Source organism: Clostridium sp. AM29-11AC (genome assembly GCF_003480545.1).
In the GTDB taxonomy this organism is placed as follows: domain Bacteria; phylum Bacillota; class Clostridia; order Lachnospirales; family Lachnospiraceae; genus Otoolea; species Otoolea saccharolyticum_A.
This window is the reverse complement of sequence record NZ_QUJI01000004.1, coordinates 15,604-68,955: the sequence shown is the minus strand read 5'-3', so window position 1 is coordinate 68,955 and position 53,352 is coordinate 15,604. Positions and strand designations below refer to the sequence as shown.

Genomic DNA, 53,352 nt, shown 5'->3' with positions numbered 1-53,352 from the left:
ATTGAAACCTGCTTAGGAAAGCAAGCTTTCCACACAGGTTCCAACATTCGATTTTGCATACGTACCTTGAAAACCGCATATTGAAAATCTGTGATAAATTCTTTTAAAGAAATATCAAAGACATCCGAGGCGCATCGAAAGATGCGAAACCAAGAAACATCAAGCAAAGCAAGATGTAAACACAAAACCAACCAGGGGTGCAACGCTATGCACCTTCGATGGAATCCGTACCCGCGGAGGAAGTCAACTGGTTAAGCTAATAAGAGCGCAGGGTGGATGCCTTGGCACTAAGAGCCGATGAAAGACGTGATAAGCTGCGAAAAGCTTCGGGGAGGAGCAAATATCCATTGATCCGGAGATCTCTGAATGGGGAAACCCGGCTGGAAGAACTCCAGTCATCCATACGCCAATCCATAACGTATGGAAGGGAACCCGCTGAACTGAAACATCTAAGTAGGCGGAGGAAAAGAAAGAAACATCGATTCCCAAAGTAGCGGCGAGCGAAATGGGAAGAGCCCAAACCAGCGTGCGTGCATGCTGGGGTTACGGACTGCACAAGTGAGCCGATTTGTTAATGGAACGGTCCTGGAAAGACCGGCCAGAGAGGGTGAAAGCCCCGTACATGAAAGCAATAGGCAGCGGCAGGATCCAGAATACCACGAGACACGTGGAACCTTGTGGGAAGTCGGAGGGACCACCCTCCAAGGCTAAATACTCCTTAGTGACCGATAGCGCATAGTACTGTGAAGGAAAGGTGAAAAGAACCCCGGGAGGGGAGTGAAAGAGAACCTGAAACCCTGTGTTTACAAGCTGTGGAAGCACGTTAAGGTGCAACCGCGTACTTTTTGTAGAACGGTCCGGCGAGTTGCGGATGCTGGCAAGGTTAAGTACTAAAGGTACGGAGCCGAAGCGAAGGCGAGTCTTAACAGGGCGTCAAGTCAGCATGTGCAGACCCGAAACCGGGTGACCTATCCATGTCCAGGTTGAAGTTCCCGTAAAAGGGAATGGAGGACCGAACGCACATCCGTTGAAAAGGGTGGCGATGAGGTGTGGATAGGGGAGAAATTCCAATCGAACCCGGAGATAGCTGGTTCTCCTCGAAATAGCTTTAGGGCTAGCCTCGTATTAGTTTAGCGGAGGTAGAGCACTGAATTTCCTAGGGGGCGTCAAAGTCTACCGAAGAATATCAAACTCCGAATGCCGCATAAATGATGTACGGGAGTCAGACTGCACGAGATAAGTTGGGTAGTCAAAAGGGAAAGAGCCCAGACCTACAGCTAAGGTCCCAAAGTGTGTGTTAAGTGGAAAAGGATGTGGGATTTCGAAGACAACTAGGATGTTGGCTTAGAAGCAGCCACACATTCAAAGAGTGCGTAATAGCTCACTAGTCGAGAGGTCCTGCGCCGAAAATGTCCGGGGCTGAAACACAACACCGAAGCTTAGGAATCCTAAGGGATTGGTAGAGGAGCATTCTATACGGGAGGAAGCAGTACCGATAAGGAGCTGTGGACTGTATAGAAGAGAGAATGCCGGAATGAGTAGCGAGATGGAGGTGGGAATCCTCCAGGCCGAATATCTAAGGTTTCCAGAGTAAAGCTGATCTGCTCTGGGTAAGTCGGGGCCTAAGGCGAGGTCGAAAGACGTAGTCGATGGACAACAGGTTGAAATTCCTGTACCACATATCATCAGAACTGTGGGGACACAGAACCGAAGGAAAACCCGGGAATGAAAAGACCGGGGCAAGCAGAGGACTGGTCAGGCTGGCAAATCCGCCTGGCAACAGGAGACTGTGACGCGTACCGAACAGAAGTAGGGAAGTTTCCGTAGGGGCTGTCGAGAAAAGCCGCTATTGTGTGATATGTGCCCGTACCGTAAACCGACACAGGTGGATGAGGAGAGAATCCTAAGGCCGGCGGGAGAAGCATTGTTAAGGAACTCGGCAAAATGACCCTGTAACTTCGGGAGAAAGGGTGCCATCGAAAGGTGGCCGCAGAGAATAGGCTCAAGCAACTGTTTAGCAAAAACACAGGTCTATGCAAAACCGTAAGGTGAGGTATATGGGCTGACGCCTGCCCGGTGCTGGAAGGTTACGAGGAGAGGTTAGGGAAACCGAAGCTTTGAATCTAAGCCCCAGTAAACGGCGGCCGTAACTATAACGGTCCTAAGGTAGCGAAATTCCTTGTCGGGTAAGTTCCGACCCGCACGAAAGGCGTAATGATTTGAGCGCTGTCTCGACAATGCACCCGGTGAAATTGAAATACCAGTGAAGATGCTGGTTACCTGCGCCAGGACGGAAAGACCCCATGGAGCTTTACTCTAGCTTGATACTGGGATTCGGTACTGCATGTACAGGATAGGTGGGAGACGAAGAAGACGGGACGCCAGTTTCGTCGGAGTCGCTGTTGGGATACCACCCTTGTGGTACTGGGTTTCTAACCAGCTGCCGTGACCCGGCAGTGGGACAATGTCAGGTGGGGAGTTTGACTGGGGCGGTCGCCTCCGAAAGGGTATCGGAGGCGCTCAAAGGTTCCCTCAGAATGGTCGGAAACCATTCAAAGAGTGCAAAGGCAGAAGGGAGCTTGACTGCGAGACCGACGGGTCGAGCAGGTACGAAAGTAGGACTTAGTGATCCGGTGGTATGAAAGTGGGATTGCCATCGCTCAACGGATAAAAGCTACCCTGGGGATAACAGGCTTATCACTCCCAAGAGTTCACATCGACGGAGTGGTTTGGCACCTCGATGTCGGCTCATCGCATCCTGGGGCTGAAGTAGGTCCCAAGGGTTGGGCTGTTCGCCCATTAAAGCGGTACGCGAGCTGGGTTCAGAACGTCGTGAGACAGTTCGGTCCCTATCCGGCGCGGGCGTAGGATATTTGAGAGGAGCTGTCCTTAGTACGAGAGGACCGGGATGGACTGACCTCTGGTGTATCTGTTAGACTATCAAGTCTATGGCAGAGTAGCCAAGTCGGGACGGGATAAACGCTGAAGGCATCTAAGCGTGAAGCCCCCCTCAAGATGAGATATCCCATACGCAAGTAGTAAGACCCCTTGAAGACGACGAGGTAGATAGGGCAGAGGTGGAAGTGCAGTAATGCATGGAGCTGACTGTTACTAATCGGTCGAGGGCTTAACCAAGAGGTTGGGTAGGAAGGATGGAAAGGTAGGAAGAAGGAAGAGCGGAAGTTCAATGTGTGGTTTTGAGGGTATGTATGAATACCCCAGATACCGGAGAGAAAGAATCCGGGGGAAGTAATCCTCCTTAGCTCAGTCGGTAGAGCATGCGGCTGTTAACCGCAGTGTCGTTGGTTCGAGTCCAACAGGGGGAGTTTTTTAAACACCTCAACATAGAACTTAATTGACAATTGCTCGAATTTATGGTAAGATAGCAGAGCGAAGCAGTTAAACTGTGGAGCTTTAAAGTAAGGCCCCATGGTCAAGCGGTTAAGACATCGCCCTTTCACGGCGGTAACACGAGTTCGAATCTCGTTGGGGTCATTATGGCGACATAGCCAAGTGGTAAGGCGTGGGTCTGCAACACCCTGATCACCAGTTCAAATCTGGTTGTCGCCTCTCTGAGGAATCATCGGAAGATGGTTCCTTTTTTGTTGTGCAGGAAAAATTTTGTTCTATAGGGAAGAACTTGCTTTGTGAAAGCATAAAGATGGTGGCTCTGTCTGAAGGGGAAATGTTCTGATAAATCCTGCAGCTGAAAAGGAAAGAAAAAGCCGGCAGCTGCAGTGTTATCCGCATGCTGTCGGCTCTGTCAAAACAACGTTCTGCCTGAACAGGTCACTTTTTCCATGGCCAAAGACCTGCGCCATGTTTTTATTCCGGAATCGATTTTCCAAGCTCCCAGGCCTTCTGGATTTCCGGTTTTCCGATAATATCGCCCGCATCTCCATTGCCGCCTGCCAGTACATGACCGAGATTAGTCCAGCGCAGAAGCTTCATCAGGTGATCGAAGTAGGACAGAACGTCCTCAAAATCATGTCCTTCCGCGGCCATCAGCAGTGCGCAGGCCCTGTCATGGCCGCGCAGCAGGTTTCCGTCTCCCTCTTCCAGGGCAAACAGGCGGTCAACAGCTGTTCTGAGCTGGCCGCTCATATTCCAATAATAGAGGGGTGTGGCCAAAACGATCACATCACAGTTTTTTACAGCAGGATAGATTCGGTTCATGTCGTCTGCCTGGACACAGGGACATTCCCGGCTGCTGTGTCCTCCAAAACACCCTTTGCACCCGTGGATCTCCATGCTGTCCAGAAAAAATTCTGTCACCGCATGTCCTGCGCTTTCTGCACCTTCAGTAAATGCCCTGACAAGGGCAGATGTGTTTCCGTTCCTTCTCGGACTTCCGTTTAAAATGACAATATTTTTACTCATCCTGACACCTCGCTTGTGATGATGGTTTATTTTTTCATTAAATCTGCACCGCTGTGCCATGCCTGGCCCACCTTTTCGCCGATCGCGTAATAGCCGTTCTGCATCTGATCAAAGGCGAAAGCGTGAATTTTGCTGGCGTCTATGTTTCCAGCCTCGTCCAATACTTTCTCATCTGCAATTACATTGACGATTTTTCCGAGAACCCGCAGGCCGTATGGCTGGGACTGCATTTCAATGACCTGGCATTCCAGTGTGATGGGGTATTCGGTAATGACCGGCGCATCCACTCTCTCGCTTCTGACCGCATGAAGCCCGCTGCGCTCGAATTTGTCGGCCATCTTGTTGGCTGTGGCGATTCCCAAAAAATCAGACTCTCTGAGCGTATCGGTTCCCGGCACAGCCAGAGTAAACGCTTTCCTTGATTCAATATTGGCGACAGTTTTGTGCTCGGCTTCCAGATTCAGTGCAACCATATCTTCTGCGCAGATGCCGCCCCAGGCCATCATCATCACATCGACCGTATCATCTTCATTGTAAGTGCCGATCATATAGGTTGGCATAGGAAATAAATAGGGTTTTGCATGAAAGTTCTTTGTCATAATCATCGCTCCTTCTGTGTCTGTAAAATTGACTTTACCTGTTCCTGATATTATAATCATAACGAGAATGAGATAAAAAACAAGTACGCACATTTAAGTGAGATACTTACAGCAAATTTATATACTTACCTGAAGGAGAGTGTAAAATGAGAGAAAGGTGCATTGCAGATGAATGCCTCAGTACCACGGGGTTCAGCTATACTCTGTCACTGATTAACGGAAAATATAAGATGACGATTCTCTATACGCTTATGGAGTTTGGGGTGGTACGTTTCAATGAGATCAAAAAATATATCGGAGGAATTTCCTATAAGACACTCAGTGCCACTCTGAAAGAACTGGAAAGAGATCAGCTCGTCCACCGGGAGGAATACCCTCAAATTCCCCCGAAAGTGGAGTACAGCCTGACAGAAAGAGGGAGGTCACTGATACCGATTCTGGACGGAATGTGTGAGTGGGGGGATAAAAACCGACTCTAATCTTTCCGCAAGGACAGCTGGGAGCAGAACCTCCTTTTTATGAGATAAAAAAGAGTTCTGCGTTGTAATTCCAACATACAAAGTTCACCTGATAGGATATAATCAGCTTGCAGCATCAATGGAAGCAGGAGGAAGAAGGAAACGATGATTCGTAGAATTATAAGTATTGACGAGGAGAAATGCAACGGCTGCGGACTGTGCGCCAGAGCCTGTCATGAGGGAGCTATTGGAATGATAGACGGAAAGGCCAGACTTCTGAGGGATGATTACTGCGACGGACTGGGAGACTGTCTGCCGGCGTGCCCGACCGGGGCGATCACCTTTACCGAGAGGGAGGCAGCGGCCTACGACGAGGAGGCTGTGGAGGAAAACAGAAGAAGAAAACAGGCAGGAGAGAAGATAAAGGAAGATGATATACGGCCGGAGGCGGGAGGGAACTCTTCTTGGCTTCGGCAGTGGCCGGTACAGATTAAGCTGGCTCCTGTGAATGCGCCATATTTTGAGAGTGCGGATCTTCTCATTGCTGCGGACTGCACGGCATACGCCTATGGAAATTTTCACCAACAGTTTATGAAGGACAAGGTAACGCTGATCGGCTGTCCCAAGCTGGATGCCTGCGACTACACAGAAAAGCTGAGTGCGGTCCTTTCACAGAACCGTATCAGCAGCCTGACTGTGGTAAGGATGGAGGTTCCGTGCTGCGGAGGAATAGAAAGGGCGGCAGCCCAGGCATTAAAAAAAAGTGGGAAAGCTGTGCCATTTCGGGTTGTGACGATTTCCATGGATGGAAAAATCCTGGAGTAACCTCCGCTAGAAAATTTCAGGAGGGAGAGCTGGCTGAAAAAACGGGGAGATATACGACTCCGTCTGGCAGGAGCAGGTGAAAAAGAATCCGGCTGAAAGGTGCGGGAAATTGTCAGGCTGAGGCTGCAGAAGAGACGCATCCGCCCTGGAGAACGGACAGGGAAAAGGACTGCTGCAAGAGGATTGTCATGCAAAATACTGGGACGGAGTAAAGGAAATCTGCCTTACATTTTGTATTTCAATTCTTTCTGCAGCAGTTTTTTTACTTATCAGGCTTTTCTACCTTTGAAGAAGGCTCCGGCTCCAGAGGTAATCCAGCAGTTTTTGCTGTCTCACGTCTGGCTCCTGCCTGCGCTGAGAAAGATAGATATTGCGCACAGCAGCCGGATCGTCCAGCTGATAGAATACGACTCCCTCAGCCGGCGGCGCGTATTCGCAGATGGCTGAGCGAAGAAAAGAGACGCCCTGTCCTTCGCAGATTAAGTAGTAGACCGACATCATCTGTGTCAGGTACATGGAAACCTTTGGCGCAAAGCCTGCACGACGGCACAGTTCAATACTTCTCTGATAGAGATCATTTCCCTGGGAAAGCAGCAGAAAGGGCTGTTCCCTGAAAGCGCTGAGGGGAACCGGGGGCTTCTCAATTGCCTGCGATTTCCTGTTTTGAAATTCGTTGAAGCTGTAGCAGTAATCCTGAAGCTCCCGGTTGATGGGAAAGGCGGAGGGAACAGCCAGCACGATCTCCTCCACAGCCCAGGCTGTTGACTGAATCTTTGGGCCTTTCAGTGCCTCTGCTTCCAGAATAAAATCAATCTTTTGCTCCAGCAGCTTTCCAAGCAGTGTCTGGCTGTCCCCCTCCGTGAAGGTCAGGGTAATCTGCGGATTCATGGCACGAAATTCCTGCAGAAGATTTGGCAGGACATAGGTGCAGAAGAACATGGAGCTTCCGATATTTAATCCCTCGTCCGTCTTCATGCTCAGCTCCTGGAAATGGCGGCGCATTTCATCCTCGATGGCCATCACTTTTCTGGCCTGTTCCACATAGTATTCCCCTGCCGGCGTCAGGGAGATGGGGGTAGTGCTGCGGTCAAAAAGAGGTATTTTTATCTCCTGCTCTACCTTTTTTACTACTGAGCTGAGCCATGGCTGAGATACATAGAGCTTCTGAGCTGCCCTGGAAAAGCTCTTTTCCTCGCTGATGGCACAGATGTATTCCTTATAATCAAGCATATCAAATCCTCCTTGCAGACGGCTGTCTGCAGCCATATGCATGTCTATAACAAATCAGAGATAAACCGTTTAAGTTTTACGTATTTTACTTTTCCGCCTCCTCTTTATACAATAAGGACAAGAAAAACACAGATGGTTCAGACAGAAAGGAGCGGAAGAATGAAACAGTATCATCATATCGGATACATGTAGTACTGTCAACCGGCAAAACGGCTGCAGGCAGAGAACAGAATCAATCAGCTCCCAAACGGGAGAACCAGATCGGGCCGAAGAAAACGGTGCGGGATAAAAGGAGGAACAAATATGGAACTGAGGACAGCAGAGAGAATGGATAAGCTGGTTCCATCTGGGATCAGGAAGGTAAATGAAAAGGCCCTGGCCATGGAACGCAACGGAGAGAGGGTGCTTCACTTTGAGTTGGGACGTCCTGACTTTGATACGCCGGAATATATCAAAAGGGCGTGTATAGAGGCTCTGGAGGACGGCGATGTATTTTATACATCCAATTTTGGAACGATGGAGCTTCGCCGGGCTATCGCTGAAAAACTGGTGAAGGAGAACAATGTAAATTACTGCGCGGATGAAATCCTGGTTACAGTGGGATTGTCGGAGGCGGTCTTCGACACACTCTGCTCAATCTTAAATGAAGGCGATGAGATTCTGGTTCCCGACCCGGTGTGGATGAATTATCTGAATGTACCGAAGCTTCTGGGGGCGGTTCCCGTTACATATTCTCTGACGGAGGAACATAATTATCAGATCGACCTGGATGAGCTTCGCAGCAAGGTGACAAAAAAGACAAAGGCTCTTGTGATTGTGACACCGAATAATCCTACAGGAGGAGTTTTAAACAGAAAGACACTGGAGGGACTTGCAGAGCTTGCAGTGGAAAAAGATCTTCTGGTGATTGCCGACGAGATCTACGAGAGACTGATCTATGACGGGGAGAAGCATATAAGCATTGTCTCTCTGCCTGGGATGAAGGAGCGCACCTTCACGATGAACGGATTTTCCAAGGCATACTCCATGACGGGGTGGAGAATCGGTTACGTAGCAGCCCCTAAGGAGTACATTGCAGTTCTCAATAAAATTCATCAGCACAATACGACCTGTGCGCCGTCCTTTGTGCAGAAGGCGGCCATAGCAGCCTTCAGGGAGGAGACAGATGAGGTTGAGAATATGGTCCGGGAATATGAGGAGCGCCGCAACTGTGCAGTGAAGGCTATCAATTCTATTCCGGGTCTGAGCTGTCTGACGCCAAAGGGAGCCTTCTATATCTTTATTAACATAAAGGCGCTGGGACATTCCAGTGCATGGATGGCAGAATACCTTTTGAATGAGGCAAAGGTTGCCCTGGTTCCGGGTGATGTGTTCGGCCCTGGCGGAGAGGGATATTTAAGACTTTCTTTTGCCGCCAGTATGGATGCAGTGAGGGAGGGCTGTCTCAGAATCGCAGAGGCTGTGAAAAAGCTCCAGGAGGGAGAAGCATAGAACAGGCTGAGGTACAAGGAGATAATCAGAAATCTGAGTACGGAAGACAGGGAATAAAAGGAGGAAATTATATGCGTCTTGCTACAGTTAAAATAAATGGAGGAGAAAAAGCAGGTATTGTTACAGCAGAAGGAATTGTCCCGATCTCTGCAGTAAATGCAGCGAAAGGGACTGCCTGGAAGGAAGAGATGTATGAGCTGATCTGTGCGGGCCAGATTCCCGGCATGACTGCCTGGTATAATGAGGGAGGAAAAGAGGAGCTCGAAAAGATGCGGGGGATGATTCCAAAAGAGAAGGCAGTTTATGCACCTCTTTACCGCAATCCGAGAAGAATCTTTGGAATCGGGCTCAATTATACGGAGCATGCAGGGGATATCGGCTCAGCGGCACCCACGGGATTTCCGGGCAGCTTCTTTAAGCAGGCTGACACGCTGATTGGGCCGGGAGATGAGATAAAGCTTCCGGCCCTCAGGGAGGCGCAGAAAACCACGGCGGAGGCCGAGCTCGGCATTATAATGGGATGGGACTGCCGCGATGTGGCAGAGGAGAACTGGGAGCAGGCGATTGTGGGATACACAACTGTTCTCGACATGACCGAGGAGTCGATCCTCAAGGGAAATGACTATGTGCAGGGAAACCCGCGCTATCTTACGATTGTTAAAAATTTTCCGACCTTTTTCTCCTTCGGGCCTGAGCTGGTTACCCCGGATGAGGTGCCTGATGTTCTGAAGCTGGAGGTTCAGAGTGTTCACAACGGAGAACTGTATGCAAAAAATACGGTCAGCAATATGACTCACCGACCGGCCCGCCTTGTTTCCCTGCACAGCAGCATTCAGGGATGGCTTGCCGGCGACGTGCTTTCCACAGGAACGCCGAGGGCCTTCCAGATTCAGGATGGTGACACGGCAGAATGCCGGATTTTCGGACCAGACGGCTTTGAAATGAAACCACTTGTAAATCCTGTGGTGGATTTAAAGCTGCATCCGGAGAAGCGGTAAAATCACAGAGCGAGGAAAGAAGAGCAGAACAGAAAGATGATTCTGGTAAGAAAAATAGTTTCAGAACAGGAGGATTGAAAAATGGATATGGGATTAAAGAATAAGGTAGTTTTATGTATGGCTTCCGCCGCAGGGCTGGGAAAGGGAATTGCCATGGAAATGGCCAGAGAGGGAGCGAAGGTCATGATCAGCACCTCAGAGGCGTTTCAGGATCAGCTGTCTGCCGCTCAGGATGAGATTGAGAGGGAAACAGGAAACCGTCCGGAGGCGTTTCTCTGCGATGTGAATTCTGCAGAGGACATTCAGAAGCTGGTGGATCACACCGTGGAAACGCTGGGAGATATCTGGGCGCTGGTTAATATGTGCCCTGGACCCAAGCCGGGGCCATTTGATTCCTTTAAGGACGAGGACTGGGAAGGGGCATTTCAGCTCTGCCTTCTGTCTTATGTGCGCACGATTCGCGCCTGCCTGCCGTCCATGCGCCGCCTGGGAGGAGGACGGATTGTGAATTCCACCTCTTCCTCTGTGAAAGACTGTCTCGACAACCTGATCCTGTCCAATACAATGCGGATGGGAGTGGTTGGAATGAGTAAGACTCTTGCCTCTGAGCTGGGAAGAGATCAGATTCTGATCAATGTGATTGGGCCTGGCCGTATTGGAACGGCTCGTATTGCCAGTCTGAATGCCATGCGGGCAAAGAAGGCTGGAATTACAGTGGGAGAATATGAGAAACGTGATCTGGAAGCCTTCCCGCTGGGACGCTACGGAAATACAGATGAGTATGGACGGCTGGCTGCGTTCCTCTGCTCCGAGGCCAACAGCTATATTTCCGGACAGACAATTCTGTTAGACGGAGGCATGACCAGGGCTTACTGATGGAGGTATCCCTCTGTAAAAAACGGCCGCTTCGGCCTCCTGCACAAAAACGCTCAGGCGTTTTTGTGCAGGAGCAAAAGACACCGGTGCAGCTCGCTGACCTCTATCTGCCCCGGCGCAGAGGCCGTTCCGGCAGAGCCGAAAGTCAGGGCAGAGCCGAAGGTCTCTCCGCAAATCCGGCTGACTGCGCCCAGACCTCCCATGGACATGGTGACAGCGGGGCAGTCAGAGGTTCGGGAAAACTGCTCAGTAGCTGCAAGGAGGGTGAGGACATCGGCCCTGCTCTGGGGCATGACGGCGATTTTGACAATATCTGCGCCGATCTCACGCATCCTTCCCAGTCGGCTTACCAGGGTATCCAGATCCGGCGTTTTCTCAAAATCGTGGCTGGACACAATGGTTTTTATGCCGTGACCCTGGATTTTTTTTACAAGGGCCTCTGCCATGCCGTGTCCGGTGAACAGCTCCACATCGATGAGATCAGCAAGCCCTGAGGCCGCAACGGCCAGGTTCAGCGCCTCGTAGGCGTCAGGACTGATGGAGAGATTGCCTCCTTCTGGAAAGGTGCGGAAGGTGAAAAGAAGGACGGTCTCACCCAGGATGCTGCGGAGATTTCTGAGAATCTCTGCGGCTTTTTTAATATCCGGTTTACCTTCAGAGTCCAGAATACCCTTCAGCCAGTCTGCCCTCCACTCCACCACATCTGCGGGGACGTCAGAAAGTGCCAGGGCTGCGGCTTCAATTTCCTCCGGGCTTGTCCCGACAATAGGGACACAGATTTTTGGGATCCCCTCTCCAAGAATCAGATTTTTTATTTTCAATGGTTTCATATATTCGATCCTTCTTTCATTTATACAGAGTTTTATATGTCTTCCTTCCCATCTGTTTACACAGGAACAGCCTGCAGAAGCCGTTCGGCTGCACCGTCCCAGGAGAGGCGGGCGAGACTTTCCCTAAGCTCGTGTGACGCGGCCAGAGGCGGGCAGGAGAGGGCGGAAGCCTTCTCAATAGCTCTGGCCAGGGCCGATTCAAAGGCGGGAAGCGCCGCCTTTACAGGCTCGTCCTCATTCTCCATGGGCGGAGGGGCCACAAAGGAGGTCCCGTGTCCGGGAAGGTTTTCATCCATCCATGGCCGGATCCCGGGCAGATCAGTGCACACCGTTTTCATACCGCAGGCAAGGGATTCCGCCAGAACCAGAGGAAGGCCCTCGTAGAAGGAGGGGAGCACGAAAATATCGGAGCCGTTCATCAGCTGCGCAAGCTCCGTCTGGGACAGCCTTCCGGCAAACCGGACAGGACAGGGGCATCCAAGCTCTGGGAATGCCAGGTCCAGGATTTCTTTGTATTCCTCCTCGTTTCCATGGCCTCCGGCCAGAGTGAGGGAGAGCCTTTCAGAAAGAGAGGAAGGCAGCAGCCGGAGCGCGCGAAGAAGGCTCATCACACCTTTTTTTTCAGAAATCTTTCCGGCAAATAAAAGGCGCACAGGACGGGAAGAATCTCCGCATACCGCAGGCGCTGCCCTGGACACATCGGGGAGCCTGTGAAAGATCTGGCTGTTGAAGCCGGTTCCCAGGACCTTTACCAGGCGGGGACTGCAGGAAAAGGTGCGGATTATCTCCGCTCCCTGCTCCCGGTGAAGACAGAAGATGACATCAAGGTTTCTGATCTGCTCTATGATCTCTTGGCGCAGAAGCGGATTTTTCTTTATCTGGCGCAGGTCAGAGCCGTGGCAGATTCCGGCAATGACTCCCCTGAAAGGCCGTACAGGGGCAGCGTTTCCGGAAAAGGTCTGACACAGCCGTCCAGGCTCTGCATATGAGCTGCAGGCCGCGGTTTTTTGGGAGGGCAGAAGCTCCCGCACCAGCGCCGTCAGCAGATACAGATGATGGCAGATGATCAGATCAGGCTGGAAGGACCTCACAGAATCTATTATGGAAGCGGAAAAGGAGCGGCAGAACTGCCCGGTCATCTCCGGCGTCATATCCCGGTAGCGGGTGCTCTCATAAGGCATCTCATCAGACATCCCGGCGACAGGGAAGGGGAGAGAGGCGCTCTGATAATAAACCGGGAAGAATGATACCCTGTCCGGAAAGTGGACAGTGTCCTCTTTACAGATTCCGGCGATCACTGCCTGGCTGTGGCCCAGTCGGTCAAAGGCGTTTACAAGCTCAGTCAGATATACACCGCTGCCCGTGCTGTGGGGCTTCTGGGCGGTGATGCTTAATATTTTCATAGACGTATTCTCCTTAGTAAGGGAAGGACGACGGAAAAAACAAAAGTGTCCTGCCCGTTTCTTCCTTCTATCATACAGGAAAAATCAAAGGGATGCCACTGTCTTTTGAGACGGGGAAAAGAATTTCCAGGTACTCATCAGATGAATTTTCATACGGAGAATGCTTTAATGTCCTGTTCTGTCAGCGAAGAAGCTCTGAGCCTTCATCCAATAAAAGCCGGAAGCAGAATAAAATATAAAAATACAGAAAAAGTTGCAAAGATTAAAGATGTTTTTTAACTTATATTGACAACTCTCTTGTTATGGTATAGAATAATCCACAGAAAAATTGAAATCTCAATACAGCGTTAAAAGGGAGTAGTTGCCTTCATGCGATCAACAGTACCCGGCGGGAAAGCCGGTGGTTGCATGATTTCTGTTTATCAATACAAGCTGCAGGAAAACAAGACTTTTAGCATATTTTGGATATGCGGAATGTCTTGTTTTTTATTTGCAATAAAGGCAGATAATAACAGAGAGTGCGGAATAAAGCAGGCAGAGACGGCCGAAAAAGGCAGACCGCTCATTGGGGAATGAGAGCTGCAGGAGCCTTTTCAGGAAAACGCTGGGGAGAGGTTTGCATCAAAAAAGGAAGGAGAGAGGCGCACAGAACATGACGGCCCGTTTTAAAAGACCGGCAGAATCTGCGGGGACTTTTCAGGCGGAAGCGGTGAAACATCCGGAAAATTGCCATTGCCAAAGGGCAGTGGACCAGGAAAGAGAGGAATGACAGACATGAAGGAAAACAGAAAGGAATATCTTCTGTCACACGAGGAGGTCATGAAGGGACTTTCTGTGACAGAGGATGGATTGACGAAGGAAGAGGCGGCAGGAAGGCTGTCGGAGTACGGACCCAACAAGCTGGCCGAGGGAAAAAAGGAGAGCCTTCTGCACAAATTTTTCTCTGAGCTGACGGATCCGATGATTCTTGTACTGATCGCGGCGGCGGTTATATCAGGAATTCTCGCTGTCAGAGAGGGCGAGGGATTTGCAGATACGATTATCATCATGTTTGTTGTGGTGATCAATGCAGTGCTGGGTGTTTATCAGGAGTCCAAGGCCGAGGCGGCCATTGAGGCGCTGCAGCAGATTGCTGCAGCCACGTCGAAGGTGATCAGAGGAGGCCACCAGCTTACGGTAAAGTCGGAGGAGCTGGTTCCCGGCGATGTGATCATCCTGGAGGCGGGAGACTCTGTGCCTGCGGATGCCAGAATCATCGAGTGTGCTTCCATGAAGGTGGAGGAGGCGGCTCTCACAGGAGAGTCTGTGGCTGTTGAGAAGACAGAGCACACGGTGGAGGCTTCCGGAGACGGCGATGTGCCCCTTGGCGACAGAAAAAATATGGTGTACATGGGCTCTGTTGTAGTTTACGGGCGCGGCAGGGCAGTTGTCTGTGCCACGGGTATGAATACTGAGATGGGCAAGATCGCTGATGCCATCGCAAACGCGAAGGAGGAGGAAACTCCGCTTCAGATTAAGTTAAACCAGCTTTCCAAAATCCTGACCTTTATGGTCATCGGAATCTGTGTGCTGGTGTTCGGTGTCAACATTGCAAGGAACATGATGGCTGGAGCCGGAGTAAACGGGGAACTTGTGATTGACACATTTATGGTTGCCGTATCACTGGCTGTTGCGGCGATCCCGGAAGGACTGGCAGCTGTTGTCACGATTCTTCTCTCCATCGGCGTGACCAAGATGTCAAAGAATCATGCCATTATCAGAAAGCTGACAGCTGTGGAAACACTCGGCTGTACACAGATTATCTGCTCTGACAAGACAGGTACGCTGACACAGAACAAAATGACGGTTGTGGAGCATTCCTCCGCCGATGAGACCTTTCTGATCAAAGGAATGGCCCTCTGCTGCGATGCGGAGCTGGAGGAGAATGAGGCGGTGGGAGAACCCACCGAGTGTGCCCTTGTCAATGATGCTCTGAAAGCAGGAATGCCAAAGGGAGAGCTTAAGAAAACGTATGAGCGCGTGGGCGAGGCCCCCTTTGATTCCATGAGGAAGATGATGTCTACCATTCACAGAAATCCGGAGGGAGGCTTCATCCAGTTTACAAAGGGAGCGCCTGACGAGGTGTTAAAGCTCTGTTCAAGGGCATATATAAACGGGGCTGTTGTCCCGATGACAGAGGAAGTAAAGAACCATATTCTCGCCGAGAATAAGAAAATGGCTGATCAGGCCCTGCGTGTGCTCTGCGCTGCCTACAAGGAGTATGACAGCGTGCCGGAGGATACGAGCCCTGCGGCCATTGAGAATAATCTGATTTATCTGGGACTTTCCGGTATGATCGATCCGATCCGCCCGGAGGTGAAGGCGGCTATTGTGGAATGCAGGAGCGCTGGAATCCGCCCGGTTATGATTACAGGCGACCACAAGGATACGGCTGTGGCCATTGCAAAGCAGCTTGGAATACTGGAAGAGGGGCAGCAGGCGATCACCGGAGCGGAATTAAACGCTATCTCCGATGAAGAGCTTGCGAAAACCATTCAGAATTACTCTGTATATGCCCGCGTTCAGCCGGAACACAAAGTGCGCATTGTGACGGCGTGGAAGAAGCTCGGAAAGATTACAGCCATGACAGGCGACGGAGTCAACGACGCCCCGTCTATCAAGTCAGCCGATATTGGAGTGGGCATGGGAATCACGGGAACGGATGTTACCAAGAACGTGGCCGATATGGTCCTGACGGATGACAACTTTGCCACGATCGTCTCTGCAGTGGCTGAGGGCCGAAGAATCTATGACAATATCAGGAAGGCCATCCAGTTTCTGCTCTCCGCAAACCTGGCAGAGGTTATCTCCGTGTTCGCAGCGACGCTTATGGGCTTTACCATTTTAAAGCCGGTTCACCTGCTCTGGATTAACCTGATTACAGACTGCTTCCCTGCGATTTCTCTGGGAATGGAGGAAGCTGAGAAAGATACGATGCAGAGACCTCCGAGGGATTCCAAGGACGGAATTTTTGCAAACGGCATGGGCTTTGACATCGTGTTCCAGGGAATCATGATCACAGTGCTGACCATGGCAGCCTACTTTATCGGCCACTATATGGAGGCTGGAGTGTGGGAGATCACCGATTCGCCGGACGGAATGACCATGGCGTTTTTAACGCTTTCCATGGTGGAGATTTTCCACTCCTTCAACATGAGATCCAGAAGGCATTCTATTTTCACACTGCCAAGGCAGAATAAATATCTGGTTTGGTCGTTTATCGCCTCCCTGATCTGTACCACAGCCGTAATCTATATTCCGGCTCTGAGGGATGCGTTTGAGTTCGAGCATATCTCCCTGGCCGAGTACGGCGCTGCACTTCTTATTTCTGTGATGGTAATACCGATTATGGAAATTGAGAAGGCCATTGAGAGGGCGATTGAGAAGAAGAAAGGAGTTTCCCTGAATTAAAGAAAAGGTGAGGGAAGGACGAAACGGTAATGCAAAGGCCCGGCATGGACGGCGCAAAGAACGAATAGGAAATAGGAAAAAAAGCAGTAAAAAGAGGCGGTAGAAAAAACCATCGCAAATGGCCTGAGAGGAACAGAAAGTACCTTTCAGGCCATTTGCGTGTGCGCCTTTCGGAAGTGCCTCATATTGCGCGAATCAGGAATTTCCGCGCTGTCTCACGCTTTCTGGCGACGGGGGGAAAGGGCGGTGTTCTTAACCTTCGCGGCTTTTTCTTGTTTCACAGAAGCTTAAACTGGAGACGGCAGTGTTTTCTCGTTTCTGAGGTATACAATCTTTCCCCCCAGGATGGTGGCATCTACCTGTACCTCAGGAAGCTCCTCCGGATCGACGGCGCAGGGATCGCGGTCTAAAATAACAAGATCTGCCAGCTTGCCTTCCGTCACAGAGCCTTTGATATGCTCCTCAAAGGCAGCATATGCGCTATTGATCGTGTAGAACCGGAGGGCTTCCATGACCGTTACTTTTTCATGGGGATTCCAGGGGGCCAGCTCAGGGTGTTCCAGAGATTTTCTCGTGACGATGGCGTAAATTCCGCAGAATACATTGGGCGTTTCCACGGGAACATCAGAGCTGGCGTTTAAGTTCACTCCCAGATCCGTCAGGGTACGCCATGCGTGGCAGTATTTAGCCCGGCTGCCCAGGCGGGACTCCATAATGGGGATATCCGTGGAGGTGGATGCAGGCTGAATATTGATGTTAAGGCCCAGCTTCGCAATTTTTTTATAAAGCTCCAGATTGCCCACCTGTCCGTGAACAAGGCGGTGGCGATGGTTTTTGCGGGGGAAGTCCCTCAGCACCCGCTCGTAGGCATTTAACACCTGTTCCAGGGCTCCGTCGCCGATAGTATGGATGCAGACCTGCATGCCTGCGCAGTGGGCTTTTCTGATATTGTCATACAGCTCCTGATCTGTATAATAATAGATTCCTGTTTCTCCCGGGGCGTCAGAATAGGGTTCCTTCATACCGGCTGTGCGGGCTCCCATCGTTCCGTCTGCCCACTGCTTCACGGGGCCGATACGGTAAAAATCATGACCCATTCCGGTGCGGAGGGAACAGTGATTCAGAAATTCATCGATATCCTTTCCGGTGGGAAGAGAGATTTTCTGATAAATGCGCAGAGGAAGCTTTTTTTCTGAGGCCAGCTCCTGATAGGCATGGTAGATATCCATAAAGTCGCCGGGATATCCCAGATCGTAGGTGTCCTCTGTATGTACGGTAGTTATGCCATAGCGCAGCATCTCCTCTCCGCCGCGGATAATCGCCTGTTTTAATTCCCTCCTGGCCGATTCCGGGTCTCTTTGTTTCTTAAACCATTCCAGAGCTGCCTCCCGGATCACGCCGTTTGGTTCTCCGTCCGCCCCTTTGTCAAACTGCCCTCCCGGAATATACGTTTCCCTTGTGACATTTCCATCCCTCAAAGCCATGGTATTGGCAATTCCCACGTGTCCGCAGGTACGGATAATCAGAATCGGATGTTTGTCAGAAACTCTGTCCAGATCCTCTTTTGTCGGAAAGATGCCTCCCGGAAAGAGGTTCTGATTCCAGCCGCGGCCGAATACCCACTCTCCCTCCGGAATCTTCCTGTCTCTGATAAAATGTCTGATTCGCCCGCACATTTCTTCACAGGAAAGGCAGTTTTCCAGATTTGCATATCGCAGAGAATTGCCGTAGCCCACCAGGTGAGTATGAGAGTCGTTGAAGCCTGGAACGACAGTGCGCCCGCCCAGATCGATGACCTGGGTAAGCTTTCCTTCCCAGCTTTTTATTTCCTGGTTGGAGCCTACTTTTGCGATCCTGTCTCCTGTGATGGCTGCAGCTTCTGCGATGCGGCCGTCCATGGTATAGATTCGGGCATTTTTTAGAATCATTGTTGTCTGCGGCATATGGTTTCCTCCTGAAATAATTTAGTGAAATAAAATAGATGCTTTTTTAAATCAGCACATTTTATGCCATGAGAACCAGGCTTATTTCAGGGAGAAACACCCCTCTTTCTGCGAAAGCAGGATATATGGCGCAAAATTTTTTGCATTAAAAGAAAAATTTTCTTCACAAGACAATGCCTGAAAAAAATATTTGCGCTTTAATTGAGACCGTATTTTTCAATTTTGTAGGACAAGGTCTGGCGGGATATACGGAGCACTCTGGCTGCCTCTGTAATATTGTTCGTTTTTGCAAGAATGCGGTTGATGGCCTCTCTCTCATAGCAGGCCGTATTTTCTGTCAGAGACAGAGATTTATCGTAGGGGAATCTGTCCCTTCTCTTCTCATCTGCCTCTGCCCTCTCCTGGTTTACGGCAAGGTCGTTTTCATTTTCCTGAGAGCAGCCCTGATATACGGAATCCTCCTGGAGAATATCGGGCAGATCACTCATATTAATCATGGAGCTCTGACAGAGATTGAAAGCATATTCAAGTGTATTTTTCAGTTCCCGCACATTCCCCTTCCAGTCATAATTCTGAAATGTCATTTTTACCAGAGCGCTCACTCCGCGGATGGATTTGTCCATTTTTCTGTTAAAGTGATTGATAAAATAATCAGTCAGTATCATGACGTCTGGTTTACGGTCTCTTAAAGGGGGAATATCGATCCGGACGACACAGATCCGGTAGAAGAGATCTGTTCTCATGAGGCCGGAACGGAGCACTTCAGCCGGATGTTTATTCATGGCACAGATGATCCTGGCATTAAAGCTGGTGCTTTTAGCGCTTCCGATTCTCCTCACCTGCTGCTCTTCGATGGCCTTCAGCAGCTTGGCCTGCATGGAAATATCCATAGAGTTGATCTCGTCCAGAAATAAAGTACCGCCGTCGGCCAGTTCGAAAAGCCCTTTTCTGTTTTCGGCTCCTGTAAAGCTGCCTTTTTCCACGCCAAAAAAGATAGCTTCCAGGAGCGATTCGGGGATAGCGGCACAGTTTTGTGAAATAAAGGGCTTTTTTGCCCTGTGGGAGCAGGTGTGCAGGGACTGCGCAAACAGCTCTTTTCCAGTTCCCGTCTCTCCGTAGAGCAGTACAGGAGAATCATTGTTCGCAATGAGAGCGCACCGTTCTTTCAGGGCAATCATAATGGGATCCTGCGAGATGATGTCATCCAGAGTATACAGATCTCCCTGCTGCCGTCTGGGAAGCCCTTTTCCCGCCCGGTATTTTTCATAGAAAATAGTGGAAGTCATGGCCCCGATCACTTCATTTCCGGCTAACAGAGGAACTGTGGATGAGACAATGTCCAACAGCTCCCCGCGGCATGTGTGTATGACCTGCCGCTCGTCAAACCGGGGCTTTCCGCTTTCGATTACACGCATAATGGAGCTGGTCTGGTTATCCAGCTCCGGATACACATCCGTCACATGCATGCCGATGACCTCATCCGAGAGGATTCCGTCGTGAAACCATTTCATAAATTCCACATATCCATATTTGTCACAGACGAGCACGCCATCCGTATCCTCATACAGCTGTCTGGCCTGAACCAGAGCATTTGTAATCATGTGAGTTTCTCCTTTCTCATTTTCCGTATATTTTGCTTTAGTGTAGCATAAAAAAAATAATGTCGCAAATATTTTTGCTTTTTTACAGAGGTGTGCAAAAATATTGGCGTAAATTTTCTGTATTTCAAACCATTTTTTCTTAAAAACGGTTAAATATTTTGAATTTTATGGCTATTTCTGTAAAAAAACGGCTCTTTTGCGCATGGCATGGGAGTTGCTTAAATAATATGCATAAAACGCAATATCCTATAATATCAAAAGGGGGATACGAAATGAAACTTTATCAAAACGGCGTTATTCTCACGATGAATGCTGCCGGGGAGCGGGCAGGCTCAATGGCGGTGGAGGGGGAACGCATTGTCCGTGTGGGAGATGAGGAGGAACTGGCGAAGGAATTTCCTCACGCGAAGAAGGTGGATCTAAGGGGAAGAACAGTTATGCCGGGCTTTATCGAAGGCCATGTCCACCTGCTTAACTATGCCTACAGTCTTACAAAAATTGACTGTGCCCCTCTGAAATCCATCGAAGAAATGATTGAGGCGGGAAGGAAATACATAAGGGAGCGCCAGGTTCCTGCCGGAAAATGGGTTCAGGGACGGGGCTGGAACCAGATCTTTTTTGCTGAAAAGCGAAATCCAACTACTGCTGATCTGGATGCGATCAGTACGGAGCATCCGATTGTATTCACCAGGGTCTGCGAGCACATGGTAGTGGCCAACTCCATGGCTCTTTCCATGGCAGGAATCACAAAAGAAACAGAGAATCCAGAGGGCGGAGAAATTGAGCATGATGAAAATGGAAATCTGACAGGACTTTTGAAGGAGACTGCCCGTTACCTGATTTACCGGATGATTCCCGACAAATCGGTAGAGGAAATCAAGGAAATGCTGGTAAATGCCATTTCCATCGCTTCCTCCCTGGGGCTTACCACCATGCATACCGATGACTTTGAGACATTCTCAGATAAAGACTGGAGAAAGGTTATGAGGGCATATCGGGAGCTGGAGCAGGAGGACAGGCTGAACATGAGAATCAGAGAGCAGTGTCTCCTTCCCCAGATAGACCGGCTGAAAGAATTTATTAAAGAGGAGATTCTGGAGCGCCATGACACTTCCATGGTACAGGCAGGCCCACTGAAGCTTCTGACAGATGGTTCTCTGGGCGGGCGAAGCGCATTTCTGCGGGCACCGTACTCGGATGCCCCGGACACCTGCGGAATTGCCGTATTTACGAAAGATGAGCTGAACGAGCTGGTGACAACGGCCCATGAGGCAAAAATGGGAGTAGTATGCCATGCCATTGGCGACGGCGCCATGGAGATGTGCATGGATGCCTTTCTGAAAGCCCAGGAAAAAAGGCCGGATCCCGATGCCAGATTCGGAATTATCCACCTGCAGATCACCCAGCCGGATATTTTGAAGCGGTTTAAAGAACAGAATGTGATTGCATATATGGAACCGGTGTGCTTAAACAGTGATCTTCACATTGCGGAAAGCCGTGTGGGAGCAGAACGTCTTCCGTCTACGTATAATTACAGAACTCTGTGCGATATGAATGTGATGTATACCATGAGCTCTGACTGTCCGGTAGATTCCTTAAATCCATTTGACAGCTTATTTGTAGGAGTCAACCGATGTGATTACAGCGGCTATCCAGAAGGAGGATGGATGCCGGAGCAGAAGCTCACAGTGGAGCAGATGCTCCGCGGCTTCACCATAAACGGAGCTTACGCTTCTTTTGAGGAGAATCTGAAGGGCTCGCTGGAAGAAGGAAAGCTGGCAGATTTCGTCATTCTCTCCCAGGATCCCACCAGGTGCGATCCCATGAAGCTTCGTGACATTGCTGTAGAGGAAACGGTTCTGGGAGGACGTACAGTCTACCGGAAAAAGTAAGCATATTTTAAGGAGGATGTTTATGAGTAAGAAAAACCCTGAGCCCAATGGAAACAGCAGCAATATCAATGAATCCGATGCAGAGTTCAGACCGTCCTTTGGCGCAGCGATTATCTGCGTCCTTTCACTGATTATATTCATGGCGGTATCTATTTTCTTCTTTGATCAGAAGATGCATGTGGCCATGATGGCTTCCCTGGGCGTACCGGTTCTCTCCTTCCTTCCGTTTGCTGTATTTAACTGGGTCGTTCCGATTGTGTCGATCACCTTCGGTTTCCTGGGCAAGTTCCAGTGGAAGACAGGGGAAATAAAATCTACAAAGACCTACCGGGATTCGCTGGAAGTGTAGCGGCAGACAGGGAATTATACGGAAAAGACTGAAAAAGCAGAGAACCGGCGCGCTCTGGCGCTGGCTCTCTGCTTTTGATTTCACTCTTATTTCATCACTTCCTCAAATGAGGCATGCCTTTCCAGCTCTTCTGCCATTCTCGCCATGCGGGAGAGATCCCCGATGAGAATGATGCCGCACAGGCGGTTGTTCAGGAAATAGTATTTTCTGTACTGTTCCTTGCCCATATCCTTGAATTCCACCGTCTTGTAGAGCAGGTTCGGGTTCTTGCCGTTGTCGCCTGCCGCATAGAGGGAGGTATTCATACCGTTGAAGGTCAGAGCAGAGGAAACCTCGCGGTATTCCAGATTGTCGCCTGCCGCATTGGCTCCGGCGATACGGCCCTGTTCTGAGGCCTCCGGCCAGATGGCAAAGTTTGCCCCCTTGTACTGCGCACAGTCGCCGCAGGCGTAGATATTTTTGAGGCCTGTCTCCATATGGCTGTTTACCACAACGGCTCTCTCCACCTGAAGTCCCATCTCCTTTGCCAGCGCCGTGTTTGCCCGGACTCCGGCAGAAATGATAACCAGCTGTGCCGGGAAGGATTCGCCGGACTGGAGAGTAACGCCGGATACGGCGCCGCTTTCGTCTGCGTCAATGCTCTCGATAGTGACTCCGGTGTGGATGGAGATGCCGTTTTTCTCCACGATTTCCTTCAGAATCGTTCCTGCGGTGGCATCCAGCTGGCGTCCCATGAGCATGGGGGCAGCCTCCAGAACTGTCACCCTGAGGCCTGCCTTTTTCAGCTCCCAGGCAGCCTCCAGGCCCAGAACACCGCCTCCGATGACAACTGCATTCCTGGTGTGTCCAAGGAGACCGGACAGCTTTTCCACATCAGCCATGCGCCGGATAGCGACTACCTGTTCCCTGTCGCTGCCCTTGATCGGCGGGATGAAGCATTCGCTGCCCAGGGCGTAGATCAGGCGGGTAAAATGAATATTGCTGCCGTCATCCAGTGTTACCTGGGAATTTTCCATATCGACGGATACGACGCGTTTTCCGAGCATCTGATAAACCTGGTTCTCCTCGTACCAGCTTTCCGGCTCCACGGCAATCTGATCCGCGCTCAGATCGGCCAGCATGGTCTTCGTCAGCATCGGCCGGTTGTAGGTGCGGTACGGCTCTTCAGAGATCAGGATGACCGTTCCCGTCTTATCCCTCTCCCTGATGGCCTTTGCCGCATTGAAGCCGGCGGTGCCGTTTCCGAGGATGACATAGTATTCCTTTGTATTATTGGAAAAGGAATTTTCCTCCGCTTCAACAGGCACGAAGTTTTCTTTTCCTACACCGCAGACCGGGCAGATCTCCAGGGAAGAGTCGAAAATCTCTCCGCAGACAAGGCATTTTACAAGGCTTCTGGCACCGGTCTTTTTCGGCTTGACAGCCTCGATGTTGAGCACGCGGCAGCCAAACTGATAGCCGTACTCGTAGGCCCCCACCAGATCGGCATGGCTTGGCTTAAAGCGCACACGGTAGCCCTCGTCCACCTTCATGCGAAGCTGTCTGAGTCTTTCCAGAATGTGAGGCACTCCCTCGCCGCTCCAGCCATAGCTGCCGAAGGCTCCGGCATACTTGCCGCCGTGGGTTCCTGCAAACATGGAGAGAGTCAGCTCCCAGATGGGGGCCAGTGCCTCACCCACAATAGTAGGCGTACCCAGGAGGATTCCGTCTGCAAACAGAAGCTCCGCCTCCACGGCAGCCTTGTCCGCTTCCACCATATCGTAGGAGCGCACCTCAATGTCGCCGCTGTCTTTAATGCCCTCGGCGATCTTTTCAGCCAGTTCCTTGGTGTAGCCGTAGGCGCTCACATAGGGGATGATGACGGTTTTTTTCGTGTTGGGGTTGGTCACTGTGGACCACTCCTCATATTTGGCCATAATATTTTTGATGGATTCCTTTGTGTCGAGCACAGGACCGTGACCGGTACAGATCATGGAAATATCCATATTTTTTATCCGGTTTAAAGCCTTCAGCATGAAAGGCTTAAACGGCCCGATAATACAGTCGTAGTAATACCTGGCTGCCTTCATATAATCCTCATGATTTGGAACAGTGCTTGCCAGGACGCCGCTGTGGGCATAGTGGGAGCCGAAGGAATCGCAGGTTACCAGGATCTGTTCCTCCTCGATAAAGGTGTACATGGTATCCGGCCAGTGGAGGTTGGGAACAATGAGGAACTGAAGCGTTTTATTCCCGATTCCCATTCTCTGGTGATCTTTCACAGGGATGCTTACAAAGTCGCGGTTTACAATCTCCTTCAGGAAACCGATGGCGCAGCCTGTAGCCAGAATTTTCATCTTGGGGCTTAAATCCAGGAGCTTTTCCACGCTTCCCGCGTGATCCGGCTCTGTGTGGCTGACAACCAGATAGTCAATGTTTCCCACATCAATGATTTCCTTCAGCTTTTCCAGGTACTCGTCAAAAAACTTTGCCTTGGCAGTCTCAAACAGAATAGTCTTGTCTCCGGCCTTTAAGACGTAGGAATTGTAGGTGGTGCCGAATTCTGTGTACATGATGATGTCAAACACCCGAAGGTTTTCATCAATCACGCCCGTCCAGTAGAAGCCTTCTCTCAGTTTTACCATGTGCATAGGGTTCCTCCTTTATCATTGAAAAATCAAAGGTTGTGAAAATTATAAAAAATGTAACTGTAGTAATAATATGAATAAAAATAAAAATAATTACTGATATTATTATAACATGAAAAAACAGGAAAAGAAAGGGAAGTTTCCATTAATTTCAGGAATAATTCTAATTTGGAGGCAGAGGAAGAATAAGAGCGATAAGGGATACAGCAGATATGCTGTGCAGGACAGGGAAAATTATGCAGGGAATGAAAAAAATTCATTGCTGCAGAGGTAAATTCCGTTCCCTGTTTACAATAACAGAGGAATCGATGGTTTTCTGCAGTTAAAATTATGATAGAATATATAATAAATCTAATGGATCTCAGTACAGTGCTGCCGAATACAACATACCTCAGACATCGAAGCGCGCTGATTTTTGAATATCCGGTTAGGGTAAAAAGAGGTCAATGTCGTTTTGAGTGAGCTGAAACGGCAAAAGGAACTGGAAGCGGTTCAGTGGAGTGCAGAAGATGTATGGTGTGAGGATAAAAAAGAAAAAATCAGGGAAGAACTTGCGGATGTACTGAGCTACTGTATTTTAATGGCAGATACTTGCGGGCTGGATATGGATGAAATAATTCAGGAAAAAGTCAGGAAGAACGCAGAGAAGTATCCGGTAGAAAAAGCCTACGGACATAAAGAAAAGTATACGGAGCTGGGAGAATAATATGCAGCTGCCATATTCTGATGTTCTGGATATAGCCCATTTTTCCAGATTGTTTGACAATAAAAGTGAGTCCTATAAGTTATTCTGGTTTCAGGCCATTGCGCGGAAAATAAAAGAGGGGCGCAGCGTAATCACCTTCGAAGCACTGATTGATGAAATGATTGCAGATGCATGGTATATGGTTTCGGAGTATCACTTAAATCTGGGACCCAACGATACCCTGGAACGAGTGGTTCACCGCCTGAGCGAGATCAGTCATATGAAATCCAGTGAGAAAAAGGAAGCGATTGCAGGCGCCTTTTATGGAGTCCATGAAGGGAAAAGAGTGGAACAGATCCGGGAAAAATCTTGCAGCAAGAATCAATCAGGAACAAAGGCTGATATATTATTTTCTACAATTTCTCGGTCTGGACACCCAAATTCAAATCCAGAAAGAGTGGGCGGATTATATCGAACAGAATTACGAAATCATACAGGGGTGGATTGAATTAAACCTGATTCAATACCTTCAGAGAAGAAATCCCAGTGTCCCGGGAGTTGTGGACAAGCTGTTTCCGCCGAGAGAGCGGAAGCTGGAAAAGGTAAAAAAGTATTGGAAGATGATTGTAGCCATAAAACCGATTTGCGAAATCTATGGAGAAAAACCTCTGAATGAAAAAAATATATCGATTGATCATTTTGTGCCCTGGTCATATGTGGCCCACGATGAGCTGTGGAAAAGCGAATATTTATCCTATGAAATGATGTGGAAATATCCCAAAATACATGAAGCGTTTGAAAATGTGCCAGGGAGCATCTGAATAATCAGGAGATCAGACATAAGCTTTATCAGCAAGGTCTGTCGGAAAGGGAGTTCTCAGGGCGCCTGGAGGAGGTTATTCTTCCTGTCTATCAGTCGGCAAAAAGTATGGGATTTCCTAATTGGAGCCTGAAGGGGTGAGATGATGTGTGAGTATTATGAGCTCCATGCAAAACTATACGCAGAAGAAACATTTTCTGCTGATATGTCGGAACAGTACAGGAGATTTCTTCCTCTGCTGAGAGAGCGGGCAAGGATTCTTGATGTGGGAAGCGGCAGCGGGCGTGATGCGTGTTATTTTCAAAAGAAGGGATATCAGGTAACTGCACTGGAACCCTCAAAAAATCTTTGCAGAGAAATCCGAAAAGTGTTCTCAGGAAAAATCGTGTGTTCTGATATTCAGAGCTATCAGCCGAATCAACGGTTTGATGGAATCTGGGCCTGTGCGTCATTCCTTCACCTGCAGGAAAAGGAAGTTTTCAGCTTTTTTGAAAAGATTGATTTATATTTAAATGACAGTGGGATTATATATCTTTCCGGGAAGAATGGAATTTCTGCAGGAGAAGCGGCGGATGGACGTTATTTTTTTGAATTTACTGAACAGCTGGCGGAAAAGATATTGACAGTCAATGACCGAATGAAGCTGGAACAGCTGTGGTATACGGAAGATATAAACGGGAGAAAGGGTTTCCGGTGGATGAATATGATATTTAGGCTTTCATCCAAAATATGATAAGAGACAAAGGTGGGGCTGCATGGCAGGAGTAAATGCCGCCCCTGTTATGCAGGACTTACTGCAGGGGCAAATGGGATGGGAGGTATTTATGCTGTCCAAAACCTGCAATAACTTTTTCAATTAAGAGTTCACAGATTTTTCACAAAAGAATTAGCACTCACCTCTTGACAGTGCTAACAATAAGTGTTATATTACAGCTAGAACAAAGGAGGAGCAAGTCCCAGAGAAACGGATGAACATTCTCCGGAGTTCTGAAACAGAAGACAGATAATAAAAGAAGATTACGATATTACAGTCTGGCTATAGACTGACTGCGACATCTGAAGAGACAGGAGGAATGTTTTATGTTAATGCCCAGTATTTTTGGAGAGAACTTATTTGACGACTGGATGGATTTCCCATTTGACAAAAATTTCTTTAACGGACGGGATCCTCTGTATGGAAAGAATGCAAAGAACATCATGAAGACCGATATCCGTGAAACAGATAACGGCTTTGAGCTGGACATCGATCTTCCGGGCTTCAAAAAGGACGACGTCAGTGCAGAGCTGAAAAACGGATACCTGACCATCAGCGCGGCCAAAGGGCTTGACAAGGATGAGAAGGATAAAGAGGGAAGATACATCCGAAGAGAGCGCTATACAGGAAACTGCACAAGGAGCTTTTACATCGGAGAACAGGTAAGACAGGAGGATATCAAGGCAAAATTCGAGGACGGCATTTTAAAGATTGCCTTCCCAAAGCAGGATCAGAAAAAGATGGAAGAAAACAGATACATTGCCATTGAGGGCTAAATATTCAAAAGGCCGGGCAGCATTTCAACAGGCTGCCCGGCCTTTTTTCTTCATAAATAAGGAAGGATATGGTATAATAGCGAGGAAAACGCATGCCATGCTTGCATGAGCATGCATTTGACGAGCAGCCCATCGAGACGTTAGTCGAGATGGTATAATAACCGCGGAGCGGTTATTATACCTGCGCATACCGGTTTCAGCATGTACTGCTGAAATCCGGGCGCTAAATTCCGCCGGAGGCTGCCGTATCCGAAGGATATGGTATAATGACCGCAGAGCGGTCATTATACCTGCGCCGAACCGCCAGCGGCTTCTGCATTTAAAATCTTTCAGTGAATGAAAACAGGCGGAGCCGGAGAAAGTAAAAAGAAAACCGGAAAAAGTGTAGGCATCCGGGCGGAGACCGCAGAAGCAGAAGTTCAGAACGGATATGACTGCATTCAGGCGGGGACTGTGAAGGCAGGTGCCGCAAATACAGATACAGTATTAAAGGAACACAGGATATAACAAAAAAACAACTGAATCAGGAAGGGAAACCATACATGAGCTTGGAATTTAAACCGATTACTGCAAAGGATATTGACAGACTGACGCCGTTCTACATGATGCGGCGCAACAGAACATGTGACAGCGTATTTCTGGAGAGCTTTCTCTGGAGGGAGTATTACAATGTAAGATATGCAATCTGGGAGGAGAGGGCTCTTTTATGGCTGATGGAATACAAGGGCCGTGTATTTTCTGCCATGCCCCTCTGCAGGGAGGAGGATCTGGAAGAGGCCTTCGGTGAGCTGGAGAGATATTTCAATGAGGAGCTTCACTATCCTTTAGTCATTAACCTGGCTGACGAGGAGGCTGTCAGGTGCCTGAACCTGCCGCCGGAGCGGTATCTGGTAAAGGAAGAGGAGGGGGCCTATGATTATCTGTATTCTGCCGAATCTCTAAAGACCCTTGCAGGCAAAAAGCTCCACAAGAAAAAAAACCACCTGAACAGTTTTATAAAGAAGTATGAGGGACGCTATGAATACAGAACTCTTACCTGTGAGGAAATTCAGGATGTGTGGAAATTTCTGGACAGATGGAGAGAGGGAAAGGGGGAGGATGTGGAGGAGCACCTGGACTTTGAGGTGAGGGGAATCCACGAAATTCTCCGCAACTGCTGTTCTCTGAATATCAGGATGGGCGGAATCTATGTAGACGGTGAGCTGGAGGCCTTCTCCATTGGAAGCTACAATCCCACGGAACGGATGGCGGTGATCCATATCGAAAAGGCAAACTCCGACATGAGAGGGCTGTATCAGCTGATTAACCAGCAGTTTCTGATTCGGGAGTTTCCGGAGGCTGAGATTGTAAACCGGGAGGACGATCTGGGCATTGAGGGGCTGCGCAGGGCGAAGATGTCATACTGCCCGATTGATTTTGCGAGAAAATACCTGGTGGAGCAGGTATCCTTCGGAGAGTCCTCAGAAAAAGGAGAGGGCTTTGGCTGGGCAGAGCATATTGGAGCTCTGGCAGGGGACGAGGAGGAACGCCTGCAGGCAGCCGGACTGGGGGAAAACACCCTGACAGACGGAAAAATGGAGGAGAAGCGACGGAAGACAGGGGAGAAAACAGAGCAGCCGCAGAATTCCCATACGGAGGAGATTTGCTATGCAGATGAGACAGAGAAACAGGAGTGCCGCGGTCTCTGGCATGAGGCTTTCCCGGATGATTCCGTTCCATTTGCCGACTACTATTTTAAGGAGAAGGTGAGAGACAACAGAATCCTCATAAAGAGGGAGGAGGGAAAGCTGGCCTCTATGCTCCATCTGAATCCCTATACCTTTGTGTGCAGAGAGGGCAGGTGGAGAATTGACTATATTGTCGGCGTGGCGACGGCAAAGGACAGAAGACACAGAGGCCATATGGCTTCTCTGCTTCGCCGGATGATGGAGGATATGAATCAGGAGGGAGTTCCCTTTACCTTCCTGATGCCGGCATCCGAAGCGATCTATCGTCCTTTCCAGTTTGCCTTCATCTACCGCCAGCCCAAATTCAGACTGACCAGGGAGGCAAAGGAGCGCCTTTTCTTCAGCCCCCTGGCTGCAGACGGTGAGAGCGGGGAGACAAAGCTGGCAGCCTCCTATATGGAAGAATGGCTGGGCGCCCGATATGAGGCCTACTGTTCCCGGGATGAGGCCTATGTGAAGCGTCTTGTAAAAGAGCTTGCCAGCGAGGACGGCACCCTGGAGCTTATGTACGATGGGGAAAGACTCTGCGGACTTTTTTCAGAATGGGGTCTGGGGGAGAGAGAACAGCGCCTGCTCTATACGGAGGCTTCCTTTGCCGGGGAGGACAGGGCCGGGGAAAAGCCTGCCATCATGGCACGGATTACCAATGTGGAAGCTTTTTTCCAGATGCTCTCAGGAAAGGATGAGGCAGAGTACAGAAGGGAGCGGTCGGACAGGCAGAGAGAGGCCGATTCAAGGACAGAGCCGAGACAGCCGGACGGCGTACTGGGCGTGAGGGATCCCTTCCTTGCCGCCTGCGACGGGTATTACAACATCTTTATTGAAGAGGGACGTGCCAGAGCAGAGAAGAGGGCCAGCGGGAAAGGTTCCGAGAGGGAGGAGGAAATTCTGAATCTCTCCATTGACAGTCTGGCTCAGTGGCTGTTCGGGTACAGAGGCCTTGACGAAATTCTGGAATCAGAGGGTAGAGGAGGCCAGACGCCGGAGTGGGCAGGAAGAATCCGCCCCATTGACGGCGTCCTGATTGACGAGGTCGTTTAGACTTCTGGCCGGGGACTGGGAAAGGCTCTGATTTTTAGGCAGGAGGTATTTGAAAATGGAAGAAAGAGAGAAAAGAGAGCAGTTTAAGCGGTGGATTCAGGAAAGTGAAAATGTGGTGTTTTTTGGAGGGGCAGGTGTGTCCACGGAGAGCGGGATCCCCGATTTCAGGAGTGTGGACGGACTCTACAGCCAGGAGTACGCGTATCCGCCGGAAACGATTCTAAGCCACAGCTTTTACATAAGAAAGCCGGAGGAATTTTTCCGTTTTTACAGAAATAAGATGCTGTTTCCCGATGCAAAGCCCAACCGGGCGCACCTGGCCCTGGCAAAGCTGGAGCGGGAGGGCAAGGTAAAAGCCGTCATTACCCAGAATATTGACGGGCTTCACCAGGCGGCGGGAAGCAGGGAAGTGCTGGAGCTTCACGGCTCTGTCCACCGCAATTACTGTGAGCGCTGCAAAACGTTCTATTCCATGGAGCAGGTGATGGCCATGGAGGGAGTGCCGAGATGCAGCTGCGGCGGAACCATAAAGCCTGATGTAGTGCTCTACGAGGAGGGGCTGGACAGCCAGGTGCTCTCCCGCTCCATCCAGCATATCAGAAATGCAGATATGCTGATTGTCGGGGGAACCTCCCTGGTGGTCTATCCGGCAGCTGGGCTCATTGACTATTACCGGGGGAACAGACTGGTGCTTATCAATAAGTCCGCTACCGCCCGCGACAGCCAGGCAGATCTGGTGATCTGCGGCAGCATCGGGGAGGTGCTTGGAGAGGCTGCAGGGATTCCTGAGATAAAGAGAGTGTGAAGAAACAGGCCGGGCAGACGGTGCGGAGAAAGACAATAAAGACAATAAATCAGGGGAGCGGAGGCTTGGCGGACAATGGAACACAGTTATAAGCCTGACGGCGGCAGATATGGCAGAATGAAATACAGAAGATGCGGGAGGAGCGGGCTGCTGCTTCCGGAATTATCCTTCGGTCTGTGGCAGAACTTCGGTACGGAAAAGACAAAGGAGGAGAGAAGAGAGCTGATTCTTACAGCCTTTGATCTGGGAATCACACACTTTGATCTGGCTAATAATTACGGTTTTCCCGCTGCGGGGGCTGCTGAGGAGAACTTTGGAGAGATTCTGAGGGAGGATTTGAAGGGATTCAGGGATGAGCTGATTATTTCTACAAAGGCAGGATATGAGATGTGGCCGGGGCCCTACGGCAACTGGGGATCCAGAAAATATCTGATGGCCAGCATTGATCAGAGCCTTTGCCGCATGGGGCTTGAGTATGTGGATATTTTTTATCACCACAGGCCGGACCCGGAAACGCCCCTGGAGGAGACCATGGAGGCCCTGAGCGATATCGTCCGCCAGGGCAAGGCCCTCTATGTGGGAATTTCCAATTACAGGGAGGAGGAGGCCAGGAAGGCGGCGGCCATTCTCCGGGAGCTTCACACGCCGTGTCTGGTGGACCAGATCCGTTACAATCTGCTGGAACGGTGGCCGGAGGACGGCCTGCTGGAAGCCTTGGAGGAGAATGGGGCCGGCTGCATCTGTTTCAGCCCTCTGGCCCAGGGAGCGCTGACCGGAAAATACCTGACCAAAATCCCGGAGGATTCCCGGGCGGCTAAAAAGGGCACAACGGTTGCAGAGAGATATATTAAGGAAGAAAACCGGGAAAAGATACAAAGGCTTCAGCGGTTCGCCGGGGAGAGAGGGCAGTCTCTGGCCCAGCTTGCCCTTATGTGGGTGCTCAGGAGAAGGGAAGTTACCTCTGTCCTCATCGGGGCAAGCCGCCCGGAGCAGATTGCGGAGAATGTAAAAATCCTTTTCCAGAAACCTCTGGATAGCGGTGAACAGGAAGAAATTGACAGGATTCTGGCATCCTGCTGAGGCAGGAGGCAAGGCGGGCATAGGACAGCAGAGGAGGGCAGCGGCGGGAGAGCCGGATCAGGAAAATATGGATTTATGGAGAGAAATATGGTATACGAGGTTGGAGATATTGTAAAGCTGAAAAAGCCCCATCCCTGCGGAAGCCAGGAGTGGGAGATTCTCAGAGTGGGAGCTGATTTCAGACTCAGGTGCATGGGCTGCGGCCACCAGGTCATGATGGCCAGACCCCTTGTTCAGAAAAACACGAGAGGGCTCAAAAACAAAGACGGGGAAAAGAAAGCATAAGCCGCAGAAAAAGGCGAGAAAAAACTTGAAAAAGAGCTTGATTTTATCAGGGTTCTCTGGTAAGATAATTATTCGTGATATATTATAGAAATTCCTTACTCTCTGTTAAAAGTCAGGGAGTCAGAGACCACAAGGAGGTTTAAGCAGCATGAACAAGTATGAGTTAGCAGTTGTTCTTAGCATGAAGCTGGAAGACGAAGAGAGAGCAGCAGCCATCGAGAAAGTAAAAGGTTACATTACACGTTTCGGCGGTACTGTTACAAACGTTGATGAATGGGGTAAGAAGAGATTAGCTTACGAGATTCAGAAGATGAAAGAGGGCTTCTACTACTTCATCCAGTTTGAGTCTGATTCCGTATGCCCGAACGAGGTTGAGGCACACGTTCGCATCATGGAGCCGGTAATCAGATACTTATGCGTAAGGCAGGATGCATAAATAAAGAAAGTGTGATCGTATGAATAAAGTAATTCTGATGGGTAGACTTACCAGAGATCCGGAGGTTAGATATTCTCAGGGAGAGCGCGCTATGGCAATCGCCAGATATACGCTGGCAGTTGACAGAAGAGGCCGCAGAAGCCAGGATGACGGAGCACAGACAGCAGACTTCATCCAGTGTGTTGCATTTGACAGAGCCGGCGAGTTCGCCGAGAAGTATTTCCATCAGGGAACGAAGGTTCTTGTGACAGGAAGAATCCAGACAGGAAGCTACACAAACAGAGACGGTCAGAAGGTTTATACAACAGATGTAATCGTTGAGGATCAGGAGTTTGCTGAGAGCAAGAACGCTTCCGCAGGCCACGACGGCGGCTACCAGGCCGCACAGCGTCCGGCTCCTGCAAGCGCAATCGGCGACGGCTTTATGAATATCCCCGACGGAGTAGAAGACGAAGGACTTCCGTTCAACTAAGGACGGGAAAAGCGATAGAGAGCGGAGAGTGAACGAAGAGTTCAGACAGTCCGGCAGTCGGATGAAAGGCAGCAAAGCTGCTGTGTTGTTTTGAGTATCAGGAAACTCAAAATGTGGATTGAATAAGGAGGTAGCACCAATGGCATTCAATAAAGGTGATAAGGCAGACGCTTCCAAAGTAAGAAGAGGCGGCATGCGCAGAAGAAAAAAAGTTTGCGTTTTCTGTGGAGAGAAGAACGGAACAATCGACTACAAGGATACAAACAAGTTAAAGAGATACGTATCTGAGAGAGGAAAAATCCTTCCGAGAAGAATCACAGGAAACTGTGCAAAGCATCAGAGAGCTTTAACAGTAGCTATCAAGAGAGCACGTCACATCGCTCTTATGCCGTATACCTGCGACTAATCAGGAGAAGTCAGGCCCGGAAACCGAAAGGTTTCCGGGCTTTTTGTCGTATGACGGCATACTGGCTTTACATTTTTTACATTTCTTTCCTAAACCCATTGAACCCCGGATCCCTTTTGCTTATAATATCCCTATGTAGAGATTAAAAACAAAAAGGAAAGGAAAACAGGGAAGATGAATAAGACCTATGAGATGGACATGTGCAATGGCCCTGTCCTGAAAAAAATTTTGATTTTCTCAATTCCGCTGATGCTTTCCGGCGTTCTGCAGCTTCTGTTCAACGCAGCGGACATTATTGTGGTGGGAAGGTTTGCCGGAAGCCAGTCGCTGGCGGCGGTGGGCTCCACGACGGCATTAATCAATCTTCTGATCAATATTTTTATCGGTCTCTCAGTGGGAGCCAACGTGGTAGTCGCCAGGGCCTACGGAGGCCGGCGCGACAAGGATGTGAGTGAGGCAGTACACACGGCAATCGCTGTCAGTATTGTCAGCGGCGTGATACTGATTGTAATGGGCTTTGTTTTTTCCAAGCTCATGCTGGAACTGATGGGGACACCGGATGATGTAATCGACAAGGCAGTCCTCTATATGCGGATTTATTTCGCGGGAATGCCTGTTGTCATGCTGTATAACTTCGGAAGCGCGATTTTAAGGGCAGTGGGAGATACGAGGAGGCCTCTCTACTTTCTGACAATTGCAGGAGTGGTGAACATTGTGCTGAATCTCTTCTTCGTTATTGTGATGAACCTGGATGTGGCAGGAGTGGCCCTGGCGACCGTGCTCTCCCAGTGTATTTCAGCCGGACTTGTACTGCGCTGTCTGGCAAAGAGTGAGGGCGGGCTGAAGCTGGAGCTCTCCAAGATTAAGATTCATAGGAAAAAAATGTTTCAGATTTTCAAAATCGGCCTTCCGGCCGGAATGCAGGGAGCGATTTTCTCAGTTTCCAACGTTCTGATCCAGTCTTCTGTCAACTCCTTCGGATCGATTGCCATGGCAGGAAACGCGGCCTCAGCCAATATAGAGGGCTTTGTCTACAATGCGATGAACGCTGTCTACCAGACAAATCTCAGTTTTACCAGCCAGAACATCGGCGGAAAAAAGTACACGAGAGTGAACAAAATCCTCTTTACCTGCCTCGGAACCGTGACGGCAGTGGGAATGATTCTCGGCTTTGGAGCCTATGCGATAGGAGAGGAGCTTTTACGCATTTACTCAACGGATCCTGAGGTGATCCGCTATGGAATGCTGCGTATGAGCATTATTGCGACTACATACTTTACCTGCGGGTGGATGGATACGCTTGTGGGAAGTCTGAGAGGCATAGGCTATTCGGTGCTTCCGATGATCGTGTCTCTGACGGGAGCGTGCGGTCTCAGAATTCTCTGGATCTTCACAATCTTTGCACAGCAGAAAACGCTGACTTCCCTCTACATCTCCTATCCGGTGAGCTGGGTTATCACAGCGAACGTACATATGCTCTGCTACTTCCTCATTAAGAGGAAGATGCCTAAAAAGGATGGGATTGTATAGCGGTAATCCTTCTTACAGATAAAAAGTACAGAAAATTTTTGAAAAATAAGACGAATAAATTGATAATTTTTCGCGTGTATGATAAAATACGGGTAGAAATAAATCGTGGTATTCACGCGGAGCTGTCAGATAAATGAGCAGCTCAGCTTTCAGCCGTGAGAGGAGGCCTGTATTATGAGTAAAAGGATTGTTACGATCAGCCGTGAATATGGAAGCGGAGGACGCCAGGTTGGGCAGATGGTGGCCAAAAATCTGGGAATGGAGTTCTATGACAAGAAACTGATTGATCTGGCCGCCAAGGAAATTGGATTTTCGCCGGAACTGATTGCTGACAAGGAGCAGAGGGTGACAAACAGCCTGCTCTATAACTTTGCCATGGGAAGTTTATACGGGATTGCCTATCCGAGAACACCCAAGCCTGAAGAGCTTCCGCTGACGGAGCAGATTTTTATTGCCCAGAAAAAAATCATTGAGGATGCGGCCAGGAGAAGCCCCTGTGTGTTTGTAGGGCGCTGTGCAGACTACATTTTGAAGGATCGGGACGATGTGCTGAAGGTCTTTATCTACTGCGACAGGGAGATCAGACGCCAGAGGGCACTGGCTGAGTACGGCGAGATTGAGGAGTACATCGACGAATTCATGCATCAGACGGACAAGAAGAGGCGGATCCACTACGAAACCTTTACAAACCAGAAGTGGGGACGCAGAGAAAATTACGATCTGATGCTGAACAGCGGCGCGCTGGGAATTGATTCCTGCGTACAGCTGATCTGCGACGCTACAAAGCGGGGATAACGGCTGTAAAAGGGCCATTATCCCTGTGCATACCGGTTTCAGACTGTGCTGCTGAAAGCCGGAAGCTGAATTCCGCCGCAGAATGCGAAATAGTGAAACGTAAAGACAGGCAGGGCTCTGCAGGGAGCCCTGCCTGTTTTTGAAAAATAAAATGCGTCCTGAGAAAAGGCTGCGCCTGGTTTGGGCGGCAGCCTTTCACACTCAGGGCGCTTTTTTATTCATCAAAGATGGAGACAATCTCCCCGTCGAGAATCCGGTTCATGTTTTTGACGGCGCAGAAATTTCCGCACATGGAGCAGGTATCCTCCTTTTCCGGCCTGGCGGCTGCACGGTAGCGTCTGGCCTTCTCGGGATCAATGGAGAGGCGAAACATTTCTTCCCAGTCCAGCTGCTTTCTGGCGGTGCTCATTTTTCTGTCCCAGTCCTCGGCACCGGGTATGCCCTTTGCGATGTCGGCTGCATGGGCTGCAATGCGCGAGGCGATGATGCCCTCTTTTACGTCGTCCCTGTCAGGAAGGCGAAGATGCTCTGCAGGGGTCACATAGCAGAGGAAGGAAGCGCCGGCTGCCGCTGCTATGGCGCCGCCGATAGCTGCCGTAATGTGGTCGTAGCCGGGAGCTATGTCTGTGACAAGAGGCCCCAGAACGTAGAAGGGAGCACCCTTGCAGAGGGTCTGCTGAATTTTCATGTTGGCTGCAATCTGACCCAGGGGCATGTGGCCGGGGCCCTCGATCATGACCTGGACATCTTTCTCCCAGGCGCGTCTGGTCAGCTCTCCCAGAGTGACAAGCTCCTCTATCTGAGAAATGTCGGAGGCATCGGCAAGGCAGCCGGGCCGGCAGGCATCGCCGAGACTTAAGGTGACATCGTATTCCCGGCAGATGTCGAGGATTTCATCAAAATGCTCATAGAATGGATTTTCAAGCCCGGTCATCTCCATCCAGGCAAAGATAATGGACCCTCCTCTGGAGACGATGTTGGTCAGACGCTTTGCGTCTTTAAAGCGCCCTGCGGTATTTTTGTTGATTCCCACATGGATTGTCAGGAAATCCACGCCGTCGCGGGCATGCATCCGGACAATGTCCAGCCATTCCTCAGTGGTGATCTCCTTTAAGGGCTTGTGGTAATAGACTACCGCGTCATAGATGGGGACCGTCCCGATGATGGCGGGACATTCCGCTGTGAGCTTTCTGCGGAATTTCCGGGTGTCGCCGAAGGAGCTCAGATCCATAATGGATTCTGCCCCCAGGGCCACTGCGTCGTTTACCTTTGAAAGCTCCATGTCCAGATCCATGCAGTCCCTGGACGTTCCCAGGTTTACATTGATTTTGGTGCGTAGCATGGAGCCGATTCCGTTTGGTTTAAGGCAGGTGTGAAGACGGTTGGCCGGAATGACAGCCTTTCCCTCTGCCACCAGCTTTCTGAGAGCCTCCGGTTCAAACTGTTCCTTTTCTGCCACACACCTCATCTCTTTCGTGACAATTCCCTTTCTGGCGGCGTCCATCTGGGTGGTATAGGGCCGCGAGGATGGTGTGATCCCTGATTGCACCTGTGTTTTTTCCATGATAAAACTCCTTTCCTGGGAGGGAACAAGAGGCTGCTGAACTGATACGGGGAAATACTGTCAGGGAAGCCGGCATAAGACAGCTTCTGAAAAGAAAAAGATCTGAACCCAAAGGTACAGATCTGAGAATGACAGAAGAATCAAAATAAAACCCTGTAAAAACAAATGTCACATCTATGATCCCTACGTTGGCATTACCCAAATCAGGTTATAAAGGTCGAAGTTCGGTTACTTCCTCTCAGCCCGCCTACGAGCTCCCTCTTTTCAGCGAAAGTATAGCACCCGGAGGCGGGGGTGTCAAATATTTTCTTTGCAGTCAGGCGCAGAGCTTCCATGCTTAGGGGCGGCGGGTGTCTATGCTTTTGCCTGCTGATTCCCACTGAGTACCGCCTAGACGAACGCCCCCCTTTATGCTATAATCTGATACGATAGGCGAATTATATTTATCAATTCTGCACCGTCCGGTACATACGGCAGGTGCGCGAAAGGGACGAACAGACGGCAGCCGCCGGGGATTTTGGCGGCTGTCCCTTCAGGGGGGAGATGTTCGATATGAAACAGGAGAGAGAAATGAAAGAGGATATCAGAATACAGGGACAGCTTCGGGTCTATCTGCAGTGGCCGCTTTTTATGGCGGTGATTCTGATGGCGGCGAATGTGGTGATAGGCCTTGTGGATTTAAAGGCCGGCATTGTCATGACGGGCTTTACCCTCGTCTATGCAGTGTTCTGCGCCTGGCTGTATCTGTATAAGAGAAAGCGGCTGCTCGGCGGGCTTCTGGACTTTTCTGCCGAATATGCCAGACTTCAGCAAAACATGCTGGCTGACATGGAATTTCCCTATGCGGTGGCTGATGAGAACGGCCTGCTGCTGTGGATGAATGAGGGATTTTCCGATATTGTCAGGGACGACAGAAAGAACAGGACTCTTTTCGGCCTGTTCCCAGAGCTGACAAGGGAGACTCTGGACGGGATTGACAAGGAGGACACGATCCATGTGACCTATGGAGACAGCTTTTACCGCATGGAGATCCGCCATATCTGTGTGGATGAAAGAGACGGCATTAAGCTGGATACACCGTCCAACGGCGAGGAGGAGGTGCTCTGGGCTGTTTACCTGTTTGACGAAACGGAGATCCTGACTCTGAAGAAGGCCATCACCGATCAGAACCTGGTGGCAGGACTCATCTATCTGGACAACTACGATGAGGCCCTGGAGAGTGTGGAGGAGGTGCGCCGCTCCCTTCTGGTGGCCCTCATTGACAGAAAGATCAACAAGTATATCTCCAATCTGAACGGTATCGTGAAAAAGATGGAGAAGGACAAATACTTCTTTGTCATTAAACAGAAGTATACGAAGGAGATCGAGGAGGAGCGGTTTTCCCTTCTCGAGGAGGTCAAGACGGTCAACATAGGAAATGAGATGGCTGTCACCCTGAGCATCGGTATGGGAATGAACGGGGAGTCCTATATAAGAAATTATGAGTATGCCAGGACAGCCATCGACATGGCCCTGGGACGGGGCGGCGATCAGGCTGTGGTGAAGGATGGAGAGAAGATCACCTACTACGGCGGCAAGTCCCAGCAGCTGGAGAAGACCACCCGTGTGAAGGCCAGAGTCAAGGCCCACGCCATGAGAGAGCTGATGGAGACCAAGGATAAGCTCTTAATCATGGGCCACCGGATCGGGGATCCGGATTCCTTCGGAGCGACTATCGGTATCTACAGAATTGCAGCTGCCTTTAACAAGAAGGCTCATATTGTCATTAACAGCGTCAATTCCTCTGTGCGGCCCATGATGGACCGGTTTAAGGACAATCCTGACTACCCGGAGGATTTGTTCCTGACCGGCGAGGAGGCCGCCCAGCGGGCAGATGCCAACACCATGCTTGTGGTGGTGGATGTAAACCGGCCCAGCATCACCGAGGCGCCTGAGCTGTTAAAGCTGGTCAAGACGATCATGGTGCTTGATCACCACAGGCAGAGCAGCGAGATTATTGAAAATGCCGTGCTCTCCTACGTGGAGCCCTATGCGTCATCGGCCTGCGAGATGGTGGCTGAGATTCTTCAGTATGTGGGTGACGGAATCAAGATGAAATCCGTGGAGGCGGATGCCATGTATGCGGGTATCGTCATTGATACAAACAACTTTATGAACCAGGCGGGAGTCAGAACCTTTGAGGCGGCGGCCTTCCTGAGGCGAAACGGAGCGGATGTGGTGAGAGTCAGAAAACTGTTCCGAGACCGGGTGGAGGATTACCGCGCAAGGGCTGAGGCTGTGAGGAGAGCTGAGATCTTTGAGAAAGAGTTTGCCATCTCCGAGTGCCCGTCCGAGGGGCTTGAGAGCCCGACTGTGATCGGCGCCCAGGCGGCCAATGAGCTCTTAAACATTATTGGAATTAAGGCGTCCTTTGTGATGACGCAGGTGAAAGATACGATCTTTTTCAGTGCCCGTTCCATCGATGAGGTCAATGTGCAGGTGATGATGGAGAAGCTGGGCGGCGGAGGACACAGGACCATCGCCGGTGCTCAGCTGAAGGATACCACACTTGAGCAGGCCAGAGAGAGGCTGAAAGAGATGCTCCTGCAGATGAAAGAGAAAGGAGAAATTTAAAATGGAAGTAGTATTATTAGAGGATGTGAAGTCCCTGGGAAAGAAGGGACAGGTAGTAAAGGTAAATGACGGCTATGCGAGAAACTTTATCTTAAAGAAAAACCTGGGTGTGGAGGCTACGGCCAAAAACTTAAACGATCTGAAGCTGCAGAAGGCCAACGAGGCTAAGATTGCCGCCGAGCAGCTTGCCGCCGCAAAGGAGATGGCCAAATTCCTGGAGGATAAGTCTGTAACCTTATCGATCCGCGCCGGCGAGGGAGGAAGAGCCTTCGGCTCTGTGTCGGGAAAGGAAATTGCAAAGGCCGTTTCCGAGCAGCTGAAGGTAGAGATCGATAAGAAAAAGCTGGTGCTTCCTGAACCGCTGAAAACCTTTGGAACTCATGAGGTTCCTGTTAAGCTCCACAAGGAGGTAACAGGCACGCTGCGCGTAAAGGTGACGGAGGCTTAACAGATGGATGAAGCGCTGATTAAGCGCGTGCTTCCTCACAGTACAGAGGCGGAGCAGTCCGTCATCGGCTCCATGCTGATGGACCGCGAAGCGATTATTTCGGCGTCTGAGATTGTCACAGGCGCCGATTTTTACCAGCATCAGTATGGCGTGATGTTTGAGGCCATGGTGGAGCTGTTTAACGAGGGAAAGCCGGTGGATCTGGTGACGCTCCAGGACCGCCTGAAGGAGAAGGATGTTCCCCCGGAGATCAGCAGCCTGGATTTTGTCAGAGATATTATGACGACAGTCCCCACCTCGGTCAATGTGAAGTCCTACGCCAATATTGTGCGTGAGAAGGCAGTGCTGAGAAGACTGATCAAAATAAACGAGGAGATTGCCAATACCTGCTATGCGGGGAAGGACAAGCTGGATGATATTCTGGCTCACACGGAGAAGGCGGTATTCGATCTGCTTCAGAGCAAGGGAAGCGGGGATTTCGTGCCTATCCGCCAGGTGGCCTTAAACGTGCTGGAAAAGATTGAGGCAGCCTCGAAAAACCAGGGCTCGGTCACGGGGATTCCCAGCGGGTTTCATGATCTGGACTACAGGACCTCGGGCTTTCAGCCCTCCGATTTTATCCTGATCGCCGCCAGGCCGTCCATGGGAAAGACAGCCTTTGTGCTGAATGTGGTGGATCACATTGCAGTGAGAAAAAACCTCCCCTGCATGGTGTTCAGTCTGGAGATGTCCAAGGAGCAGCTGGTGAACCGAATGCTCTCCATGGAGTCCAGGGTGGATTCCCAGAAGCTGAGGACGGGAACCCTGTCCGACTCAGACTGGGATGCCGTTGTGGAGGGAATCGGCGTGATCGGAAACTCCAAGCTGATCATAGATGACACGCCGGGCATTTCCATTATGGAGCTGCGCTCCAAGTGCCGGAAAATGAAGCTGGAGCACGGCCTCTCCATCGTGATTATCGACTACCTTCAGCTTATGAGCGGAAGCGGGAAGGGAAGGGAAAACAGGCAGCAGGAGATCTCGGAGATTTCCCGTTCCCTGAAGGCTCTTGCCAGGGAGCTGAATGCGCCGGTCATCGCTCTGTCCCAGCTCTCCCGCGCTTGCGAGACGAGGCCGGATCACAGGCCTATGCTGTCTGACCTTCGAGAGTCGGGAGCCATTGAGCAGGACGCGGACATGGTTATGTTCCTCTACAGGGACGACTATTACCACAAAGATACAGAAAATCCGAATATTGCAGAGGTAATCATTGCCAAGCAGAGAAACGGTCCCATCGGAACCGTGAATCTTCTCTGGAGACCGGAGCTCACGAAATTTGAGAATCTGGCGAAGGAGAGGTAGAGGGGGTGGGGTGGCAAAAAAGCCAGTTTTTTCGTTCCAGCGAAGTCACGAAAAAACTGGCTTTTTTGCTGGAGTGAAGTTAATGAAAAAACTGGCTTTTTTGCTGGAGTGAAGTTATGAAAGAACTAGCTTTTTTGCTGGAGTGAAGTTACGAAAGAACTGGCTTTTTTGCTGGAGCGAAGTTTACGAATAAACTGGTTTTTTTGCTGGAGGAAGGAAATTACAGGGGAAAGGAGGGGGATAAGGGGAGGCGGGATGTGGATGGAGGGGTGAGATTTTTTCTGAACTGTGGATAAGGCTTTTCGAGGGAGATTCTGTTATTTCCGAGGGTTATTTTGACATAATTGGAATTTGGTTTGCATATAGTATAAGTAAGCTACGAAATATTGTGAACCAAAGGAGAGGATTGAATCATGGCTGAGGTACATTATCTGATATCAGACGCTTCCAGAAAGGTGGATGTGGAAGCGCATGTGCTGAGATACTGGGAGGATGAGCTGGAGCTTAAGATTCCCAGAAATGAGATGGGACATCGTTTTTATACAGAGTTTCATATCCGTCTGTTTAAGCAGGTGAAAATGCTCAAGGATAAGGGGTATCAGCTCAAGGCGATTAAGACGGCTCTCGCCAAGTCTCTGGAGTCGGACGGCAAGGTGATCATTCCAAATGAAGTGCTGGAGGAGGATGTGCTGGCGGCGCTCAGGGAAGCGGGGGCTTCACAGGGCGGAGAAATTCAGGAAGAAGGGGGACTGGCTGCAATGGACGGGCAGGCTGAGTACAGGAAACAGGGGCAGGAGATTCCGGCTGCAGGCGGACAGGATGGACAGGCTCTTCAGAAAGACGGCGAGGGCGAGGTGACGCTGGCAGCAGAAACCGACATAAACCGGCAGGAGCCCCAGGCAGGACTTGAGGAGATTCTGGAAAATGGAAAGATGGAGCAGTTCCAGCGGCTCATGAACCACATCATCGGCCGCGCGGTGGAGGAAAACTGCGAAAAACTGAGCCAAGACATCGCCTATATGGTCCATGAGAAGCTCTTAAAGGAGATGGACTACCTGATGCGGGTGGCTGATGAGAAGGAGGAGGAACGGTTTAAACGGCTCGATGAGATTATCCGCATCTACCAGAGGGACAACCAGAGCCGCCTGGAGGCTGCTGCTACGAAGCTTCCGTTTTTCCCGTTCAGAAAAAGAAAGTTTGGGAGGAATGGGAATAAGCTGTAGGGGGCAGAGAAGCGGGAAGCTAAGAGGACAGGGAGGGAGGCCCATGAGCTTCAGTTTATGAATGGCCTCCAGCTCCAGAGGGACAGAAAGAAAATATAGATTCGTGAAAAAGAGGAGAGAATGCTGAGAAGGTGCGCTCTCCTCTTTTGGTTTCTTAGTTTCATCTGTTATATCACCAGATTTCTCTATTATTAGCTGTCCCTCAGGCATATAATTTTCTGCGCCTTTCATGGCAGAGCCCGGAAAACCTGAGAGACTCCTGTGCGGAAATGGTATAATCCTGTCTGTTTTTAATATATTATTCCAAGAAAAATATTTTTGTACAATAAAATAGAAATGAAAAGAAGTATTACCTGATAATAGACAAACAAAACAAATTGTTGTATAATTGATTCAAATGTGCGAAATGCTAATGGTTGATTTTATTTAAAGAATCTGTATTTTATGAATCTGTATTTTATGAATGAAGAGAAGGAGGCCGCATTATACTAAAGTGAGAACGGCTAGAGAGCGGGAAGGGAAGCTTTCTTTTGGCTGTGAGAGGCATTTTGCATGAAGACGGAGCTATTAAAACGGCGCCGGAGGCGCCAGGGTCAGGCAGAAGCCGTGCTTTGCAGGAGAACAGGTGGTGATTAGATGGTGCAGGAGACAATAGAAGCTGTAAAAAAAGCAGAGGCCGAGGCGGAGGAAATGATCAGAAGGGCTTCTGAGGAGGGGCGGCAGCTTGTAAGCAATGCGAGAAGCGAGGCGGAGGCTGAAAGAGAGAAATTCAAGCAGGAGGTTTCTGCAAGGAATTCCAGGTCAGAACTGGATTACGCCAGGGAGGCTGAGGAGCTGATGAGGGAAGCCGAAAGGGAGGCCGGAGAAGAGGCGGCTGCCATGAAGGATAAGGCGGCAGAGAAAACCCCTGAGGCAGTGAAACTTATCATAGAAAGGCTGGTATAAGAGCTGCTGGTCAGGAACAGACAGACACCGTTTAACCCATGCTTCATTTGAAAGTCAGACACAGGTCTGGGGCCTGGAGAGTGAGAGACAGTTCAAGCAGAAGGATGGTCTTGTAAAGACAGGAGGGATGTTTACATGGCAGTTCTGCAGATGAGGAAAATAACCATCTGCGCACTTTTAAAAGATCGGAAACCCGTTTTAGAGCTCCTGCAGGGAGCCGGAGTGGTGGAGCTGTTGAGGACAGAAACAGAGGAGGACAGTGTTTTTAAGCGGCCTGACACGATTTCAGAGCGTCAGTCATGCGAGAGAAATGCGCTCACTGCGGAACAGGCTCTGGAAGCGCTGGGACAGTATGTCCCGGAGCAGACCTCGATCTTTTCAGCTCTCGAGGGAAAGAAGCAGGCGTCGGGAGAGGCCTTCCAGACGCTCAGTGAGAGCCATGACAAGGTGCTTGGGGATGCGAAGCAGATTCTGGACTACAGCCGTCAGATTGCTGAGGACAAGGCCTCTATCGCCAAGCTGCAGGCACAGAAGGAAACCCTCGTCCCTTGGCTGGGCCTAGACGTTTCCATGAAAGCAGCCGGCACAGAGCGGACAGCCCTGTTTATAGGCGCGGTGGGAGGAGAGCTGACTCTGGACCTGCTCTGTGAGAAGCTGGCGCAGAGAGCTCCCGAGACAGATGTCCATGTGGAAATCGTAGGAAGAGACAGAGATCAGACCTGCATAGCAGTTCTGTGTCTGAAGGAAGAGGCCGCTCAGGTGGAGGAGGCCCTTCGGGCCATAGGTTTCGCCCGGCCGGCCCAGGCAGTGGATGAGATTCCCGCTGTGTACAGGGAGGAGCTGGAAGATGAGATTAAAAAGCTGGACGAGAACATCAGGGCCACGGCAGGAAAGCTAAAAGCCTACAGCACAAGCAGAGATAATTTAAAGATGCTCTCGGATTTTTACAGACTGCGCGCAGAAAAATACAGGGCACTGGGGGAGATGCTTCAGTCGAAACAGACGATCCTGATTACGGGCTATGTGCCGGAGAGGGAGGCAGAAAGGCTGGCAGACAGGCTGAACAGCCGCTTTGAGATTTTTGTACAGACACAGGAGATCCCCGAGGACGAGGAGGCCCCGGTTCTCTTAAAAAACGGTACGCTGGCAGAGTCGGCAGAGGGAGTGACTGCCTCCTTCGGGCTTCCTGCTAAGGGGGAGATCGATCCCACATCGGTGATGTCCCTCTGCTATATTTTCTTTTTCGGACTGATGCTTTCAGATGCAGCCTATGGGCTGATCGTATTTATCGCCTGCTTTGCAGCATTAAAGAAATTTCCGCGGATGGACAGCGGGCTGAGAAAATCTGTCCGGCTCTTTATGTACTGCGGAATTTCCACCCTGTTCTGGGGCGTCATGTTCGGAGGCTATTTCGGAGATGCAGTAGACGTGGTATCCAGAACCTTTTTTGGGCGCGAGATAACGATTCCGGCAGTCTGGTTCGTGCCTTTAAACGATCCCATGAAAATGCTGGTGATGTCCATGCTGTTCGGCGTGCTTCATCTGTTCCTGGGACTTGGAATCAAGGGGTATATGCTCCTTCGCGATAAAAAGGTTCTCGACTTTTTCTGCGATGTGGTGCTGTGGTACTGCCTGTTAATCGGGCTGATCCTGATTCTGATTCCATCTGAACTGTTCGCATCCATGGCGCAGATGAACATCGTGTTCCCGGAGCCTGTGAATATGCTGGCAAAGGTGCTTGCCGCTTTCGGAGCCTTGGGAATCCTTCTCATGTCGGGGCGAAGCAGCAGGAATCCGGCTCTCAGACTTGCACTGGGTGCCTACGATCTCTACAACATTACAGGATGGCTGTCAGACGTGCTGTCCTACTCAAGACTTCTGGCACTGGGACTTGCAACAGGAGTTATCGCCTCGGTTATCAACCAGATGGGGAGCATGGCGGGAGACGGAATCCTGGGGGCAGTGGTGTTTATCCTGGTGTTCCTGGTAGGGCATGTGTTCAATCTGGCGATCAACCTTCTGGGAGCCTATGTACACACCTGCCGTCTGCAGTATGTGGAATTTTTCGGAAAATTTTATGAGGGCGGAGGCCGCATGTTCGAGCCGTTTCGCAGAACTACGAAATATGTAGATATTAAGGAGGATTAATTATGAGCAGTATGGGTATTGTATTTGCATTGTTGGGCGCAGCGGTAGCGGTAGGACTTGCGGGCATCGGCTCCGCCATCGGCGTAGGCATGGCAGGACAGGCTGCTGCAGGCGTTGTGACGGAGGACCCGTCCAAGTTTGCCAAGGTACTTATCTTACAGCTTCTTCCTGGAACGCAGGGTATCTATGGACTTCTGGTGGGCTTCCTGGTGCTCTCCGGCATCGGACTGTTAGGCGGCGGAGCGGACATGGATATGTCTCTGGCTCAGGGACTCCTCTACTTCCTGGCCTGCCTTCCAATCGGCATTGTGGGACTGATCTCTGCCATTCACCAGGGCAAGACAGCTGTGGCCTCCATCGGCATTGTCGCAAAGAAACCGGAGCAGTTTGGAAAGGCCATGCTGTTTCCGGCCATGGTTGAGACCTACGCCATCCTGGCACTCCTCGTATCCATTCTGGCAGTCAGCGCGCTGTAATGTAATAGGGTAAACAAAAACACGCAGTTTGGCCGGACATGGAGGGAGAGGCAGTATGACGGGACTGGAAAAAATAACGAACCGGATCCTTGAGGATGCCGGGCGGCAGGCCGGGGAAATCCGGGCCGCAGCAGAGGCTGAGGCAGAGGAAATCCTTCGGGAGACGAGGGACAGCCTTGAAAAAATGAGAGAAGAGGCGGACGAGAGTTTGCAGCTTGAACAGAAGAACAGACGAGCCAGGGCAGAGTCCTCGGCCGCACTGAAAAAACGCCAGATGCTTCTCGCTGCGAAACAGGAGATGATAAGCGGCCTTATCGAAAAGGCCCGTGAAACTCTTCTGAATATGGAGGACAGAGAATATTTTGCACTGATAGAAAAAATGGCGGAGTGCTTTCTGCTTTCAGGAGAAGGGGAGATCTGCTTTTCCGAAAAGGATTTAGGGCGTCTGCCAAAGGACTTTGAGGACACGCTTCAAAAGGCAGCAGGGAAAAAGGGCGGAACTATAAAACTTTCCCAACACCCGGTTTCCATCAGCGGCGGCTTTGTGCTGGTCTACGGAGGGGTGGAGGAGAACTGCTCCTTTGAGGCACTGTTTGCAGCCAGGAGGGATGAGCTTTCTGACCAGGTTTCCGGATTGCTGTTTGGAAAGGCGCAGAAAGAGAGTCGGTGACAGGCAGAACTCTGAACATGACAGAACATGACAGTCCCGGCTGACGCTGCGAGGGAAAGCCGGGGCGTGAGAGCATTGAAAGGGCATTGAAGGAGGACAGCGAATGTCTGACAAAAATTACACATATGCAGTTGCGCGCATCCGCGCCATGGAAATGACGCTCTTTTCCGCCTCTGTCATAGAACAGCTGATGGCTGTGAAAACCTATGAGGGCTGCCTGGCCTTCCTGGCTGAGAAGGGATGGGGGAACGGAAATCCCTCCCAGACGGCGGAGGAGATTCTGGAAGCTGAGCGGGAAAAGGCCCAGAAAACGGTAAAGGAGCTTCTGAGAGGGGAGGATCAGATTCTTTCGGTTCTGACCTACCAGAACCTCTACCATAATCTGAAGGCCGCCATCAAGGGGGCTGTGAACTCCGGTTTTCACGGTTCTGTCTACTATGATGACTGTGCAGTAGACGGAAAGGAAATGGAGCGGATCGTGGCGGAAAAGGACTTTGACGCTCTCCCGGAACATATGAGGAAGGCGGCCAGGGAGGCCTGCGAAACCTTTCTTCATACAGGAGACGGGCAGGCCTGCGACGTGATCGTGGATCGGGCGGCTCTGGAGGCCATTTACAGCGAAGGGAAAAAAAGCAAAGAGCCGGTGATTATGGCCTACGCCGAATCGGTGACAGCGGTAGCCGACATCAAGATTGCCGTCCGCTCCCAGAAAACGGGGAAGGAGCTGGAATTTATGCGCCGGGCTATGGCTCCCTGCGACAGCCTGGACGTGGAGAAGCTGGCCATGGCGGCCCTGTCCGGCGTTCCTGCTATCTGTGAATACCTGGGGGAAACGTCCTACAGAGACGGGGCAGAGGCGTTAAAGGAGTCGGCCTCGGCCTTTGAGCGGTGGTGCGACAATCAGCTGATAGAGTCTATCAAGCCGCAGAAATACAATCCGTTTTCAGCGGGCCCTCTGGTGGCCTACCTGCTTGCCAGGGAAAATGAGATTAAAACTGTGCGGATCATCCTGACAGGAAAGCTGAACGGTCTGCCGGATGAGAGAATCAGGGAAAGGATCAGGGAAATGTATGTATAAGATAGCGGTCATCGGAGATTACGACAGCATTTACGGCTTTGCTGCCCTGGGGCTTGACACATTTCCCGTAAAGGAAGCAGAGGAAGCGGAAGAGCTGTTTTACCGCCTGGCCTCCGGGGATTACGCCGTCATCTATATTACGGAGGCGGCAGCCGCCGGTATCGGCCATGCGATCGAAAAGTTTAAGGAGAGTCTGCTCCCGTCCGTCATCCTGATTCCCGGTGTTTCCGGGAATACGGGCAAGGGGATCGAGGGAGTCAAGAGCTCCGTGGAGCAGGCAGTGGGTTCGGATATATTGTTCGGCACAGTTTAGCCGGTCTGACAGGGAAAAGATTAGAAGAAAGGTGGGTGAAGCCTTCCAATGAGCAAAGGTGTGATTAAAAAGGTAGCAGGCCCGCTGGTCATTGCAGAGGGGATGCGGGATGCAAATATGTACGACGTAGTCCGGGTCAGCAGCCAGCGGCTGATTGGAGAGATCATTGAGATACACGGGGATCAGGCGTATATCCAGGTTTACGAGGAGACCTCGGGACTGGGGCCGGGGGAGCCGGTGGAGTCCATGGATATGCCGCTGTCCGCTGAGCTGGGACCGGGTCTCATCACGAGTATTTACGACGGAATCCAGCGTCCTCTGGACGATATTATGAAGATAACAGGGAGCAATAACCTGAAGAGAGGCGTGGAGGTTCCCTCCTTAAAGCGTGACCTGAAATGGAATTTCGTTCCCACAGTGAAGGCCGGCGATGAGGTAGAGGCCGGAGATATTATCGGAACCGTGCAGGAGACCATTGTGGTCGTACACAGGATCATGGTTCCAAACGGCGTAAAGGGCACCGTAAAGGAGATCCGGTCAGGAGAGTTTACAGTGGAGGAGACAGTGGCTGTCATATCCACGGAAAGCGGAGACAGGGAGCTGACCCTGATGCAGAGATGGCCCGTCAGACAGGGGCGGCCCTACCAGAAAAAGCTGCCGCCCGAGATGCCTCTTGTGACAGGCCAGAGGGTCATCGACGCCTTCTTTCCCATCGCCAAGGGCGGCGTGGCCGCAGTGCCGGGGCCGTTTGGAAGCGGCAAGACCGTGATCCAGCATCAGCTGGCCAAATGGGCGGAGGCCGATATCGTGGTCTATATCGGCTGCGGCGAGCGCGGAAATGAGATGACAGATGTATTAAACGAGTTTCCGGAGTTGAAGGATCCGAAGACAGGCCACTCGCTGATGCAGAGGACGGTGTTAATTGCCAATACCTCGGATATGCCTGTGGCTGCCAGGGAGGCTTCCATTTACACGGGAATTACCATTGCGGAGTATTTCAGGGACATGGGCTACTCGGTGGCCCTGATGGCCGATTCCACCTCCCGCTGGGCCGAGGCTCTCAGAGAGATGTCAGGCCGTCTGGAGGAGATGCCAGGCGAGGAGGGCTACCCGGCTTACCTGGGAAGCCGTCTGGCTCAGTTCTACGAGAGGGCAGGCCATGTGATCTGCAAAGGAAAGGACGGCAGAGAGGGAGCTCTGTCCGCCATCGGAGCCGTTTCCCCTCCGGGAGGCGACATTTCCGAGCCTGTTTCCCAGGCGACGCTGCGAATCGTGAAGGTATTCTGGGGGCTCGATTCGTCCCTGGCCTACAAGAGGCATTTCCCGGCTATCAACTGGCTGACCAGCTATTCGCTCTATGTGGACAACATGGGCAAGTGGTTCAACGAGCACGTTTCATCGGAATGGATGACCTGCCGTCAGGGCATGATGAGCCTTCTGCAGGAGGAGGCAGAGCTGGAGGAGATTGTAAAGATGGTCGGCATGGATGCGCTGTCGCCTTCTGACCGCCTTAAGATGGAAGCGGCCCGCTCCATCCGCGAGGACTTTCTGCACCAGAACTCCTTCCACGAGATTGACACCTATACGTCCCTGAGAAAGCAGTTCCTCATGATGAAGCTGGTGCTCGCCTTCTACGATGAGTCAAGGAAGGCCCTGGAAAACGGGGCAAACGTGCAGGGGTTAATCAAGATGGCTGTGCGGGAGAAGATCGGCCGTTTCAAATACGTGACGGACGATGAGATTGAGAGGGAATACGAGGCAGTTAAAGAGGAGCTTGGGAAGGAAATTGACGACGTGCTCAGAAGGGAGGACTTCTAATGCCAAAGGAATACAGAACCATACAGGAGGTTGCAGGTCCTCTGATGCTGGTGCGGGGCGTTGAGAATGTGACCTACGACGAGCTGGGAGAGATTGAGCTGGCAAACGGAGAGACAAGGCGCTGCAAGGTCCTTGAGATCGACGGGGGCAATGCCCTGGTACAGCTGTTTGAGAACTCCACAGGAATTAACCTTTCCAACAGCAAGGTGCGCTTCCTGGGAAGGACCATGGAGCTTGGGGTGTCTGAGGACATGCTGGGGCGCGTCTTTGACGGACTGGGACGCCCTATCGACGGAGGGCCTGAGATCCTTCCGGACGAGAGAAGGGATATTAACGGACTTCCCATGAACCCGGCTGCCAGAAGCTACCCCCAGGAGTTTATCCAGACAGGAGTTTCTGCCATCGACGGACTGAACACTCTGGTAAGAGGACAGAAGCTGCCCATCTTCTCGGCTTCCGGCCTTCCCCACGCAAACCTGGCTGCCCAGATTGCAAGACAGGCCAAGGTGCGGGGGACAGACGAGCAGTTTGCCGTTGTCTTTGCGGCCATGGGAATTACCTTCGAGGAGTCCCACTTCTTTACGGAGAGCTTTAAGGAGACGGGAGCCATCGACCGGACCGTGCTCTTTATCAATCTGGCAAACGATCCGGCCGTAGAGCGAATCGCCACCCCGAAGATGGCGCTGACGGCGGCGGAGTACCTGGCCTTTGAAAAAAATATGCACGTGCTGGTTATTCTGACGGATATTACAAACTATGCCGATGCCTTGAGAGAGATCTCCGCGGCCAGGAAGGAGGTTCCGGGCCGCCGCGGCTATCCGGGATACATGTATACGGATCTGGCCTCCATCTATGAGAGAGCAGGGCGGCAGAACGGGAAAACGGGCTCCATTACCATGATCCCGATCCTTACCATGCCCGAGGATGATAAAACCCATCCGATCCCGGACCTGACGGGCTACATCACAGAGGGGCAGATCATCCTGAGCCGTGAGCTCTACAGAAAGGGAGTTATGCCGCCTATCGACGTGCTTCCGTCCCTGTCCCGTCTGAAGGATAAGGGAATCGGCGAGGGAAAGACGAGAGCCGACCACTCCAACACCATGAACCAGCTCTTTGCAGCCTACGCAAGGGGCAAGGAGGCCAAGGAGCTGATGGTTATTCTGGGTGAGGCGGCCCTGTCCGACGTGGATCTGATTTACGCGAAATTTGCCGACGCCTTTGAGAAGGAGTACGTTTCCCAGGGCTATGAGACAGACAGGAGCATTGAGGAAACCTTAAAGATTGGCTGGAAGCTGCTCTCCATCCTTCCGAGAAGCGAGCTGAAGAGAATCAACGACAAGTTCCTGGATATGTACTACGGGAAGGAATAGGGGAGGTGTGAAGCATGGCTCAGGCCCAGGTGAACCCCACCAGAATGGAGCTTACAAGGCTTAAAAAAAAGCTGACCACAGCTGTCAGAGGCCACAAGCTCTTAAAAGACAAGCGAGATGAGCTGATGCGCCAGTTCCTCGATTTGGTCAGGGAAAATATGGCACTCAGACAGAAAGTGGAGGACGGAATACGGAGCGCGAATTTAAACTTTGTCATTGCCAGGGCGGGAATGAGCGAACAGGCCCTGAACACCGCTCTGATGGCGCCGAAGCAGGAGGTGTATCTGGAAGCCGGGAAAAAGAATATCATGAGCGTGGACATACCCGTGTTTGAGTACAAGACCAGGACGGCCAGTGAACATGATATTTATCCCTACGGCTTCGCCTTTACGTCCAGCGATCTGGACGGGGCTGTAAAGTCTCTGCAGGACGTGCTGCCGGAGATGCTGAAACTTGCACAGACCGAGAAAGCCTGCCAGCTCATGGCGGCGGAGATTGAAAAAACCAGACGAAGGGTAAATGCCCTGGAACATGTCATCATCCCGGAAACCCAGAGGAATATCAAATATATTACCATGAAGCTGGATGAGAATGAGAGGAGTACCCAGATCCGGCTCATGAAGGTGAAGGATATGATGCTGGAGGAGGCACATCATTATAAAGATAGGGCATAAAAGTAGGCCATAAAAGTAGGCCATAAAAGTAGGCCATAAAAGCAAAAACTCAGAAACCGAGGGAACGGTTTCTGAGTTTTTCTTTTATGGCGGGGGGGGGGGGG

General features: G+C 50.8%; 43 protein-coding genes, 3 tRNA genes, 1 rRNA gene and 1 riboswitch. Of the genes, 38 read left to right on the top strand and 9 right to left on the bottom strand.

All coding sequences use genetic code 11. The annotated features are described in order from the left end of the window. Positions 1 to 249 precede the first annotated feature (249 nt). From DW757_RS04390 to DW757_RS04375, 4 genes are all read left to right on the top strand, one after another. Positions 250 to 3,135 (top strand): 23S ribosomal RNA (locus DW757_RS04390). Between the two features lie 118 nt (positions 3,136 to 3,253). Then, a tRNA-Asn gene (locus DW757_RS04385) sits at positions 3,254 to 3,326 on the top strand. A gap of 97 nt (positions 3,327 to 3,423) precedes the next feature. Then, a tRNA-Glu gene (locus tag DW757_RS04380) sits at positions 3,424 to 3,495 on the top strand. Between the two features lie 4 nt (positions 3,496 to 3,499). Next, positions 3,500 to 3,570 (top strand) — tRNA-Cys (locus DW757_RS04375). A gap of 255 nt (positions 3,571 to 3,825) precedes the next feature. Here the strand turns inward: DW757_RS04375 and DW757_RS04370 are convergent. Further along, a complete protein-coding gene (locus DW757_RS04370) occupies positions 3,826 to 4,380 on the bottom strand; it encodes a flavodoxin family protein (RefSeq protein ID WP_008397138.1) in 555 nt (184 codons plus the stop codon). 26 nt (positions 4,381 to 4,406) lie between these two features. Continuing rightward, entirely contained in the window at positions 4,407 to 4,979 is a 573-nt protein-coding gene (locus tag DW757_RS04365; RefSeq protein WP_021966775.1) for a flavin reductase family protein, read from the bottom strand. Between the two features lie 146 nt (positions 4,980 to 5,125). Here DW757_RS04365 and DW757_RS04360 point away from each other — a divergent pair, with 146 nt between their 5' ends. Together DW757_RS04360 and DW757_RS04355 are read left to right on the top strand one after the other, a co-directional pair. Next, positions 5,126 to 5,458: a helix-turn-helix domain-containing protein gene (locus DW757_RS04360; RefSeq protein WP_008397140.1), complete on the top strand. Its 333-nt coding sequence runs from the start codon at positions 5,126 to 5,128 to the stop codon at positions 5,456 to 5,458. Between the two features lie 144 nt (positions 5,459 to 5,602). Continuing rightward, the gene (locus tag DW757_RS04355) at positions 5,603 to 6,262 is read left to right on the top strand and encodes a 4Fe-4S binding protein (RefSeq protein WP_118751082.1); all 660 of its coding nucleotides are present in this window, start codon (positions 5,603 to 5,605) and stop codon (positions 6,260 to 6,262) included. Positions 6,263 to 6,541: 279 nt separating this feature from the next. Here the strand turns inward: DW757_RS04355 and DW757_RS04350 are convergent, their stop codons facing one another. Continuing rightward, the gene (locus DW757_RS04350; RefSeq protein WP_021966773.1) at positions 6,542 to 7,492 is read right to left on the bottom strand and encodes a LysR family transcriptional regulator; all 951 of its coding nucleotides are present in this window, start codon (positions 7,490 to 7,492) and stop codon (positions 6,542 to 6,544) included. Positions 7,493 to 7,795: 303 nt separating this feature from the next. On the opposite strand from DW757_RS04350, the gene DW757_RS04345 reads away from it, so the two are divergent. From DW757_RS04345 to DW757_RS04335, 3 genes are all read left to right on the top strand, one after another. Beyond that, on the top strand, positions 7,796 to 8,983 hold the full coding sequence (locus tag DW757_RS04345) for a pyridoxal phosphate-dependent aminotransferase (protein ID WP_118751081.1): 1,188 nt from the start codon (positions 7,796 to 7,798) through the stop codon (positions 8,981 to 8,983). A 71-nt stretch (positions 8,984 to 9,054) separates the two neighbouring features. Next, positions 9,055 to 9,981 (top strand): fumarylacetoacetate hydrolase family protein, encoded by a 927-nt coding sequence (locus tag DW757_RS04340; RefSeq protein ID WP_008397146.1) that lies wholly within the window; start codon positions 9,055 to 9,057, stop codon positions 9,979 to 9,981. An 81-nt stretch (positions 9,982 to 10,062) separates the two neighbouring features. Next, positions 10,063 to 10,857 carry an SDR family oxidoreductase gene (locus DW757_RS04335; protein ID WP_015573329.1) on the top strand — a complete coding sequence of 265 codons (795 nt, stop codon included), beginning with the start codon at positions 10,063 to 10,065 and terminating at the stop codon, positions 10,855 to 10,857. A 53-nt stretch (positions 10,858 to 10,910) separates the two neighbouring features. Here DW757_RS04335 and aroD read toward each other — a convergent pair whose 3' ends face one another. Both aroD and DW757_RS04325 read right to left on the bottom strand, forming a co-directional pair. Further along, on the bottom strand, positions 10,911 to 11,687 hold the full coding sequence (gene aroD / locus DW757_RS04330) for a type I 3-dehydroquinate dehydratase (RefSeq protein ID WP_118751080.1): 777 nt from the start codon (positions 11,685 to 11,687) through the stop codon (positions 10,911 to 10,913). 56 nt (positions 11,688 to 11,743) lie between these two features. Beyond that, a complete protein-coding gene (locus DW757_RS04325; protein WP_118751079.1) occupies positions 11,744 to 13,090 on the bottom strand; it encodes a glycosyltransferase family 4 protein in 1,347 nt (448 codons plus the stop codon). A gap of 765 nt (positions 13,091 to 13,855) precedes the next feature. On the opposite strand from DW757_RS04325, the gene DW757_RS04310 reads away from it, so the two are divergent. Continuing rightward, positions 13,856 to 16,540, top strand: a complete 2,685-nt coding sequence (locus DW757_RS04310; RefSeq protein WP_008397153.1) for a cation-translocating P-type ATPase — start codon at positions 13,856 to 13,858, stop codon at positions 16,538 to 16,540. A 287-nt stretch (positions 16,541 to 16,827) separates the two neighbouring features. Here the strand turns inward: DW757_RS04310 and DW757_RS04305 are convergent, their stop codons facing one another. Then, positions 16,828 to 18,483, bottom strand: a complete 1,656-nt coding sequence (locus DW757_RS04305; protein WP_118751078.1) for an amidohydrolase — start codon at positions 18,481 to 18,483, stop codon at positions 16,828 to 16,830. 197 nt (positions 18,484 to 18,680) lie between these two features. Beyond that, a complete protein-coding gene (locus DW757_RS04300; RefSeq protein ID WP_118751077.1) occupies positions 18,681 to 20,084 on the bottom strand; it encodes a sigma 54-interacting transcriptional regulator in 1,404 nt (467 codons plus the stop codon). A gap of 272 nt (positions 20,085 to 20,356) precedes the next feature. Between DW757_RS04300 and DW757_RS04295 the strand changes: the two genes are divergently transcribed. Together DW757_RS04295 and DW757_RS17315 are read left to right on the top strand one after the other, a co-directional pair. Then, positions 20,357 to 21,976, top strand: coding sequence for an amidohydrolase (locus DW757_RS04295; RefSeq protein WP_243033376.1), 1,620 nt, complete (start codon positions 20,357 to 20,359; stop codon positions 21,974 to 21,976). 22 nt (positions 21,977 to 21,998) lie between these two features. Further along, positions 21,999 to 22,325 (top strand): hypothetical protein, encoded by a 327-nt coding sequence (locus DW757_RS17315; RefSeq protein WP_015544794.1) that lies wholly within the window; start codon positions 21,999 to 22,001, stop codon positions 22,323 to 22,325. 86 nt (positions 22,326 to 22,411) lie between these two features. Here the strand turns inward: DW757_RS17315 and DW757_RS04285 are convergent, their stop codons facing one another. Further along, on the bottom strand, positions 22,412 to 24,955 hold the full coding sequence (locus DW757_RS04285; RefSeq protein WP_118751075.1) for an FAD-dependent oxidoreductase: 2,544 nt from the start codon (positions 24,953 to 24,955) through the stop codon (positions 22,412 to 22,414). Between the two features lie 109 nt (positions 24,956 to 25,064). On the opposite strand from DW757_RS04285, the gene DW757_RS17310 reads away from it, so the two are divergent. The 13 genes from DW757_RS17310 (at position 25,065) to DW757_RS04220 (ending at position 36,564) form a co-directional block, all read left to right on the top strand. Beyond that, entirely contained in the window at positions 25,065 to 25,226 is a 162-nt protein-coding gene (locus tag DW757_RS17310; RefSeq protein WP_015544796.1) for a hypothetical protein, read from the top strand. A 180-nt stretch (positions 25,227 to 25,406) separates the two neighbouring features. Next, positions 25,407 to 25,658, top strand: a complete 252-nt coding sequence (locus DW757_RS04280; RefSeq protein ID WP_021966762.1) for a MazG-like family protein — start codon at positions 25,407 to 25,409, stop codon at positions 25,656 to 25,658. Position 25,659: 1 nt separating this feature from the next. Beyond that, positions 25,660 to 26,145, top strand: a complete 486-nt coding sequence (locus tag DW757_RS17305) for a hypothetical protein (RefSeq protein ID WP_182433250.1) — start codon at positions 25,660 to 25,662, stop codon at positions 26,143 to 26,145. Positions 26,146 to 27,537: 1,392 nt separating this feature from the next. After that, on the top strand, positions 27,538 to 27,987 hold the full coding sequence (locus DW757_RS04265) for an Hsp20/alpha crystallin family protein (protein WP_008398573.1): 450 nt from the start codon (positions 27,538 to 27,540) through the stop codon (positions 27,985 to 27,987). A 542-nt stretch (positions 27,988 to 28,529) separates the two neighbouring features. Further along, positions 28,530 to 30,755, top strand: a complete 2,226-nt coding sequence (locus DW757_RS04260) for a GNAT family N-acetyltransferase (protein WP_118751074.1) — start codon at positions 28,530 to 28,532, stop codon at positions 30,753 to 30,755. Positions 30,756 to 30,810: 55 nt separating this feature from the next. Further along, positions 30,811 to 31,560, top strand: a complete 750-nt coding sequence (locus DW757_RS04255; protein ID WP_008398576.1) for an NAD-dependent protein deacylase — start codon at positions 30,811 to 30,813, stop codon at positions 31,558 to 31,560. Between the two features lie 75 nt (positions 31,561 to 31,635). After that, the gene (locus tag DW757_RS04250) at positions 31,636 to 32,640 is read left to right on the top strand and encodes an aldo/keto reductase (RefSeq protein ID WP_008398578.1); all 1,005 of its coding nucleotides are present in this window, start codon (positions 31,636 to 31,638) and stop codon (positions 32,638 to 32,640) included. Positions 32,641 to 32,715: 75 nt separating this feature from the next. Then, positions 32,716 to 32,925: a DUF951 domain-containing protein gene (locus DW757_RS04245; protein ID WP_008398579.1), complete on the top strand. Its 210-nt coding sequence runs from the start codon at positions 32,716 to 32,718 to the stop codon at positions 32,923 to 32,925. 148 nt (positions 32,926 to 33,073) lie between these two features. Continuing rightward, entirely contained in the window at positions 33,074 to 33,361 is a 288-nt protein-coding gene (rpsF, locus tag DW757_RS04240; protein WP_008398657.1) for a 30S ribosomal protein S6, read from the top strand. A 19-nt stretch (positions 33,362 to 33,380) separates the two neighbouring features. Beyond that, positions 33,381 to 33,833 carry a single-stranded DNA-binding protein gene (locus DW757_RS04235; protein ID WP_008398658.1) on the top strand — a complete coding sequence of 151 codons (453 nt, stop codon included), beginning with the start codon at positions 33,381 to 33,383 and terminating at the stop codon, positions 33,831 to 33,833. 139 nt (positions 33,834 to 33,972) lie between these two features. Then, complete coding sequence (gene rpsR, locus DW757_RS04230) at positions 33,973 to 34,239, top strand: 30S ribosomal protein S18 (protein ID WP_008398659.1); 267 nt, start codon at positions 33,973 to 33,975, stop codon at positions 34,237 to 34,239. Positions 34,240 to 34,413: 174 nt separating this feature from the next. Further along, positions 34,414 to 35,769, top strand: a complete 1,356-nt coding sequence (locus DW757_RS04225) for an MATE family efflux transporter (RefSeq protein WP_118751073.1) — start codon at positions 34,414 to 34,416, stop codon at positions 35,767 to 35,769. Between the two features lie 174 nt (positions 35,770 to 35,943). Beyond that, positions 35,944 to 36,564 carry a cytidylate kinase-like family protein gene (locus tag DW757_RS04220; protein WP_118751072.1) on the top strand — a complete coding sequence of 207 codons (621 nt, stop codon included), beginning with the start codon at positions 35,944 to 35,946 and terminating at the stop codon, positions 36,562 to 36,564. A 214-nt stretch (positions 36,565 to 36,778) separates the two neighbouring features. Here DW757_RS04220 and thiC read toward each other — a convergent pair whose 3' ends face one another. After that, positions 36,779 to 38,128: a phosphomethylpyrimidine synthase ThiC gene (gene thiC / locus DW757_RS04215; protein WP_044931788.1), complete on the bottom strand. Its 1,350-nt coding sequence runs from the start codon at positions 38,126 to 38,128 to the stop codon at positions 36,779 to 36,781. A gap of 163 nt (positions 38,129 to 38,291) precedes the next feature. After that, positions 38,292 to 38,399, bottom strand: a riboswitch (TPP riboswitch). Between the two features lie 299 nt (positions 38,400 to 38,698). On the opposite strand from thiC, the gene DW757_RS04210 reads away from it, so the two are divergent. From DW757_RS04210 to DW757_RS04150, 13 genes are all read left to right on the top strand, one after another. Further along, positions 38,699 to 40,741: a DHH family phosphoesterase gene (locus tag DW757_RS04210; protein ID WP_021966754.1), complete on the top strand. Its 2,043-nt coding sequence runs from the start codon at positions 38,699 to 38,701 to the stop codon at positions 40,739 to 40,741. A gap of 1 nt (position 40,742) precedes the next feature. Further along, positions 40,743 to 41,189 (top strand): 50S ribosomal protein L9, encoded by a 447-nt coding sequence (gene rplI, locus DW757_RS04205; protein WP_021966753.1) that lies wholly within the window; start codon positions 40,743 to 40,745, stop codon positions 41,187 to 41,189. A 3-nt stretch (positions 41,190 to 41,192) separates the two neighbouring features. Further along, positions 41,193 to 42,530 carry a replicative DNA helicase gene (gene dnaB, locus DW757_RS04200; protein ID WP_118751071.1) on the top strand — a complete coding sequence of 446 codons (1,338 nt, stop codon included), beginning with the start codon at positions 41,193 to 41,195 and terminating at the stop codon, positions 42,528 to 42,530. A gap of 413 nt (positions 42,531 to 42,943) precedes the next feature. Further along, positions 42,944 to 43,753, top strand: a complete 810-nt coding sequence (locus DW757_RS04195) for a MerR family transcriptional regulator (RefSeq protein WP_118751070.1) — start codon at positions 42,944 to 42,946, stop codon at positions 43,751 to 43,753. A gap of 636 nt (positions 43,754 to 44,389) precedes the next feature. Beyond that, positions 44,390 to 44,698: a H+-transporting two-sector ATPase subunit H.a gene (locus DW757_RS04190; protein WP_008399062.1), complete on the top strand. Its 309-nt coding sequence runs from the start codon at positions 44,390 to 44,392 to the stop codon at positions 44,696 to 44,698. Positions 44,699 to 44,833: 135 nt separating this feature from the next. Then, positions 44,834 to 46,846 carry a V-type ATP synthase subunit I gene (locus DW757_RS04185; RefSeq protein WP_118751069.1) on the top strand — a complete coding sequence of 671 codons (2,013 nt, stop codon included), beginning with the start codon at positions 44,834 to 44,836 and terminating at the stop codon, positions 46,844 to 46,846. Between the two features lie 2 nt (positions 46,847 to 46,848). Then, a complete protein-coding gene (locus DW757_RS04180) occupies positions 46,849 to 47,322 on the top strand; it encodes a V-type ATP synthase subunit K (RefSeq protein WP_008399065.1) in 474 nt (157 codons plus the stop codon). Between the two features lie 55 nt (positions 47,323 to 47,377). Next, the gene (locus DW757_RS04175) at positions 47,378 to 47,992 is read left to right on the top strand and encodes a V-type ATP synthase subunit E (RefSeq protein ID WP_008399066.1); all 615 of its coding nucleotides are present in this window, start codon (positions 47,378 to 47,380) and stop codon (positions 47,990 to 47,992) included. A 103-nt stretch (positions 47,993 to 48,095) separates the two neighbouring features. Beyond that, positions 48,096 to 49,070, top strand: a complete 975-nt coding sequence (locus DW757_RS04170; RefSeq protein ID WP_118751068.1) for a V-type ATPase subunit — start codon at positions 48,096 to 48,098, stop codon at positions 49,068 to 49,070. Continuing rightward, complete coding sequence (locus DW757_RS04165) at positions 49,063 to 49,383, top strand: V-type ATP synthase subunit F (RefSeq protein WP_015544804.1); 321 nt, start codon at positions 49,063 to 49,065, stop codon at positions 49,381 to 49,383. Before DW757_RS04170 ends, DW757_RS04165 begins: the two co-directional genes overlap by 8 nt. A gap of 48 nt (positions 49,384 to 49,431) precedes the next feature. After that, a complete protein-coding gene (locus tag DW757_RS04160) occupies positions 49,432 to 51,201 on the top strand; it encodes a V-type ATP synthase subunit A (protein ID WP_015573360.1) in 1,770 nt (589 codons plus the stop codon). Beyond that, complete coding sequence (locus DW757_RS04155) at positions 51,201 to 52,574, top strand: V-type ATP synthase subunit B (protein WP_118751067.1); 1,374 nt, start codon at positions 51,201 to 51,203, stop codon at positions 52,572 to 52,574. Before DW757_RS04160 ends, DW757_RS04155 begins: the two co-directional genes overlap by 1 nt. Positions 52,575 to 52,588: 14 nt before the next feature. Further along, entirely contained in the window at positions 52,589 to 53,248 is a 660-nt protein-coding gene (locus tag DW757_RS04150; RefSeq protein WP_008399071.1) for a V-type ATP synthase subunit D, read from the top strand. Positions 53,249 to 53,352: the final 104 nt, after the last annotated feature.

Excerpts from the sequence above, each read along its gene's own strand:
- DW757_RS04370 (WP_008397138.1), bottom strand. The coding sequence starts at position 4,380 with ATGAGTAAAAATATTGTCATTTTAAACGGAAGTCCGAGAAGGAACGGA.
- DW757_RS04365 (WP_021966775.1), bottom strand. The coding sequence starts at position 4,979 with ATGACAAAGAACTTTCATGCAAAACCCTATTTATTTCCTATGCCAACC.
- DW757_RS04360 (WP_008397140.1), top strand. The coding sequence starts at position 5,126 with ATGAGAGAAAGGTGCATTGCAGATGAATGCCTCAGTACCACGGGGTTC.
- DW757_RS04355 (WP_118751082.1), top strand. The coding sequence starts at position 5,603 with ATGATTCGTAGAATTATAAGTATTGACGAGGAGAAATGCAACGGCTGC.
- DW757_RS04350 (WP_021966773.1), bottom strand. The coding sequence starts at position 7,492 with ATGCTTGATTATAAGGAATACATCTGTGCCATCAGCGAGGAAAAGAGC.
- DW757_RS04345 (WP_118751081.1), top strand. The coding sequence starts at position 7,796 with ATGGAACTGAGGACAGCAGAGAGAATGGATAAGCTGGTTCCATCTGGG.
- DW757_RS04340 (WP_008397146.1), top strand. The coding sequence starts at position 9,055 with ATGCGTCTTGCTACAGTTAAAATAAATGGAGGAGAAAAAGCAGGTATT.
- DW757_RS04335 (WP_015573329.1), top strand. The coding sequence starts at position 10,063 with ATGGATATGGGATTAAAGAATAAGGTAGTTTTATGTATGGCTTCCGCC.
- aroD (WP_118751080.1), bottom strand. The coding sequence starts at position 11,687 with ATGAAACCATTGAAAATAAAAAATCTGATTCTTGGAGAGGGGATCCCA.
- DW757_RS04325 (WP_118751079.1), bottom strand. The coding sequence starts at position 13,090 with ATGAAAATATTAAGCATCACCGCCCAGAAGCCCCACAGCACGGGCAGC.
- DW757_RS04310 (WP_008397153.1), top strand. The coding sequence starts at position 13,856 with ATGACAGACATGAAGGAAAACAGAAAGGAATATCTTCTGTCACACGAG.
- DW757_RS04305 (WP_118751078.1), bottom strand. The coding sequence starts at position 18,483 with ATGCCGCAGACAACAATGATTCTAAAAAATGCCCGAATCTATACCATG.
- DW757_RS04300 (WP_118751077.1), bottom strand. The coding sequence starts at position 20,084 with ATGATTACAAATGCTCTGGTTCAGGCCAGACAGCTGTATGAGGATACG.
- DW757_RS04295 (WP_243033376.1), top strand. The coding sequence starts at position 20,357 with ATGAAACTTTATCAAAACGGCGTTATTCTCACGATGAATGCTGCCGGG.
- DW757_RS17315 (WP_015544794.1), top strand. The coding sequence starts at position 21,999 with ATGAGTAAGAAAAACCCTGAGCCCAATGGAAACAGCAGCAATATCAAT.
- DW757_RS04285 (WP_118751075.1), bottom strand. The coding sequence starts at position 24,955 with ATGCACATGGTAAAACTGAGAGAAGGCTTCTACTGGACGGGCGTGATT.
- DW757_RS17310 (WP_015544796.1), top strand. The coding sequence starts at position 25,065 with ATGAAAAAACAGGAAAAGAAAGGGAAGTTTCCATTAATTTCAGGAATA.
- DW757_RS17305 (WP_182433250.1), top strand. The coding sequence starts at position 25,660 with ATGCAGCTGCCATATTCTGATGTTCTGGATATAGCCCATTTTTCCAGA.
- DW757_RS04265 (WP_008398573.1), top strand. The coding sequence starts at position 27,538 with ATGTTAATGCCCAGTATTTTTGGAGAGAACTTATTTGACGACTGGATG.
- DW757_RS04260 (WP_118751074.1), top strand. The coding sequence starts at position 28,530 with ATGAGCTTGGAATTTAAACCGATTACTGCAAAGGATATTGACAGACTG.
- DW757_RS04255 (WP_008398576.1), top strand. The coding sequence starts at position 30,811 with ATGGAAGAAAGAGAGAAAAGAGAGCAGTTTAAGCGGTGGATTCAGGAA.
- DW757_RS04250 (WP_008398578.1), top strand. The coding sequence starts at position 31,636 with ATGGAACACAGTTATAAGCCTGACGGCGGCAGATATGGCAGAATGAAA.
- DW757_RS04245 (WP_008398579.1), top strand. The coding sequence starts at position 32,716 with ATGGAGAGAAATATGGTATACGAGGTTGGAGATATTGTAAAGCTGAAA.
- rpsF (WP_008398657.1), top strand. The coding sequence starts at position 33,074 with ATGAACAAGTATGAGTTAGCAGTTGTTCTTAGCATGAAGCTGGAAGAC.
- DW757_RS04235 (WP_008398658.1), top strand. The coding sequence starts at position 33,381 with ATGAATAAAGTAATTCTGATGGGTAGACTTACCAGAGATCCGGAGGTT.
- rpsR (WP_008398659.1), top strand. The coding sequence starts at position 33,973 with ATGGCATTCAATAAAGGTGATAAGGCAGACGCTTCCAAAGTAAGAAGA.
- DW757_RS04225 (WP_118751073.1), top strand. The coding sequence starts at position 34,414 with ATGAATAAGACCTATGAGATGGACATGTGCAATGGCCCTGTCCTGAAA.
- DW757_RS04220 (WP_118751072.1), top strand. The coding sequence starts at position 35,944 with ATGAGTAAAAGGATTGTTACGATCAGCCGTGAATATGGAAGCGGAGGA.
- thiC (WP_044931788.1), bottom strand. The coding sequence starts at position 38,128 with ATGGAAAAAACACAGGTGCAATCAGGGATCACACCATCCTCGCGGCCC.
- DW757_RS04210 (WP_021966754.1), top strand. The coding sequence starts at position 38,699 with ATGAAAGAGGATATCAGAATACAGGGACAGCTTCGGGTCTATCTGCAG.
- rplI (WP_021966753.1), top strand. The coding sequence starts at position 40,743 with ATGGAAGTAGTATTATTAGAGGATGTGAAGTCCCTGGGAAAGAAGGGA.
- dnaB (WP_118751071.1), top strand. The coding sequence starts at position 41,193 with ATGGATGAAGCGCTGATTAAGCGCGTGCTTCCTCACAGTACAGAGGCG.
- DW757_RS04195 (WP_118751070.1), top strand. The coding sequence starts at position 42,944 with ATGGCTGAGGTACATTATCTGATATCAGACGCTTCCAGAAAGGTGGAT.
- DW757_RS04190 (WP_008399062.1), top strand. The coding sequence starts at position 44,390 with ATGGTGCAGGAGACAATAGAAGCTGTAAAAAAAGCAGAGGCCGAGGCG.
- DW757_RS04185 (WP_118751069.1), top strand. The coding sequence starts at position 44,834 with ATGGCAGTTCTGCAGATGAGGAAAATAACCATCTGCGCACTTTTAAAA.
- DW757_RS04180 (WP_008399065.1), top strand. The coding sequence starts at position 46,849 with ATGAGCAGTATGGGTATTGTATTTGCATTGTTGGGCGCAGCGGTAGCG.
- DW757_RS04175 (WP_008399066.1), top strand. The coding sequence starts at position 47,378 with ATGACGGGACTGGAAAAAATAACGAACCGGATCCTTGAGGATGCCGGG.
- DW757_RS04170 (WP_118751068.1), top strand. The coding sequence starts at position 48,096 with ATGTCTGACAAAAATTACACATATGCAGTTGCGCGCATCCGCGCCATG.
- DW757_RS04165 (WP_015544804.1), top strand. The coding sequence starts at position 49,063 with ATGTATAAGATAGCGGTCATCGGAGATTACGACAGCATTTACGGCTTT.
- DW757_RS04160 (WP_015573360.1), top strand. The coding sequence starts at position 49,432 with ATGAGCAAAGGTGTGATTAAAAAGGTAGCAGGCCCGCTGGTCATTGCA.
- DW757_RS04155 (WP_118751067.1), top strand. The coding sequence starts at position 51,201 with ATGCCAAAGGAATACAGAACCATACAGGAGGTTGCAGGTCCTCTGATG.
- DW757_RS04150 (WP_008399071.1), top strand. The coding sequence starts at position 52,589 with ATGGCTCAGGCCCAGGTGAACCCCACCAGAATGGAGCTTACAAGGCTT.